This window comes from Nesterenkonia flava, assembly GCF_031432335.1.
GTDB classification, from domain to species: Bacteria; Actinomycetota; Actinomycetes; order Actinomycetales; family Micrococcaceae; genus Nesterenkonia; species Nesterenkonia flava.
Genome location: NZ_JAVKGT010000015.1, coordinates 1 through 57,671 on the forward strand (window position 1 = coordinate 1; position 57,671 = coordinate 57,671).

The following is a 57,671-nucleotide window of genomic DNA, read 5'->3' on the forward strand; positions in this document are numbered from 1 at the left end:
GCCCCAGCACTGGGAAGCAGGCCTACTCAGCAACACATTTATGGCCTATAACCCCCAAGCAGCGCCGCGTCAGGTTGAGAGATCACGAACTCATCACGATCTGGCCTGTCGGCCTCGGATGTTCGTGTCGGAATGAAAGACTGATGCCAGAAGAGGGCAGCACAGTCTGCGATGCGGTGTCCTGCGGTAGTGGCACTGGGACGCGACTGTCCTGCCCTCTTCCTAATTCCTCACTCCAGGTCAGCCGCTCGAGCAGCGTTCAACTAAAGGTTCAACGCTGCTCTGGCCGCCGCCTTTTGCCCTGTCTAGAGTGGTGTCGACTGACGGCGCTTCCTGCTGACCGCTTCCCATCGTGAGAAGCAGGAGTGCTGCTTCCCCTCAGTTGATCATCGGCGCCTTGACACGCCGTCCACCAGCCTGCCGGGGCTCCCATCCCCGGGAAGCATCTGTGCTGGAGGGCGGTCTGACGGGCGCCACATGGAGCCGTTCACCACGGACGACTAGTGAGGAAGCAGTACTGTGCCCAAAAAGCTTTCACCAGCGGTTGCCAGCACTCTGGCGGTCGGACTGGCCCTGCCCCTGAGCGGCGCCGGGGAGGCCCCCGCCCAGGCAAGCACTCTGCCGGCGACGCCTTCGAGCGATGCCAGCGCCACCCCGCAGGCCCCGCATCTGCTGGAAGGTGTGGAGCTGAGCACCACTCAGGCTGAGCAGCAGGAGCAGCGCTACCGGGTTACCACACCGCTGAACGTCCGCAGCGGTCCCGGGATTGAGCACGGCATCATCCAAGGAATGCCCGAAGGTGAGGAGATCACTGTGACGGCAACTGACGGCGATTGGGTCCAGCACCGCCGCAACGGTGAGTTGGGCTGGTCCCACAGCGCCTATCTGGAGCCCGTTGAGACCACCGGCACATCAGCCCAGTCCCAGGAGCTCACCGCGCCCCTGCGGGTGGAAGGCGTGTGGCTGCGTGCCCGCTCCGGCCCTGGCCTGGAGCACCCCATGCTGCGTGTCCTGGATCCCGGCACCGAGATTGTGCCCACGGGCCGACAGGGCGAATGGGTCAGCTTCCTCTCCGAGGGGCGCACCCTGTGGGCGCACTCCCACCACCTCCAGCTTGTGGAGAGCGACGACGACGGCACTGCAGAGACCCCTGAAGCCGCCGACTCCGAGCAGACCTACACCGTCACTGACGTGCATCTGCGGGTCCGCAGCGGCGCGGGCACCCAGCACCCCGTGCTCGGTGTCCTGGATCCGGGTACTGAGGTGACCGTGACCGGGCACAGCGGGGACTGGGCCAGCATGACCTTTGCCGGCACCACCGGCTGGGTGCACTCGGCCTATCTGGAGGCCGTAGAGGCAGACCCCACCACCGCCACGACCACGGTGTGGCAGAACTTCCGCACAGGTCCCAGCACGGACCACGCCGTGATACGCGGCATTGCCCCGGGCCGGACCCTGGAACTGACCGGAGAGGTGCGCAGCGGCTGGCACCAGGTCAGCATCGACGGGCAGACCGGATGGATGGCCAGCGCCTACTTGAACTTCACCGGCGAGTCCGTCGCAGCTCCCGCAGCCCCGGCACCGAGCCCGTCGGTCGAGGCTCCCTCGGCGCCCGCGTCCGCCGCCGCCCCGGCTGAGCGCCAGAGTGCTCCTGCGCCGCAGCGCGCCGAGCGGAACAGCGCGGATGAGTCCCCTGCACCGCGTGCCACGCAGGACTCCGCCCCGTCCGCGCCCTCAGCGTCACCGCGTCCTGCTGCACCCACCACGAGCGGCCCGGCTCCGCGTTCGACCGCCGAGCCCACCCGGGAATCAACCCCCGCGCCTGCGCCGACCGCGACGCCGACCCCGACCCCGAGCCCCACCCCGTCCCCGAGCCCGGTTTCGGCCCCGAGCGCAGAATCTCCGGCGGAGGCACAGCCGGAACCCGCTGCCAGCCCGACGCCGTCGCCAAGCCGGTCGGCGAGCTCAACGCCGCGACCCAGCTCATCCCCGAGCCCGAGCGCCAGCCCAAGCTCGACCCCCAGCTCCACTCCGAGTCCGCGCCCGGCCTCCTCCACACCGGCCCCTTCGGCATCACCGACGCAGACTCCCAGCCAGCGCCCCAGCAGCACCCCCGCTGCTCCTGCCACGCCGACGCCGTCCACCCCAGCGCCGTCGACACCAGCTCCGAGCACACCTGCCCCGAGCACGCCGGCTCCCTCGACACCCGCGCCTTCCACCCAGACCCCGACGACGCCGGCTCCCTCGACACCCGCGCCCAGCGCTTCGCCGTCGACCACGCCGGCAGACTCTGGTCCCACCCAGCAGACCGGAAACCGCGGCCCCACCACGGGGATGCACGCCCAGAGCGCACACGGCCCCTATAGCCAGGTATGGGATCACCTGGCTCAATGCGAGTCTTCCGGCAACTGGTCGACCAACACCGGTAACGGCTACTACGGCGGCCTGCAGTTCTCCCTGTCGTCCTGGCGGGCCGTGGGTGGCTCCGGCTACCCGCACCAGGCGTCCAAGGAAGAGCAGATCAACCGTGCCTACGCGCTGTGGCAGCAGGGCGGCTGGAACCACTGGCCCTCCTGCTCGGCGTCACACAGCCTGCAAGGCAATCCTGGCGGCTACGGAGAGAGCTACTTCGCGGTGCACAGCACCGGGGCCAACGCCTCCACCATCTCTCTGCAGTCGAGCTCGTCGACCAACGCCCGGATCTCCGGCAGCGCCGATGACGACGTGCAGACGTGGCGGGCTACCTACAGCGTTCCGCTGCGGGAGGAGCCCAGCACCTCCAGCGAGAAGCTGCGCCAGGTTCCGCGCAACACCACGCTGCGGGCACTGGAGCAGCGCGGCGAATGGCTCAGGGCAGAGTACGACCACGACGGCGAAACCGTCACCGGGTGGGTCAACACCGGCTTCATCAGCCAGGCCTGACCGGCGCTGCTCAGCGGCTGACTGCTCAGCAGCCCAGAGACACAGAGGCTGTTTCCGCAGAGTCCCTCACAGGGACGGGCGGAACAGCCTCTGTGCCTTTTTCGGCAGCGTCTCTGACTCGGCGGTCGTCAGGGAGCCGCCGTGGCGATGGGACTACTGGAAGCGCGCGGTGACGGCGTCCCCGTGGGCCGGCAGGCCCTCGGCCTGGGCCAGGGTCTCCACGTAGGGCGCCACCAGCTGCAGTCCCTCGCGGCCGTAGTGGATCACCTGCTGGGAGCGCAGGAAGCTGGTCACGTTCAGGCCCGAGGAGTAGGCCGCCGCTCCGCCGGTGGGCAGCACGTGGTTGGAGCCGGCGCAGTAGTCGCCCAGGGAGACCGGCGTGTAGGAGCCGAGGAAGATCGCACCCGCGTTGTGGATGCGATCGGCAAGGGCGAGGTCGTCGCCGGTGATGATCTCCAGGTGCTCGGCCCCGTAGGCATTGGCGATCTCCACGCACGTGTCGATTGAATCCACCACGAGCACCGCAGACTGCGGGCCGCTCAGCGAGGCCTTCACTCGCTCGGCGTGCCGGGTGCGCTGAGCCTGCTCGGCGACCTGGGTCTGCACGGCCTGGGCCAGCGCCATGGAATCGGTGACCAGCACCGAGGCCGCCAGCTCGTCGTGCTCCGCCTGGGAGATGAGGTCTGCCGCCACCAGATTGGCCGGAGCGGTCTCATCGGCCAGGATCATGATCTCCGTGGGGCCCGCCTCGGCGTCGATGCCGACCACACCCTGAACCGCCCGCTTCGCGGTGGCCACAAAGATATTGCCCGGACCCGTGATCAGGGAGACGGGCGGGCACACCAGCTCACCGGCGTCGTCGCGCGCGCCGTAGGCCAGCATCGCCACCGCCTGTGCTCCGCCGGCGGCGTAGACCTCATCGACACCAAGCAGTGCTGCGGCCGCCAGAATCGTCGGATGAGGCCACCCGCCGAAGTTCTTCTGCGGCGGGGAGGTGATGGCCAGGGACTCCACACCGGCCACCTGCGCCGGTACCACGTTCATCACCACGGAGGAGGGATAGACGGCCTGGCCGCCGGGGACATAGAGTCCCACACGCTGGATGGGAACCCACCGATTGGTGATGCGGGCGTCCGGGCCGGGGGAGACCATGGAGCCGGCGGGCAGCTGCGCCGCGTGCACCTCCCGCGCCCTGGAGATCAGGGTCTCCAACGACTCCCGAATCTGGGGGTCCAGGGTCTCCAAGGCCTGCTGGAGCACCTCGGAGGGCACCCGCAGAGACCCGGGGCGGACGCCGTCGAACCTCTCGGAGAACTCCAGCACCGCCTCAGTGCCACGCTCACGCACCTCGTGCAGAATCGGCATCACCGCGTCCACGGTGGCCGTGACGCTCTGATCGGCACGGGGCAGGACTTCGGCCGCATTGACGGGGCGGCCGCGCAGGTCGACGAGGCTGAGCATTCTTCTCCTAGCAGCAGAGGCAACTGATCGGGCCCATTCTCCCCTCTCAGGCCCGCTGGCGGGAAATACCAGCAAATTTTGAGAGTAGTCCCGCTCCCGCTGGCCGTGTCATCATCGTGTGCATGCTCTTCCCCCATGGTCTTTCTGCTGCCTTCACCGCGCCCCTGTCACTGGTCTCCGCGGAGGAGGAGACACTCTATGACGAGGACGCCGCGCAGCAGAATCCAGCCGATGACATCACCAGTGAGGTCGAAGGCCACGTTCCGGAGGAGTTCGAGCAGATCGTCTCCAGCGCGGGCCCCTACATGGGCCTGCTCATCGGCGTCGGCATCTCTGCGGCCCTGGCGCTGGCGGTGACCTTTGCCGCCTCCACCATCCTGAAGCAAATCTTCCGGCGGGCCGCCGAGGTCAAGCGAGCGGTCAATCGCACGCGCCTGCCGATGTTTCTCATCCTCCTGTTCGCCGGTTCGGCGTTGAGCGTCAACTACGCGGCAGATCCCGACCTGTGGTGGCGCTCGCCGCTGTACGTGGGTCTGCTGATCGCCGTCATCGTCTGCGTAGCCTGGTGGGCGCTGCGCGTGGTGAAAATCGTGGAGGCCATCATCCTCTCCAAGTACATCGGAGAGGGGGAGCCAGATATCGAGGACCGCCGCGGGCGGCGCGTGCAGACCCAGGTCAACCTCATCGGACGCATCCTGGCCGCCGTCATCATCACCCTGGCCGTCGCGGCGGTCCTGCTGCTCAACGAGGACGTTCGGGGCCTGGGCGCCGGTCTGCTCGCCTCCGCTGGCGTGGTCTCCGTGGTGGCCGGTCTGGCAATGCAGTCCACACTTGCCAACGTGATCGCCGGCATCCAGCTGGCTTTCACCGACTCCATCCGAGTCGGCGACGTGGTGGTGATTGAGGATAACTTCGGGACCGTGGAAGAGATCACGCTCTCTGCCGTGGTGCTGAAGTCCTGGGACGGCCGCCGGTTTATCTACCCCAGCGCGCACTTTGTGGCGACCCCCTTTGAGAACTGGACCCGTGTGGGCACCGAGCTGCTGGGCACCGTAGAGCTCGACGTCGACTGGCGGGTGCCCATGGATGCGCTGCGCGGGCGACTGAAGCGACTGCTGGAGTCCAGCGACCTCTGGGACGGGGATACCTACAGCCTGCAGGTGACCGACGCCGTCGATGGGCACGTCAAAGCCCGCGTGGTGGTCTCCGCACGCAACTCCGGAGAGCTCTGGGACCTGCGATGCCTAATCCGCGAGGACCTGGTGAACTACCTGCGGGCCGAGCATCCCTATGCGGTCATGACCCAGCGCATGCTCATCACCAACGAAGACGCCCTGGGCGGGAAGCCCGAGTCGGTGGCCACCGGCCAGTTCGGCGCGGTGGACGCCGAGACCGGCACCGCCGAATATCCCGTCACCGACTCCGCCGAGGATGCATCCCTGTTCACCGGGTCGATCGCCGCAGTGGAGCGCAACCGCGACTTCGCCGGCCCCGGAGAGGAGGCCTACCGGGAACGCCGCGAGCGGCAGGAGGAGAACGAGGGAGCCCAGACCGCCGAGCTGCGGGAGGAGGACCGCAAACACTAAAACGTCGCCGTCGTCGCGCCCCCAGAATGCCCCGGGCGGGGAGGTGCCTCACCTTCAGGAGATAACAACTCGCCAACAGTTCGGCCCAGAAGGGTCTCTGAGCGGGACTTCACCCGGTGGATGCCACTACCGTGGGGGAGGCCCAAAAGTGACCCAGACACCGTCAGACTGCCCAACCCAGACACTGACCACACAGCCCCAGGTGATGCTCATGGACTCGCAGAGATCGGATGCCCGCAGTGCGCGCGGCCGCCGCGCAGTCTCGTGGCGCACCCTTGCGCGGACCTCCCCCGCGCTGGCGGCGCTGCTGCTGGTGCTCTCCTGCGGTCAGCACTCCCCGGATGAGCCAGAGGCTCCGGACGGGGCCCCAGAGGCGAGCACCGTCGAAGACGCGCCCGCCACCGGTGAGGCCGAATCCCGCAGCACCGCAGCGGATACGCCGCCTCCGCCGGATGAGTCGGGCCCGGAGGATTCCTCGGCCGCTCAGGGCGCAGAATCGCCCACTGAAGAGGAGACGGAGCCCCCGTCTGCGGACGCTATGACGCAGAGCTCCCAGGAGGAAGCCGCCGAGGGCGAGGAGACCGAGGGTGCGCCTGAGGAGCAGAGCGCACAGACCCCGGAGCCTCTGGATGCCAGCGAGTTCGGTCTCGAGGCCCAGCAGTCTGACGGATTTCCCGAACCGCTGAGCCCTGTGCCCGACGACGCCGAGCTCCTCCTGCAGGACGTGCGGGTGGGACTCCACGAGGGCTATGACCGGATCGTGTTCGACCACGCCGGCGAAGGCGCCCCGGGGTGGTACGCAGAATACGTCGAGGAGGCCGTGGAACCAGGTTCCGGCTTCCCCCTGGACGTCGACGGCGGAGCCATTCTCTACCTCGGAGCGGTGGGGCTTGCCCCCGGCAACGCCGGGGCCGAACAGGGGCACCTCGAGCTGGAGGCCCTGCATGACGATCAGGGCACCGTCTTCACCGATGTCCGGACCACCTTTGTCCACCACGGAGCGGCCAGCTACTACATCGGACTCGATGAGGCCCGAGAATTCCGAGTGAGCGTCTGGGAGGCCGAGGACGGCACCCGGCTCATCGTGGACGTGCTGCGCTGACCGTTCCGGTATCAGTGCGTTCGGTCTCTTCAGAGTTCTCCGAGCCGTCCTCAGCAATGGTCAGTTCGCCGGGCTGATCACCCTGTCCAGGGACGCCCATCCCGCGATCAACCGCCCAGTGCACCACCGAGTCGGGGATGAACTTCAGTGAGGCGGTGAGCGCCTGATACGTGCGGGAGGGGACGCTCACTGCCGCGCCCTGAGCGTTGGCGGTGAGCCCCTGGCGCACCACGTCCTCCGGGTCCAGCCACATCCAGCGTTTGGCACCGGAGACCCGAATGCCTGAGCGCGAGTGGAACTCGGTGCGGACCAGACCAGGACAGAGGGCGGTGACTGTGACGCCGTCGGACTTCAGCTGCTGGTGCAGGGCTTTGGAGAACGTGATCACCCAGGACTTGGCCGCTGAGTAGGTGCCCGTGGGCGTGTATCCGGCGACCGACGCCACGTTGATGATGCGACCAGCACGACGGCGCACCATAGACCGTGCCGCGGTGTGGGTCAGCTCCATGGTGGTCTGCACGTGCAGGCGCAGCAGGGTCCGCTCGTCCTCGAGCTCCGAGTCCAGGAAGTCTGTGGCCAACCCGTGGCCGGCGTTATTGACCAGCAGATGCACCGGATGGGTGTCATCGGCAAGGCGCTCCTGCACCGCCCCCACACCGTCATCGGTGCTGAGGTCCGCCACGATCACCTCGGTGCGGATTCCGTACTGGGAGGACAGCGACTCGGCCTGGGCCTGCAGCCTCTCCTCGGTGCGTGCGGCCAGCACCAGGTCATAGCCCTGTGCGGCGAGCTGACGGGCGAACGCGGCGCCCAGTCCTGCAGTGGAACCTGTGACAACAGCAGTGTGTGAGCCCATAGACATATCCTAGAGTTCCCGAGCGCGGTTCCGGCGCGGATTTGTTCAGCCCACGCCCAGTGAGACGTGGCACACACTGCGGACCGAGGAGGACGGCGCCGGCGCAGGAGGAGGTTTCCGCATCAGCGGGTGATGAAGGAGAGAGCAATGCGGTGGAGCAGACGCAGCGACTGGGGTCCGGCGCGGCTAGGTGCCGACGAGTGGGCGCCTCTGCAGGCGCAGATCTCCGCGGCCGATCTCGATGCAGTGGAGGAGACCCTCGAAGAGCTGACCGGGTTCATGGACCCCTTCCGCGAAGACGTGGCAGGTGCGCCCATGGTGGGAGTGACCGACGGGCAGCTGGCCGTGGTCTCTGAACGCACTCAGGACACCTGGGGCCGCCCAGTACTGGAGGTGACTTTGTACGCCGGCGGGCCGGTGGGACACAGCAGCCCCGACGCGTTCGAGCGGCTCGCCTCTGCCGCCTCAGCGCTGGTGGATCACCTGCAGGCTGAAGGTGTGGCCGTTGACGGTATCCGCTGGCAGGAGAAGCCCTATATCAAACGGCCCTTCTGAGACCGTCCTCCGCCGTGCTGATGCGCCTTAAAGCTCGCCCAGGCTGCGCAGATGCTCCAGCTGGGCCGCGGCGATCTGGTGGGTGATGTGCGGATGGATGGGGGAGCGCCCGGCATACATCAGCTCTGCCAGTTGCTCCGGACTCAGGTCCTGGCCGTGTTCGGCCACCAGCTCCCGGACCCGGTCCAGGCGGCTGTGCCGGTGTTCCAGATACCGCTGCACCACCGGTCCCAGCTGCTCGTGGGCGGGTCCGTGGGCCGGCAGCATGCGTGCCTGGGCGTAGTCCATCAGACGCTCCAGGGTCTGCAGATACTCCGTCAGCGTTCCGTCGGGGAAGTCGACCATGGTGGTCCCGCGGCCCAGGACTGTGTCTCCGGTGAGCAGCGCGTTCTCCTCGGGAATCCACAGGCACACCGAGTCCCCGGTGTGCCCCGGGGTGTGGAGCACCTCGATGCTCAGCCCACCGGCCAGGATCTTTTCACCCTCGGCCAGGGGCAGCACGATCCCCTGTCCGCCAGCCACGCACTGATCCGGATCGAATCCACGCACCGGGGCACCGGTGCGAGCACTGAGCGCCTTGGCCGCCCCGGTGTGGTCTCCATGCCGATGGGTCACCAGAATCTCCGCCACCGACCGGTCTCCCACAGACTCCAGCACCGCGTGCAGGTGCTCCTTATGCCCGTCTGGCCCCGGGTCGACGACGACGACCTCAGCCTGATCCGGGCGCCCCAGAAGATAGGTGTTGGTGCCTTCTAGTGTCATGGGGGAGGGGTTGTCGCAGGTCAGAACCTGAATCGCCGTCGTCGTGCTCACCGTCAGCCCTGTCCTCTCGTGCTTAAAGGGCCAGTCCCGGCCCGCTTGTCCTCTACCGTACCGATAGCCTCGAAGTATCCCGGCGCTCCGAGGCGGGATGACGGCAGCCGTCCAGTCACTTTTCAGGCGGACCCCGATACGCTGGGGGTATGGGAGAACCGCAGAAGACCGCTGAGACCGAGTACTCCACCAAGGGCGCCTACGTCACAGGTGAGGAGTTCACCCGCGACACCAACTACATCGAGGACCGTGTGGTCGCCGACGTCGACGCCGTCACCGCAGCTCCGCGCGAAGAGTCCTCCTCGATCGGTGATCCCCGGGCGCGGGGGCTGACCGAGAACGCCGAAGCCTGGCCTGTGGAGCCGGGGCGCTACCGGCTGGTGGCCGCGAGGGCCTGCCCTTGGGCGCACCGCTCGATCATCATTCGGCGGCTGCTCGGTCTGGAGGAGGCCATCTCCCTGGCGACTCCGGGCCCCGTGCACGATGCCCGCTCCTGGACCTTCGACCTCACCGACGACGGGCGGGACCCGGTGCTGGGCACCGAGCGGCTGCAGGAGAACTACTTTGCCCGCTTCCCTGATTACCCGCGCGGCATCACGGTGCCGGCGCTGGTGGATGTGCCTTCCGGCGGGGTGGTCACCAACAACTACCCGCAGCTGACCCTGGACCTCTCCACGCAGTGGAAGGAGCACCACCGTCAGGGGGCGCCCGACCTGCTGCCCGAGGACCTCGTCGATGACATGCTGCCGGTGATCAAACGGATCTTCACCGAGGTCAACAACGGGGTCTACCGTGCGGGCTTCGCCGGATCGCAGAAGGCCTATGAGGAGGCCTATGACCGGCTGTTCACCGCTCTGGACTGGCTGGAGGAGCGGCTGGCGGACCGTCGGTACCTGATGGGAGACACCATCACCGAGGCCGATGTCCGGCTGTTCACGACGCTCGTCCGTTTCGACGCTGTGTACCACGGGCACTTCAAGTGCAACCGCAATAAGCTCACCGAGATGCCGAACCTGTGGGGCTATGCACGGGACCTGTTCCAGACCCCCGGGTTTGGTGACACCGTGGACTTTGATCAGATCAAGGCGCACTACTACGTGGTGCACGAGGACATCAATCCCACCCAGGTGGTGCCGGTGGGCCCCGATCTGCAGAACTGGCTCAGTGACCACGGTCGTGAGAAGCTCGGCGGCTCACCGTTCGGCGAAGGCACCGCGCCGGGGCCGGTGGCTCCCGAGGAGCGGCCCCCGGGGGCGAATCCGCTCTACTGAGTTCTCCCTGCGCCGGGCGCCTGTGCCCGCCTCTCCACGAGGTGGGCCGGCGTCGGGAACTTTTGCCTGCCCCAATACCGCCGGGGGTAGGGTGGTGATATGTCCGCACATGATGAGCTCCACGGTCCTTTCGAGAAGCGCTATGTCGCCCTTGGTGACTCATTCACCGAAGGGGTCGGGGACATCGACCCCTCCAGCCCCAATGGCGTGCGCGGCTGGGCAGACCGGGTGGCCGGTCAGCTGATCTCCAATGAGCCTGGATGGGGTTATGCGAATCTGGCCATCCGCGGCAAGAAGCTCCAGCAGGTGCTCGATGAGCAGCTCGACGCAGCCCTAGCGCTGAAGCCGACGCTGGTCACTCTGTATGCGGGTGGCAATGACATTCTGCGTCCGGTGGTCAACATCGACGGACTCATGGAGCGCTACCGCCACGCGGTGGAGAAGCTCGCCGGAACCGGGGCTCGCGTGCTGCTCTTCACGGGGTTCGACTCCGGCAAGGCCCCGATGTTCCGCGTGACCCGGGGCCGTACCGCCATCTACAACGAGCACGTGCGCAAGATCGCCGATGACTTTGGGGCGGACCTGGTGGATTTCTGGCACATGCGGCAGTTCCAGGACTGGCGTTACTGGGACGTCGACCGCATGCATCTGGGCATTGAGGGACATATCCAGATGGCTAAGGAAGTGCTGGCGGTGCTCGGCCAGAAGGACGAGATCGATCCGCCGGAGCTGGAGGAGCCCCAGGTCTCCTCGCTTCCCGAGCGTCTTCTGGGCGAGGTGACCTGGACCCGTGATCATCTGTACCCGTGGGTGAAGCGCCGGGTGACCCGGACCTCCTCCGGAGATGACCTCGCTCCCAAGTACCCCAAGCTGACCAGCCGCATCTGGTGAACCCCGCAGGCGCGCGGGGCGTGAGTCCGGCGTTTCGGCGCGTGTGGCACTAGCCCCATTCTTCGGCCGAGAGGCGCTAACCCAGCACTGCCGCCACGGCCTCCCTCCAGATGCCCACCGCGTCACTGATCTGGTCTTCGGTGACCACCAGTGCGGGAATGAACCGCACGACCTCCCCCCATGCGCCGCATGTGAGCAGCAGGAGTCCCCGGCGGGCCGCCTCTTGCTGCACGGCAGAGGCTGTGGCGCCGTCAGGCGTGCCGTTCTCATCCCGGAACTCGTTGCCGACCATGAGTCCCAGGCCGCGCACATCAGTGATCTGCGGGTACTGTGCCGCCACCTCGCGCAGTCCGCTCCGCAGCTGCTCCCCCCGCCGCTGGGAGTTCTCGACGAGTTGCTCATCCCTGATGACTCCCAGGGTGGCTACGGCTGCGGCGCACGCCACGGCGTTGGCGCCATAGGTGCCGCCCTGCGAGCCCGGCCAGGCCTTCGCCATGAGCTCCGAGGACGCGGCAATGCCCGAGATGGGGAAACCGGAGGCGATTCCTTTGGCGAACATCATGACGTCGGGCGTCACCCCGAAATGCTCCTGGCCCCAAAAGCGCCCCGTCCTGCCGAATCCTGTCTGAACCTCATCGATGATCAGCAGAATCCCGTGCCGTGCGGCGCGTTCGCGCAGTCCTTCAAAGAACCGTGCGGTGCCGGGGATGTAGCCTCCCTCACCGAGCACGGGCTCGACGAGGAATGCGGCCGTATCCGCCGGGTTGGACTGGGTCTGCAGCACGTAGTTCAGCTCAGAGAGGGCAAAGTCGGTGGCCTGCTCCTCGCTCCAGCCGTAGTGCGGAGCATTGGGGAAGGGGGAGACCACCACCCCGCTCATCAGCGGGCTGAACCCGGCCCGGAATTTAGTGCCGGAGGTGGTCATGGAGGCTGCGGCCACTGTGCGGCCGTGGAAGCCGCCCTGGAAGACCACGATATTGGGCCGGCCCGTGGCCTGACGGGCCAGACGAAGGGCTGCCTCGGCCGCCTCCGAACCCGAATTGGAGAAGAACAGGGAGTTCAGACCCGTGGGCAGCGCGGAGGTGAGTTCCTGAATCAGCTCCTGCAGGGGCTGGTGCATCACCGTGGTGTATTGACCGTGGATCAGGCGCCCCACCTGGGCCTGGGCCGCCTCCACCACTTTGGGGTGGCAGTGTCCGGTGGAGGTGACGCCGATGCCGGCGGTGAAGTCGAGGTGACGGGTGCCGGCGTCGTCGTAGAGGTAGATGCCCTCCCCGTGGGTAGCGACAACTGGGGTGGCCTGCTTCAGAATGGGAGACAGCTGAGCCATGAACGTCCTCACGTTGGATTGTTGACAATCTACGGTCTGGACTAGGCTACAAGCTGAGAACCCGGCCGTCACCTCTTCATGCACAACCCCCGAGCGCAGGAGACCCACGATGACTATCCCCGCCAGTCGCGAAGCTGACCTGATTGCGGCAGTGCCCAAGCAGCTTTTCATCAACGGACAGTGGCGCGACGCCCGGGGTGGGCGCACGCTCGACGTCGTCGATCCCTCCACCGGCAGCGTGCTCACCCAGGTGGCTGATGCCGGAATCGACGACGGATGGGATGCCCTGCGCGCCGCTGAGGCGGCTCAGCCCGGGTTCGCCGCGGTGCCCCCCAGGGAGCGGGCGAACATGCTGATGCGTGCCTTCGATCTGATGCACGAGCGCAAGGATGACCTGGCCCTGCTGATGACGCTGGAGATGGGCAAGCCCCTGGCGGAAGCCTATGGTGAGGTCAACTATGCCGCGGAGTTCTTCCGGCACTTTGCCGAGGAAGCCACCCGCATCCGCGGCAACTACCAGACCGCCCCCACAGGCAACGCCCGGTTCCTGATCGCCAAGCAGCCGGTGGGCCCCTCGCTGCTCATCACCCCGTGGAACTTTCCCCTGGCCATGGGGACGCGCAAGATCGGACCGGCGCTGGCTGCCGGCTGCACCAGCGTGCTCAAGCCTGCGGAACTGACCCCGCTGTCGATGCTCGCCCTGGCGGACATTCTGCGCGAGGCGGGAGTGCCGGACGGAGTGGTCAACATCGTGGTGACCTCCACTGCCGGGGACGTGATGGAGCCGCTCATCCGCTCCGGCATCGCGAGGAAGCTGTCCTTCACGGGGTCCACCGCGGTAGGCAAGAAGCTGCTGGAGCAGTGCGCCGAGCACGTCATGCGCACCTCCATGGAGCTAGGCGGCAATGCGGCACTGGTCGTGTTCGAGGATGCCGACCTGGATAAAGCCGTGGACGGTGCCCTGATGGCGAAGATGCGCAATTCCGGGGAGGCCTGCACCGCGGCGAACCGGATCTTTGTGCAGCGGTCGGTGGCCGAGGAGTTCTCACGCCGTCTGGCCCAGAAGATGGGGGAGTACCGGGTCGGCCGCGGCGTGGAGGAAGGCGTGCAGGTGGGCCCCCTGATCAACGCCACACAGCGCGAGAAGGTCCAGGAGCTGGTCGACGACGCCGTCCGCTCCGGTGCCACAGTGCTGCTGGGCGGGGAGCCCGCCGCCGGTGAGGGCTACTTCTATCCGCCGACTGTCCTGACCGATATCCCGGAGCAGGCCCGGCTGCGCCGCGAAGAGATCTTCGGCCCCGTGGCGCCGGTGACGCCTTTCGACACCGAAGAGGAAGCGATCACCGCGGTCAACGACACCGAGTACGGGCTCACCAACTACGTGTTCACCCAGGACCTGAACCGTGCGCTGCGCGTGGCCGAAGCGGTGGAGTCCGGCATGGTGGGCATCAACCAGGGTGTGGTCTCGAACCCGGCCGCTCCCTTCGGCGGCATCAAGGCCTCAGGCCTGGGTCGCGAGGGAGGCGAGACCGGGATCGAGGAGTTCCTGGAGACCAAATACATCGGGATCGCCCTGGAGTAGGGCTGGCCCTGCCAGAGCCTCGTTCGGTGATGGATTTGGACGGTATTTCCCGCCCCTAGTGGGCCAAACTGGTGTCAGAATCCATCACCGAACGCGGGTGGGACTCAGGCTGGACGGAAGCGGCTCAGGCTGGACGCAGGTGGGGGGCTGAGGCCGAACGCGGGTGGGACTCAGGCCAGACGCAGGTGGGGGCTCAGATCACCTGGCGACCAGCACGCCAGACGGCGTGGGTCATCGGCATGCCCGGTCGGTAGGCCAGGTGGATCGCCGCCGGTGCCGCGAGCACGTGCAGATCAGCACGCTTGCCCACCTCCACCGAGCCCACCTCGTGCTGTACCCGCAGGGCCAACGCGCCGCCCATGGTGGCTGCCCTGACCGCCTCATCCAGGGTGAGGCGCATCTGCAACACCGCGGTGCCTACGCAGAAGTTCATGGAGGTCGTGTAGCTCGTTCCCGGATTGCAGTTCGACGCCAGGGCGATCTGCACACCCGCGTCAAGCAGCCGGCGCCCCGGTGCCAACGGCTCCCGCGTGGAGAGGTCGCAGGCCGGCAGGCAGGTAGCCACCGTGCCGGGTTTTCCCTCGGGTGACGAGTCGTCCCACCCCGACCACGTGCTGGCGAGCGCCTCGACGTCGTCGTCGTGAAGATAGTTCACATGGTCCACACTGGCCGCCCCCAGCTCCACGGCCAGGCGGACCCCGGGGCCTTCGCCCAGCTGATTGCCGTGGACCCGCAGGCCCAGGCCAGCATCCCGGCAGGCCTGCAGCACCTGGCGCGACTGTTCCTCGGTGAACGCTCCGCGCTCGCAGAAGACGTCGGCCCACTGTACGTAAGGCAGGGCGGCCTCGAGCATAGGACCGCAGACCAGATCGGTGTACTCCTGCGGGTCGGCGCCCCGCGGCACCAAATGCGCGCCCAGAAAGGTCACCGCATCCACTTCGGATGCGGCGATCCGCGCGTGCCGGGCCTCCTGGGCGACGTCGAGCCCGTAGCCGGTCTTGGTCTCCAGGTAGGTGGTGCCCCCGGCCACCGCATCGGCCACACGGGAGCGCAGCAGGGCGGCAAGTTCTTCATCGGTGGCCTCGCGCGTCGCCCGGGTGGTCACGTTGATGCCTCCGGCGGCGTAGGACTCCCCGGCCATGCGGGCCTCAAACTCCGCGCTGCGATCCCCGGCGAACACCATATGCGTGTGCGAATCCACCCACCCGGGCAGCACGGCTCGCCCGCCGGCGTCAGTCTGCGCGTCCGCCGCTGGGGCCTGCGAGGTCGGCCCCACCCAGGCGATCCGGTCACCTTCGACGACGACGGCGGCATCCTTTAGGACTCTGCGCTCAGGGTCCTGGGTGGTGAGCTCCCCGATGTTGGTGATCAGCGTGGATGTCACGGTTTCTCCTCCAGCGGTCGTCGTCGTGCGGACGTGATGGGTTACAAGGGTCAGAGGCGCTTTTCACAGGCGGTGGCGCGCGAGGAAGCGGCGGTAGAGCTCGGCGGGATCTCCCAGCCGCGTATGGCGACCCTTCCGTGCGACTTCGGCGCCGTTGATCACCACCGCCTCAACATCCTGGGCGGTCGCGCTCAGGGGCAGCTGGTCGGGGCGGCTTCCGGCGGTGCGCATCGATGAGGTGCTGACCAGCAGGTAGTCCTCATTCGGCGGCAGGCCCAGGCTGCGCAGTCCGCCGTCCCGGGCGGCCGCGCTGATCTCGGCGGGGCTGAACCTGCCGCGGGTGCCGCTGCGCAGGCGCTCGCCGTGCTCCAGGGCCCGCATCTCCAGATAGGGGTCGACGACGGCGTGCTGGTCGGTGCCCAGCGAGATCGTGGCGCCGGCATCAGCGAGTTCCCGAGCCGGACCGATCCCGTCGGCCAGATCCGCCTCCGTGGTCGGGCACATGACAATCGTGGTGCCGGATGACCCCAGCAGCTCAATATCGGTCTGCGACAGGTGCGTGGCGTGCACCGCGGAGAGCTGAGGCCCCAGCAGGCCGTGCCGATGCAGCACCTCGGTGGGGGAGGCTCCGTAGGCCGCCTGCACGGCGCTGTTCTCCGCCGGCTGCTCGGACAGGTGCACGTGCAGGGGCGTATCAGGGTGGGTGCTCGACCACTCCGCCAGCAGGGTGAGTTCGCTCTCCGGTACGGCGCGCAGCGAGTGCAGCGCCGCGCCCAGGGAGACGAGTCCGGTGCCGTGATCCTCGTCGGCAAGTGCGGTAGCCAGGGACTCCCACCGCTGGATCCACGCCTCGGCGCTACCGTCGCTGAAACGACGCTGCGTCTGGTTCAGGGGGAGAGGGCGTCCCTGCTGATCCAGACCGCCGCTGAGGTAGCACGTGTCCAGAAGCGTCAGCCGGATGCGCGCGGTCAGCGCTGCCCTGGCCAGCGCCCGTTCCATCTGGTGATCAGGGTAGGGCCGGCCGTCGGGCCGGTGATGCAGGTAGTGGAACTCTCCCACCGCGCTGAAGCCGGAGACCACCATCTCGGCGAAGACCGCCGTGGCCAGCTCCTCGTAGCCTTCCGGTGTCAGCGTCGCCGCAGCCTCGTACATCTGCTCCCGCCAGACCCAGAAGTCACCGGCGCCGGCGGCCCCGGCAGGCGCGGCGTGCGTCCGGCCCCGCAGGATCCTGTGGAACGCGTGGGAGTGCGCGTTGACGGGGGCCGCCACTCGGATCTGCTCAGCTGGGATCTCTTCCATGGATGCTCCTTCGCGCATGACGGGGCGGCTCACAGCAGGTCGGCCAGGACGTCGGCGAGGGCGACGACGCCGGCGTCGGCGTCAGCACTCTCCACGTACTCCTCGGGCGAGTGGCTGATGCCGGAGGGATTGCGGACAAAGATCATGCTGGAGGGGACGTGGGCGGCCAGCACCCCGGCGTCGTGCCCGGCCCCGGTGTCCAGGGTAGGGGCACCGGGGGTGCTGCGGCGCACGGCGGCCTCCACCGCCCGTGTCAGCTCCGGGGTGAAGTGCACGGTTCGCGAGTAGGATTCCTCGACCATGTGAGCCCGGCACCCTTGAACGGCCGCGATCTGCGTCATGCTGCGATGGATCTCCTCGAGAACCTGGGCGGTCACGGCGTCGTCGGGATGCCGCACATCCAGCCACAGGTCCACACGGGAGGCGATCACGTTGGTCCCGCCGGGAATGGGTTCCATGCGTCCCACGGTGGCGCGGGCGCCCTCATGGGCGACGGCGGCGCTGCGCACCGCCAGGATGATCTCCGCGGCAGCGATCATGGGGTCTGCGCGGTCAGACATCAGTGTGGTGCCGGCGTGGTTGCCCTGACCGTACACGCTGATGCGCCAGCGGCCGTGCCCCAGGATCGAGGAGCCCACGGCCACGGCTGGCTGGGATCCGTGCGCGTCGGTGAACGCGTCGGTGTTGAGTCCGCGGCCCTGTTCCACGTGCAGCTCCACAAAGTCACCGATGCGGGCCAGGGCTTCGGTATCAGCACCGATCCGGTCCACCTCGAGCCCGCGGGCCCGGGCCACCTCCCCGAAGGTCAGTCCGTCTGCGTCCTTGAGGCTGAGCGCCTTCTGCGCACTGATGGCCCCGGTGAGCAGGCGGGAACCCAGGCAGGCCACACCAAAGCGTGAGCCCTCCTCCTCAGGAAACACCGTTACGGCAAGAGCACGACGACGCCGCAGCTCTCCGGCTGCTTCCCGCGCCTTGAGCAGATCGACTGCTGCCAGCGCTGAGGCTACGCCCAGCGGGCCGTCGAAGGCTCCGCCGCCGGGCACTGAGTCCACGTGGGATCCGGTGACCAGGGCGCCGGTGCGGGTGAGCGTCACGCCGTCGTCGTCGGGAGTGTCCCACCAGGCCCAGAGAATGCCGTTGCGGTCCTCCTCGACCTCCAGCCCGCGTGCCTGGGCTTCGGAGACGAACCATTCGCGCAGGGTCAGCTCCGCTGTGGAGTAGACCGGCCGGGTGTAGCCGCCTCGCCTGGGATCGGTGCCGATGTCCGCGATCGCGGACATCAGGGAGTTCACCCCGGTGCTCATGCGCTCGTGGGTGCCGTGCTGCGGGTCCGCGGGTTCATGGGAACGCGCACCCCGCGTTCGACGGCGACCTCCTGAGCCTTGTCGTAGCCGGCGTCGACGTGCCTGATCACGCCCATCGCCGGGTCGTTGGTCAGCAGGGCCTCAAGCTTGGCCGCGGCCAGCTCGGTGCCGTCCGCTACGCCGACCTGACCGGCGTGGATAGAACGGCCGATGCCGACGCCGCCGCCGTGATGCAGCGAGACCCATGTGGCGCCGGAGCTTGCCGCGGTCAGCGCGTTGAGCAGCGGCCAGTCGGCAATGGCGTCGGAGCCATCCAGCATGGCTTCGGTCTCGCGGTAGGGAGAAGCCACCGATCCTGAGTCGAGGTGGTCGCGGCCGATGACGATGGGAGCGGAGACCTTGCCCTCGGCCACTAGCTGGTTGAACAGCAGTCCGGCCTTGTGGCGCTCGCCGTAGCCCAGCCAACAGATGCGCGCGGGCAGACCCTCAAACTCGACGTATTCGCCAGCGGCATCGATCCAGCGGTGCAGGTGCTCGTTCTCGGGGAAGAGTTCCTTGATCGCCTCGTCCGTGACACGGATGTCCTCGGGGTCCCCGGAGAGAGCAACCCACCGGAAAGGGCCCAGGCCTTCACAGAAGAGCGGGCGGATGTAGGCCGGCACAAAGCCGGGGAAGTCGAAAGCACGCTCGTAGCCGGCGGCGCGGGCCTCGTCCCGGATGGAGTTGCCGTAGTCAAAAACCTCGGCTCCTGCGTCCTGGAATCCGACCATCGCCTCCACGTGGCGGGCCATGGAGCGCCGGGCCTTGTCCGTAAAGTCCTCGGGGTCCTCAGCAGCGGCGGTGTGCCACTGCTCGATCGTGTATTCGGCGGGCAGGTAGGAGAGGGGATCGTGTGCGCTGGTCTGATCAGTGACGACGTCGAAGCTGACCTCTCCGGCCTGGTGCCTGCGCAGCAGCTCGGGGAAGACCTCGGCGGCGTTGCCGACGTAGCCGACGGAGAGCGCACGCTTGTCGTTCTTAGCAGCGATGACTTTGGCAAGAGCGGTTTCCAGATCGGTCTCCACCTCATCGAGGTACCGCTTGGACTGGCGGCGCTTCAGGCGCCCCTCGGAGACGTCCACGATCAGTACGGCACCGCCGTTCAGCGTCACGGCCAGCGGCTGGGCCCCGCCCATGCCGCCGCATCCGCCGGTAAGAGTCAAGGTGCCGGCCAGGCTGCCCCCGAAGCGTTTCCGGCCGATGGCCGCGAACGTCTCATAGGTACCCTGCAGGATGCCCTGGGTAGCGATGTAGATCCAAGAGCCGGCCGTCATCTGCCCGTACATCATCAGGCCCTCAGCCTCGAGCTTGCGGAACTCGGGCCAGGTTGCCCAGTCGCCGACGAGGTTGGAATTGGCGATCAGGACTCGCGGAGCCCACTTGTTCGTCCGTAGCACACCCACAGGCTTGCCGGACTGGACCAGCAGGGTCTCGTCCTCCTCGAGGTCCTTGAGGGTCTCCACAATGGCGTCGTAAGCCTCCCAGCTACGCGCCGCACGGCCGGTGCCGCCATAGACCACCAGGTCCTCGGGCCGCTCTGCCACCTCAGGATCGAGGTTGTTCATCAGCATGCGCAGAGGGGCCTCGGTCTGCCAGGATTTTGCGCTGATCTCCGTGCCCCGGGCGGCGCGGATGGTCCGTGAGGGATCGTGCTGAGTGAATCCGGTGGTCATGAAATGTCCTTTTCAGTCAGTGGCGAGGGAGTTTCACCCATTGAAACGCTAATTTCGTGCTGTGGCAAGGGATGCGAGGTAAAGAATGTGGGTCCGGCGTATGACGCGGACGTCACGCAAGCGGAGGCAGGCGCCGAGCTCACAGCACGCCTTCGGCAAGGTCATCCAGTAGCGACGCCGCCTTCTCGACGTCTGGGCGCAGGTCATGGTCTGCCTCCGTAATCGGCAGTTCGTCGTGGAGGCGGGAGACCACGCCACGCAGAATCTTCGGCGGCCACTTTCCGAGCTGGTACGCGGCCCGGTGGGCTGAGAGGAGTTCGACGGCGAGCATGGGCCGGTAGTGCTTGACGGCGCGCTCCAGCTGCACCACCGCCTGCGTGGCGAAGCTCGCGTCCTCCTCCGCACCGCGTGAAAGGACGACCGTCCCCAGGGAGGCCGGCTGGGCCGCATTGCGCAGCTCGCCCATGGCGCTGGCGGCGATGTACTCGATCATCATGTGCCCTGAGGAGCCGGCCGGACCCCGCGCCAGGAAAGGCTCGACGCCGTTGAAGGCAGGCTCGTGGAGCATGTTGATGCGCGACATGATCAGCGGTGCGCTCTGTGCCAGCGCCAGGTTCAGGCCGTCCACTGCCAGTCCGAGCGCCACCTGGTGAAAGTTCCCGTGGTGGATGACGCGCGAGTGCTGGAAGTCGAAGAGCGGATTCTCCTGTGACACTGAGCTGAGCTGCTCCACGCGCAGCTGGAGAGTGTCCATGGCGGCGACCACGGCAGCCTGGGACGGTACGTAGGCGCGGAAGCCGAAGGGGTCCTGAATGCGTGCCGGCACGGGGGTGCGTTTGGTGAGTTTGCGCATCTGCTGGGCCACCAGGGCTGCTCCGGGGGAGGCTGCGGCATAGGCCGAGGCGCGGGAGAAGGCTTGGGTGTTGGCGCGCACCGCGAGGGCAGACAGCGCCGCGATGACGCGCCCGGAGCGTTCGAGGCGCCGGAGCTCATCCAGTGCCAGCGCGGCCCTGGCCAGTGTCAGGGCGCTGCTGCTCATGAACGGCAGGGCGCTTTCCATGCCGAAGGGGCCTATGGGGGTGAAGGGGGTTGACGTGGGCCGCTCGCCGGTCAGCGCCAGGGCCGTGCCGGCCAGGGCTGCAAGATCGGCGGTGCCGATGCTGCCGAGCTCCCGCAGTTCGGGCAGGGCGTTGGTCTGCAGCATGCGCTCCAGTCCCAGGGCCACCTCCGGATTGATGCCGCTCTGGCCGCCGGCCAGCTGAGACAGCCGGATGCCCAGCATGGCCCGGACAGCAGGCGCGGGGATGGGGTCCCCGGCATCGGCTGCGTGGCTGCGCAGCAGGCGCATTCCATGCTCGGAGTCCTCGGGGTTCACGGGTGTCAGGCGGTTGGCGCCCACTCCGGTAGAGCGTCCGTACACGGGATAGCGGACACTGATCTCCTCGGCCCGCTGGTAGGCGCGCTCCAGGGAGGCGAGGACCTCGGGGGCCAGCGCTGCCGGGGTGCCGTGGGCGATGCGCACAATGTCGGTGAGGGTGAGCGGTTTTCTGCCGATCTCAATGATCTGTGAGGAGCGCTTCGGAAGTTCAGAAAGAGTGGCCGAGGTATTGCCTTGATGGTGCATGGCGGATAGTCTGCCTGACAATCCAGATTTTCACTAGGTGGCGTGCGGATTTTACTTACCGGAAACATTGGTGCCTCGCGGACGAAATGGACGCTTCCTAGGCTCACCGTCACGTACGGTTCACAGGCAGACGTGTCACCGTACCCCGATGGAAGGACGACCTTTGGCCGAAACATCGACACGCACAGTGGAGCGAGCGCTCGAGCTCGTCGCCGCTGTGTGCGAGAGAGGGCAGGCGTCCTTAGCGGAGGCGGCGCGGGATGCGGATCTGCCTGCCAGCACCGCCCTGCGGCTCATGCGAACCCTGGAGGGCCAGAGCTTCCTCACCCGGAACGACGACGGCACCTACCGTCCGGGAAGCCGCCTCATCCAGCTGGGAGCCCAAGCCTTCAGCCGGCAGATGCTGGCCAGCCTGGCCCGCTCACCTATGGAAGACGTCGTGAGCGCGACCGGGGAATCGGTCTATCTCAGCATCGAGGGTCATCGGGACACCGCGCTCTACATCAGCATCGTTGAGGGAACGCACTCTGTCCGCCATACCAACTGGGTCGGCCGCACCATCCCCCTGGAAACGTCCGCTGCCGGCCAAGTGCTGCGAGACCAGGTGCCCGAGGCGGGGTACGTCGTCGTCGAAAGCAGCGTGGAGCCCGACGTCACCGCGATTTCAGCACCTGTCCGCGCTGGCGGCCGCGTGGTGGCCGCGCTGAGCGTGCTCGTGCCCACGTACCGGATCGATCAGACCAAGGCAGCACGCTTCGGCGGCCTCCTTCTGGAGGCGGCCCAGCAGGTCTCCCACGGTCTCGGAGAAACCAAGGAGAACCCCAGATGATCGTCTTCGACCAGGTGTCGAAAACCTACCCGGACGGCACCGTCGCCGTGGCAGGCCTGAGCTTTGAAGTGCCCAACGGGAAAATCACCGTCCTGGTGGGACCCAGCGGCTGCGGCAAGACCACGTCGATGCGCATGATCAACCGCCTGATCGACCCCACCTCGGGAACCATCACCCTTGACGGTGAGGACACAGCAGGAATCGACAAGGTGCAGCTGCGGCGGAAGATCGGCTACGTCATTCAGAACGCCGGGCTCTTCCCGCACCGGACGGTCGTGGACAACGTGGCAGCCCTGCCGCGGCTGCTAGGCGGAAAGAAGAAGGAGACTCGGGAGCGCGCCATGGAGCTGCTCGAGCTCGTGGGCCTGGACCAGTCCTTCGCCCGAAAGTACCCCTGGCAGCTCTCCGGCGGCCAACAGCAGCGCGTGGGAGTGGCCCGTGCCCTGGCCACCGATCCGCCGTTCCTCCTGATGGATGAGCCCTTCAGCGCGGTGGACCCCATCGTCCGTGCCCAGCTGCAGCAGGAGTTTCTCAACCTGCAGCAGAGAATCGGCAAGACCATCGTGATGGTCACCCACGATATTGATGAGGCACTGATCCTCGGGGATCAGATCGCCGTGCTGCGGCAGGGCGGGCACCTCGCCCAGATCGCCACTCCGCAGGAGCTCCTGCGCGCGCCGGCGGATCAGTTTGTCGCCGATTTTGTGGGAAGCTCCCGCGGTTACCGGTCCCTCGGCTTCGCCCAGGCGGACGAGCAGTTGGCCATCCGGGAAGTCCCCTCCGCGCCGATCGGCACTCCGGCTGCCGAGCTGACCAGCCGTGAGGACGGTTGGCTGGTGGCGGTGGACGCCGAGGCCCGCCCCGTGGGCTGGGTGCAGCGCAGCAGCGTCGAGACACAGCTGCAGGAGACTCACGTCAACCACGCAGGCTCCATCGCCCAGCAGACTGCGCCGCTGCGCGACCTGCTCGACGCCGCCCTCTCCAGCCCCAGCGGAGACGGCATCGTCGCCGATCTCCAGGGACGGCTGGTGGGCGCTGTGAGCACCGACGACGTCGTCGCCGCCATCCAGCGCGCCAAGGCGCTCCAGCCGGGATCTCCGACATGAACACCACATGGCTGAGCTCCAACCTCTCGTGGATTCTGGAGCTGACCTTCGCGCACCTGTGGCTCACGGTCATCCCTACCGTCGTCGGACTTCTCATCGCGCTGCCGCTGGGGTGGTGGGCCCATCAGGTGCCGCGGCTCTACGGCCTCATCGTCGGTACCTCCGGGCTGTTCTACACCGTTCCTTCGCTGGCGTTCTTCGTCTTGCTGCCGGGTGTTCTGGGCACCCGCATCCTGGATCCGCTCAACGTGATCATCGCCCTGACCATCTACACCATCGCGCTGATGGTGCGTGTGGTGGCCGATGGTCTCGCCGCCGTCCCGCAGGAGACGGTGCAGGCCTCTGAGGCCATGGGGTACCGGGCGTTCCAGAGGTTCGTCCTCGTGCAGCTGCCCGTGGCGGTGCCGGTGATTCTCGGTGGGCTGCGAGTCGCTGTGGTGTCCAACATCAGCATCGTCACCATGGCCGCGATCATTGGTGTGCAGCAGCTCGGTTCGCTCTTCACCCAGGGCTACTCGCTGGGACTGATGACCCCGATCGTCACGGGCATCGTACTGTGTCTGGTCATCGCCGTGGTCCTGGACATGCTCATCCTCTGGCTCTCCCGTGCCATGACTCCCTGGAAGCCGAAGGAGGTCGCCTCGTGAGCGGTCTTGTCGAATTCTTCGCCGATCCCTCCAACTGGAGCGGCTCCACCGGCATCCCCACCCGAGTCTGGTATCACCTGCTCTATTCGCTGATTGCCCTGGGCATCGCGCTGGTGATCGCCGTGCCGCTGGGTATCTACGTGGGGCACACCGGCCGAGGCGAGGCCGGAGTCGCAGGCCTGGCCAATTCTCTGAGGGCGCTGCCGACCCTGGGTCTGCTCATCGTGGTCGTCATGCTCGCCGCCCCGCTGTTCAGCAGCTCACTGGTCTTCACCGCCCCGGCGATCTTCGTGCTGGTGCTGCTGGCCGTCCCGCCCATCCTGACGGGCACCTACACGGGCATTCAGTCAGCCGACCGCAGCGCGGTCGATGCTGCAGTGGGCCTTGGATACCGGCCCATGCAGGTGCTGCTGCGGGTCCAGCTGCCCTGTGCGCTACCGCTGATCCTCTCCGGCATCCGTGGGGCCATGCTGCAGATCGTCTCCACCGCTACCGTGGCCGCCTACGTCTCGCTCAATGGTCTGGGCCGCTACATCATCGACGGCCGAGCCAACAGTGACTTCGGCCAGATGGCGGCCGGCGCCGCTCTCGTCGCGATCGTGGCGCTGGCCCTGGAGCTGACCTTCCTGCTCATCGGCAGAATCGTCATTTCCCCCGGACTGCGCCGCACCGTCCGCCGCACCAAGACTCCCGGCGCGGTCGAACCCGCCGCCTGAACCCTGAACGCACCATTGAACCCCTAACGAGGAGCACATCATGAGGAACCGATCCCTCTCCTATACGGCGCTGGCCGCCGTCGGCGTCCTGGCCCTCTCCGCCTGCGGCGGGGATCCCCTGGAGAACGGCGGAGGTGGAGGCGGCGATGCTGAGCCCGGCTCCATCACCATCGGCTCGGCGGACTTCCCCGAGAGCCAGCTGATCGCCAACATCTACTCCCTGGCGCTGGAGGATGCCGGCGTCGAGGTGTCCGAGAACTTCAACATCGGAAGCCGTGAGGTCTACATTGCGGCTGTGCAGGACGGTTCCATCGACCTGGTGCCCGACTACGCCGGTGCCCTGATGATGCACCTGGACTCCGAGTCCGAGGCCACCGAGACCGACGAGGTCCTGGCCACCCTGGACGAGGTCCTCCCCGAAGAGGGCCTGGTCCGTCTGGAGGCGGCTGAGGCTCAGAACCGCAACGTCCTGGCGGTGACCCAGAAGACCGCTGATGAGTATGATCTGCAGACCTTCTCGGACCTCGAGCCCCATGCCGGCGAGCTGGTGCTGGGTGGTCCGCCGGAGTGGATCGACCGCTACAACGGCGTCGTCGGGCTCGAAGAGGTCTATGGGCTGGAGTTCGCAGACTTCCAGGTGCTCGACGCCGGGGGCCCGCTGACGCTGACTGCTGTGACCAGTGGCCAGATCGATGTTGCCAACCTCTTCAGCAGCGACCCCCAGGTGGAGGAGAGCGGGCTCGTGGTCCTGGAGGATGACCAGTCGCTGTTCGCCGCCGAGAACATCGTGCCCATCCTCTCCGAGGATCACCTGACCGATGAGATCGAAGAGGTGCTCAACGGGGTCTCCGCCGTGCTGACCACTGAGGACCTCATGGAGATGAACCGCCGCGCTGCCGATGGGGAGAACATCAGCTCCATCGCCCAGGATTGGCTGAGCGAGAACGGGCTTATCGACGGCTGATCACGCGGGCTCGGGCGCGGGGCTGCGGGCTCGCGCCGGCTGGCGTAACGAAAGCCTCGTTCGGTGATGGATTTTGGCGGCTTTTCCGGCCCTCAGCAGGCTGGATAGTAGTCACAATCCATCACCGAACGTGTGTGGGGCCCATGTGGACATGGCGGGAATGAAGCGGGCGACGTCGTCGTTATCATCATCGACGCAAAGTTGAGTCAACCTCACTCAAGTCAGTTTGACACCGGAGAACCCGAGGGCAAGACTTGAGTCTGGTTTGCTCAACTGAAGCGAAAGACAAGCTCAGAAGCTCATCAGAGAGCCTGACGAAAGGAGTCACGCATGGCCCGCGCAGTAGGAATCGACCTCGGCACCACCAACTCGGTGGTCACCGTCCTGGAGGGCGGCGAGCCCACCGTCATCGCCAACGCTGAGGGTGCCCGCACCACCCCGTCCGTCGTGGCATTCTCCAAGTCCGGAGAGGTCCTCGTCGGAGAGGTGGCACGCCGCCAGGCAGTCTCGAACCCCGACCGAACCTTCGCCTCCGTCAAGCGCCACATGGGCACTGACTGGACCGCTGAGGTGGACGGCAAGAAGTACACCCCGCAGGAGATCTCCGCCCGCATCCTGATGAAGCTCAAGCACGACGCCGAGTCCTACCTGGGCGAGGACGTCACCGAAGCTGTCATCACCGTGCCCGCCTACTTCAACGATGCTGAGCGCCAGGCCACCAAGGAGGCCGGCGAGATCGCAGGCCTGAAGGTCTCCCGCATCGTCAACGAGCCCACCGCCGCCGCCCTGGCCTACGGCCTGGAGAAGGGCAAGGAAGACGAGCTCATCCTCGTCTTCGACCTCGGTGGCGGAACCTTCGACGTCTCCCTGCTGGAGGTCGGTAAGGACGAGGACGACTTCTCCACCATTCAGGTCCGCGCCACCGCCGGCGACAACCGCCTCGGCGGCGACGACTGGGACCAGCGCATCATCGACTGGCTCGTAGACCAGGTGAAGCAGAAGGAGGGCGTGGATCTGTCCAAGGACAAGATCGCCGTCCCGCGCCTGAAGGAGGAGGCCGAGCGTGCCAAGAAGGAGCTCTCCTCCGCCACTTCCGCCACCATCAACATCCCCTACGCCACCCAGAACGACGGCGTCCCGGTGCACGTCAACGAGACCCTGTCCCGCGCCAAGTTCGAGGACATGACCTCTGACCTGCTGGAGCGCACCAAGAAGCCGTTCAACGACGTCATCGCCGAGGCCGGAGTGAAGATCTCCGACATCGATCACGTCATCCTCGTGGGCGGCTCCACCCGTATGCCCGCCGTGGCCGAGCTGGTCAAGCAGCTCTCCGGCAAGGAGGCCAACAAGTCCGTGAACCCGGACGAGGTTGTCGCCGTCGGTGCTGCTCTGCAGGCTGGCGTGCTCGCCGGTGAGCGCAAGGACGTGCTGCTGATCGACGTCACCCCGCTGTCCCTGGGCATCGAGACCAAGGGTGGTGTGATGACCAAGCTGATCGAGCGCAACACGGCGATCCCGACCAAGCGCTCCGAGGTGTTCTCCACCGCTGAGGACAACCAGCCCTCGGTGGCGATTCAGGTCTTCCAGGGTGAGCGCGAGTTCACCCGCGACAACAAGGCCCTGGGCACCTTTGAGCTGACCGGCATTGCGCCGGCTCCCCGCGGGGTGCCGCAGATCGAGGTCACCTTCGACATCGACGCCAACGGCATTGTCCACGTCTCCGCCAAGGACAAGGCCACCGGCGCCGAGCAGTCCATGACCATCACCGGTGGCACCTCCCTGGACAAGGAGGAGATCGATCGCATGGTGGCCGATGCTGAGAAGCACGCCGAAGAGGACAAGAAGCGCCGTGAGGCCGCTGAGAAGCGCAACGCTGCCGAGGCTTCGGCCTACTCCGTGGACAAGCTCCTGAAGGAGAACGCCGAGAAGCTGCCGGAGGAGGTCAAGGCCGAGGTCCAGGCCGACGTCGACGCTCTGAAGAAGGCGCTGGAGGGCACTGACAACGACGACGAGGTCAACGCCGCGTTCGAGAAGCTGCAGGCCTCCCAGGTCAAGATCGGAGAAGCCCTCTATGCTCAGGGCGGCGCCGACGCAGCCGGCGAGGGTGCCCGCTCCGGCGACGCTCCGGCCGAGGACGAGGACATCGTCGACGCCGAAGTGGTGGACGAGGACGACGCCGACAAGAAGTAAGACTTCTCCACGACCAGTAAGGGAGGCCCTCAGCTCATGGCAGAAGACAAGGTCAACCCCGAGAAATCTCCCGAGGAAGGGATCCCCGATCCCACCCCCGCGGAGGATAGGAAGGCCGCCGGAGAGGCCACCGCCGAGGATCGCGAAGCAGCCGGCACTGATCCGGCTGCGGATCCCCTCGCGGAGGCCGAGCGCATCCTCGCTGATGTGCCGGAGGAATCCATCGAAATCCAGCAGGCCCACGAGGCTCCTGCCTCGGAGGAGGGCGATCTGCACGAGCCGCTCCCCGGCGAGGACCCGGAGCTGACGGAGGAGCCTGAGCTGCACGAGGTGCCGCTCGAGGACGCCGCCGGAGGTTTCGAGACCGAGCCGCAGGACCGCATCGACGCCGCCGACGAACTCCTCCGGGAGAAGGGCGCGGCGGCTGAGGACGCAGCGGAGGAAACTCCTGAAGGCGCGGACCGAGAGGCCGAGCTGGAGGCCGACCTGCGTCGGCTGCAGGCGGAGTACGTCAACTACCGCCGCCGCGTCGAGCGGGATCGTGCGGTGGAGAAGGACCGGGTGAAGGGTCAGCTCATCTCCGAGCTGATGCCGGTACTCGATGACATCGCTGCCGCACGGCAGGCGGGCGACCTTCAGGACGGCCCCTTCGCCCACATCGCCTCGCGGCTGGAGTCGGTGCTCACCGCTCAGGGGCTGGAGACGGTCGGCGCGGTGGGTCAGCCGTTCGACCCGAACGAGCACGAGGCGATCATGCAGCAGCCGCACGAGGAGATTGAGGCGGATCACGTCGCCGTCGTCGTGCGCTCCGGGTACCGCTTTGGTGACCGGCTGCTGCGTGCGGCCCAGGTGATCGTCTCCAGCGGCAGCTGATCATCACCTCGCGTCTGTAGCTGCGGTCCGGCCCGGTCGGGTCCCGGGTCGCAGCTACAGACGAGGGTCGAGCGTGGTGGGGTTTCCCCGCCCGCGGGACTAGCACTTTAGGCGTGATGGTCCGCGGCAGCGGACCGGGAGCCGCGAGGTCAGGGACCCGTGCGACTGCGTAGCAGGTGTGCGGGCCACCTCGTGGAGAGCGTGGCGGGGTCTCCCCGCCCGCGGGACTAGCACTTTAGGCGTGATGGTCCGCGGCAGCGGACCGAGAGCGTGGCGGGGTCTCCCCGCCCGCGGAACTAGCGACTGACACGGAAAGGAGGGAGGCGTCCGGCCTCATCCACTATGGCTTCACAGGACTGGATCGACAAGGACTTCTATCAGGTGCTGGGCGTCTCCAAGGACGCCAACGCGGAGGAGATCAAGAAGGCCTACCGCAAGCTCGCCCGGCAGTACCACCCGGATAAGAACCCCGGCGACGAGGCCGCGGAGCAGAAGTTCAAGGACATTTCCGAGGCGCATTCGGTGCTCTCGGACCCGGAGCAGCGCGAGCAGTACGACGCGATCCGGGCCATGGGCTCCGGCGCCCGATTCTCCGCTGGCGGCCCCGGATCAGGCGGGGGTTTCGAGGATCTCTTCGGAGGACTGTTCAACCGCGGGGCCCCGGGCACCGCTGGCGGACGCTTCGGCGGCGGCGGCCCGGACTTCTCTGACGTTTTTGGGGGCATGGGCGACCGGTTCGGCTCGCGCTTCGGCGGCCCGCCGGCCAAGGGCGCGGACCGTACCGCCAAGACCACCATCTCGTTCCGCGGGGCGGTGCGCGGCACCACGGTGAAGCTGCGCGAGGCCAACGGCAGCGTGATTGATGTGCGCATTCCCGCCGGCGTGAAGGACGGGCAGAAGGTCAGGGTCAAGGGCAAGGGCCAGCAGGGACCCGGCGGCCCGGGCGATCTGCTGGTGGAAGTTGCCGTCACCCCGCACTCCTTCTACGAGCGCGAGGGCGACAACATCCGGATTCACCTGCCGGTCAGCTTTGACGAGGCGGTGCTGGGCGCCACCGTGGAGGTTCCGACCATCCACGGAGAGAAGGTGCGCATCAAGGTTCCCGCAGGCACCAGCTCCGGGCGGACTCTGCGCCTGAAGGGGCACGGGATCCGGCGCAAGAGCGCCCAGGGTGACATGCTCGTCGTCGTCGACGTCGTGGTGCCCAAGGATCTGACCGAGGAGGCTCTGGAGGCCGTGCGCGCTTACGCTGCGGCTACCCAGGACATCGACCCCCGGGAAGGTCTGGAGACCAAAGCAGCGTTATAACGGGCACAGCTCCATGAGGCTGCCAGGAGGTGAACCACTGTGAATTACATCAGTTACCGAGTTCGAGGATGGTGATGACCCGCGCATGCTGGCCGCTGAGAACCGCCACGCCCCGCTGTTCGTCATCTCCGTGGCCGCTGAGCTGGCGGACATGCACCCCCAGACGCTGCGTCAGTACGACCGTATGGGTCTGGTGACCCCCCGCCGGCAGGGCGGGCGGCACCGACGTTACTCGCCCTATGACGTCGAGCAACTGCGCCAGATTCGGCAGCTTTCGCAGGAGGGCGTGTCGCTGGAGGGGATCCGGCGCATCATCGAGCTGCAGAACCGTGTGGAGCAGCTCGAAGCCACCGTCGACCAGGTGCGCGGTGAGCTGCGTGAGGCGCAGCGCCACTCGGGGCAGCCCCGCGTCTTCGCGGTGGGTCCCCACGGCGACGTCGTCACTCTGGCGCGCGGACAGCGGCCGCAGCCTGCCGCGCGCGACCTCGTCATCTGGCGCGGCTGAGAACGGTGCGTCTCGCCGGGGCTGCCCCAGAAAGCTGGGAATTCGCCCCGATGGGACTGTGCAACGGCTGAGTAACACTGCGTTTTCGGCGCGCCTCATGTCCGAACCCCGGCCCATACTGGTGTGGTGCCTGTCTCAACTCGCCGTCGTCGTGCCCTGCTCTTCAGTGCTCCCGCCGCGCTGTCCGTGCTCCTGCTGACCTCCTGCGGAGGGGAGGAGGAGCGTGCCTCCGCCGAGGATGCCGCAGAGGCACTCGCCCAGGCTCTGATCACCGGAGACTTCAGCGAGGTCCGTTTCAGCACCAGCAGCGCGGAGATCCTTGGGGCTGCCGCCGAGAATCTCCACGAACCCTTTGCGGAACTGGGGGAGGAAGGCATCAGCCCCGAGGTCACCGTGGCCGAGCTGGTGGTCAACGAGCCCGCTGAGGATTCCGTGCGTCCCCCCACCGCGGAGGTCACCTTCGACCACGTCTGGGACCTGGAGGAGCTGGGTCTGGAGGAGGACTGGAGCTACCAGACCGCAGCAGACTTCACCTACTACGAGGAGAGCGACCTCTGGCTGCTTGACGGCGAGACCTCGGTGATCCTGCCTGATTACGCCGGCCACGAGAACATCGGCCTCATCACCACCTCCGCCGACCGCGGGCGCATCATGGACGGCAACGGCCGGGCCATGGTCTACAACCGCGATGTGGTGCGCATCGGACTGGACAAAACTCAGCTGGAGGGCGAGGAAGCCCAGCGAGCCGCGGCGCGCCAGCTGGCCGAAGCCGTGGACATCGACCCTGACACCTACGAGGAGAAGGTCCTTGCCTACGGCGAGGAGGCATGGGTGGATGCGATCACCGTCCGGGCGCACTCCACCGCCATCACGGTCGACGACGTCGAGGACCTTCCCGGGGTCCACTTGCAGTACGACCAGATGCCCCTGGCGGAGCGGGCCGACTTTGCCCCGCGGCTTCTGGGCCGCGTGGACCCCGTCACCGCGGAGCACCTGGAAGCGGACCCGGGCCTGAGCGTGGGTGACCTGGTGGGGACCTCGGGCATTCAGGCCGTGCACGAGCAGACCCTCCGCGGCACTCCCGGAGTGCGGATCCATATGGACGGTGAGCCGCTCTTCGAGACTGAGCCGGAGACGGGCCAGGACATTCACACGGCGCTGAACCCTCGTCTGCAGGATCTGGCGCAGTCCATCGTGGACGAGCAGGAGGTCACTGCCGGCATCGTGGCCATTCGCCCCTCCGACGGCGGAATCCTCGCCGCCGCCAGCCACACCACCGAGTCCGAGTACGTGGATGCCTCCATTAGCACCACCTACGCCCCGGGATCGACCTTCAAGATGGTCTCTGCGCTGGCGATGCTGCGGGATGGACTGACGCCCAGCTCTCAGGTCTCCTGTCCCCACAGCACCACGGTGCACGGCCAGATCTTCCGCAATGTGCCCGGCTATCCGGGGGAGTTCATCGGCACCCATTCCTTCGCCGAACTGATGGCCGTCTCCTGCAACACCCTCTTCGCCGATGCCCACGACGACGTCACCTCCGGTGAGCTCTACCAAGCAGCGTTGGATCTGGGTCTCAACGAGGAGATCGGCATCGGCCTGCACGCCCGCAAGGGATCTGTTCCCCAGGAGGCAGAGCTGAACCTGCACGCGGCCAACCTCTTCGGCCAGGGTGTGGTGGAGACCTCCGTGCTCGGCATGGCCACTGTCGCCGCCTCGATCGCCGCGGGGGAGACGGTCCATCCTCGTCTGGTGACGCTGGAGGAGGAGCCCGAATGGGCGGGTGAGGGTGATCTCACGACTGAAGAGGCCGAACAGCTCATGGAGCTCATGGAGGGAACCGTGGACTTCGGCACCCTCCAGCACATGGACCACGTTCCCGGCGAGCACGTCTACGCCAAGACCGGGACCGCTGAGGCTGGCGATGGTGATGACACCTACGCGCACACCTGGGTGATCGCCGTCCAGGGTGATCTGGCGGTCGCCATCTTCCTGGAAGAGGGAGAGTTCGGCGGCTCCACCAACGGTCCCCTGCTGCACCAGTTCCTCACCGGCGCGCAGGATATCCTGAACTGATGCCCGAGCAGACTCCCGAGAGCACACCGCTGATGCGCAAGCCGCTGTCCTTTGTCCGACGCAGCAATAAGCTCAAGCCCAGCTACCAGCGAGCCTGGGACGCGGCCCTGGGCCGTGAGCTGCTTGATGTGCCCCATGGGGAGCGCGACACCTCCGTGGCGGAGGGCTTCACCATCGACTGGCGTGCTGAGTACGGGCGCACTGCTCCCATGATCGTGGAGATCGGCTCCGGGTCGGGTGAGGCGGTGGCCCATGCTGCTGCCCAGAACCCGGACACGGACTTTCTTGCCATCGAGGTCTACCGTCCCGGTGCTGCTCAGCTGGCCGCCCGCCTCCGGCGTGAAGGGCTGAGTAACGTCCGTGTGGCCTGCCTGGACGCGGTGGAGGTCCTCGACAAGCTCATCCCCGCTGGTCACCTGGCCGAGCTGTGGCTCTTCTTCCCGGACCCCTGGCACAAGACCAAGCACAAGAAGCGACGCCTGGTGCAGCCGCCGTTTGTGAGCAAGGTGGCTCGCGTGCTGCAGGAGGGCGGGCGCTGGCGCCTGGCCACCGACTGGTCCGACTATGCGGTACAGATGCGAGAAGTCATCAGTGCCAGCGACGCATTCACCAATCCCCATGCCGGGGAGCGTGCGGGGGAGGAGTCCGCGCTGACCGAGGTTCGGCTGGGGGATCTCGATGCGCGCAGCCTCGGCAAGGAGCCCCACCCTCTTCCCCTCGAGGAGGCGCTGGACACCGCGGGCGGCTGGGCTCCTCGGTTCGAGGGGCGCACTCAGACGGACTTCGAGGCCAAGGCGCTGGCGGTGGGTCGGCGGATTTTCGACCTGACCTTCCAGCGCACCCATTCCACGTCGTGAGATCTCCGATATATCCGGTTTACACGACTGACAACGGGGAGTAACGCCGCGCTCATACGCTGAGGAGCGTCTGCACACCAGGCAGACGCACATGCTTCAGGGAGGTGAGTATGGCGCAGCCGGCGCGGGACGTGCAGGCCGATGATCACTATCTGCGCGTTCAGCTCCCCGAGGGGGACGTGGAGATCGTCGGCAACGTGCTTCTTCTGCCAGGCACGGATGAGCCTATCCGCCTGGCACCGGGCCCCCTAGCCGTGATGCGGGTGCTCGTCAAAGCTCAGGGGGCAGTCATTTCTCGGGAGCATCTGCTGCAGGTTCTGCCGCACTGCGGCTCTGAGCACGCCCTGGAGATGTGGGTTTCCCGGCTGCGCAAGTCCCTGCCCTCCACGCGGATGGTTCAGACGGTGGTCAAACGCGGCTATCGCCTCGCGCTGCCGCCAGCCTCGCGGACCCGGCTGAGGGCCGACGACGCCGCCTAGCTCCTCGCCGCATACCTCTTCCGTGATCACACCCCCCTTCTGCATGGTTGGCCGTGCCTAAAGGGTGTGCGAATGCACGAACTGGGGTGCGATGCTGGTGAGACGCTGCCTAGCTCCTCGCCGTGCCGGGCGCGCGTCTGCCTGCTGACCCATTAGTGCGTGCGGCGGGCCACGATGAACAGGCGCCTGAACGGAAGGATCGTGCCGAGTGCGGTGCGGGGGTAGGCCTCACGCAGAGCGGCCTTGTACTCCGCGGCGAACTGCTCGAGCAGGTCCTGTGGAAGCGCCTGCAGCACCGGTCGGGCCGCCGCTGCGGCCACCCAGTCGTAAACCGGATCCTCGCCCTGAAGGACATGATGGTACCGAGTCTCCCACCCCTCGATGTGCCATCCCGCGCCGGCGACGTCGAGCATGTAGTCGCTAACCTCTCCCGTGGGCTGCAACAGCGAGGCGGGGTCGATGTAGCGCCGATAGGGATCCCGGTTGGCGTACTCGAAGAGCAGGCGGTGACTCGGGGCGGTGTGGTTGCCCGGGATCTGGACGGCCAGCACGCCGGTCTCGGCCACAAAGTTCTGGATCCGCGGCAGCAGCTGCCGATGCTCGGGAATCCACTGCAGGGCCGCGTTGGAGACGATCAGGTCCGCCGGCTGCTCCAGCTCGAAGGTGCGGATGTCTGCCTGCAGGTACTCGATGCCCGCGTCCTCCGCGGTGGAGGTGCGTGCGCGCTCGAGCATCTCCTCGCTGGAGTCGATTCCGATGATGCGCGCCTCGGGCCAAAGCTGACGCAGAACCGGCATGCCGTTGCCGGGTCCACAGCCGAGGTCCACGATGGTGCGCGCCTGCGGCATCTTGACGCGCTGAAGCAGGTCGATGAAGGGCTGAGTGCGCTCTGAGGCATAGGTCAGGTACGCGCCCGGATTCCAATGGGTCCCGGGTGAAGTTCTGGGCATGTGGCGATTCTAGGACTCCCTCGAGACCTGACACGAGGGCGTCGACACATGAGGCAACGTTGCGGTCCTGAGAAGCACGCCATCTCATTTTGAGAATGATTTGCAAGTTCCTCCCGGCTCTGCTGATAATGAGTCGCATGAAAACAAAATTACGCGCACTGACCTCATTGGCCCTGGTCTCTGCCTTCGCCCTCGCAGCCTGCGGCGGGGAAATGGATACCCAGGTGGAGGACCAGGGGACTCCTGACCCTTCGGCCTCGGAGGAAGCAGGCGCCGACACCGCGGGGAGCGACGGTGACACGGAGTCTGAGACGGAGGGGGAGGCGGGCGCCGTCGACCCGGCTGACCGGGAGGCTCGTGAGGTCGGCGGTCCGGAGACCAGGCTGGCGGTGACGTATGACGGCGGAGTGGCCGTCATTGACGGGGCTACGCTGGAGACCATCGACCAGTTCGAGGCTGAAGGCTTTGTGCGGGTCAATCCAGCCGGCGACGGTCGCCACGTCTTCCTCAGCGAGGGCTCGAGCTTCCGTCTGCTCGACCTGGGCACCTGGGGCGAGCCCCACGGCGACCATAACCACTACTACGTCACCGAGCCCTACTTCTCCGAAGTGACAGTCGACGGCGACGCTCCCGGCCACGTGGTCTCCCACGACGGCATTGGAACGCTGTTCTTTGATGGCACCGGAGAAATCCACAGCTTTGATCTCGCTGAGCTCAGCGTCGAATCGGACCTGGAGACTGAAGTCGCTGAGACTGAGGATGCTCACCACGGTGTGGCCGTTGTTCTGGAGGACGGCTCCCGCTTCGAGACGCTGGCTGACCGCTCAGGCGCCCGGTTCCTGGACGCCGACGGCGAGGAGATTGCCCGCAGCGAAGAGTGCCCGGGCGTGCACGGAGAGGCGACCGGACCTGATCACATCATCGCTGTGGGATGCGAGGACGGTGCTCTGATCTGGGACGGTGAGGCGTTCACCAAGATCGACGCAGGCGAGGACTTCGCCCGCAGCGGCAACCTGTTCGCGCACCCGGATTCCCCGATCTTCCTGGCTGACTACCGGACCGACGAGTCCGGTGAGGAGCCGATGACCTCCGTGGCGCTCATCAACACGGAGACCCAGAGCATCACCACCACGGACATCGACGCACCATACAACTTCCGTTCCCTGGCTCGCGGGCCAGAGGGAGAGGCGCTCGTCCTGGCTGAGGATGGCCAGCTGCACGTGATCGATCCTGAGACTGGCGAGCACATCGAGCACGTCCAGGTTCTTGACGAGTGGACTGAGCCCGAGGAGTGGCAGGAGCCCCGTCCTGCCATCCGCCTAGTGGACGATATCGCCTACATCACTGATCCTGAGAATCAGCAGATCCATATGGTGGACCTGACGAGCTTCGAGGTCATCAACTCCGGTGACCTGGACTTCATCCCCAACGAGATTGCTGCCGCAGACGGCCGTCCAGCAGAGGGCGTCCCGGAGGAGCAGGGTCACGACCATGGCGAGCACGGCCATGAGGAGCATGACCACGATCACGCTGACAGCGAGGATGATCACGATCATGACCGCGCTGAGGCGGAGCACGGTCACGACCACGACGAGGACCACGATCACTGATCCCCCACACTTCCTCTTCATGGTGCGAGAGGAACCCCGGTAGCGGGGGCGACGGCCCGGCAGAGACCATGCGTTCCCTGCCGGGCCGTCTGCTGTCTCTAGGACTTGACCAGTCGCTGAATGGCGGCCGAGGCCTCGCGGATCTTCTCCTCAGCCTCCTTCCCGCCGCTGGCGATGGCGTGGGTGACGCAGTGCTTAAGATGATCGTCCAGGAGTCCCAAGGCAAGATGCTCTAGCGCGGAGGTGACTGCGCTGATCTGTGTCAGCACATCGATGCAGTAGGTGTCCTCGGCGATCATCCGGTGGATTCCGCGCGCCTGTCCCTCGATTCGCCGCACCCTGGCCAGGTACTTCTCCTTTTCGCTCAGATAGCCATGCTGGCTCTCCGGCGCCGCAGCGTCATCCGGGGCGTGTGATGCGCACATGGGGGCTCCTTCACAGGTAGATTCGCAGTGACGAAATGGTACCCCTCCAGGGTATGCAAAAATACCCCGGAGGGGTATATTTTTCAGCGCAGACGGATCGTCTGCGGCACGCTATCGTCGTCGTGCCGGACAGAAGTGCTTCAGGAGGAGCTGCCGTGCCTGAGACTCGTACCTACACCGTGACGGGGATGTCCTGCGGACACTGTGAGAAGGCCGTTGCCGAGGAGGTCTCCGCGCTGCGGGGTGTGATCCATCCGCAGGTCGGTGCCTCCGCCGGGGTTCTCTCCCTTACCGTGGAGGATGGGGAGACCGTGACCGACGAGTCGGTGATCGCCGCCGTCGAGGAGGCCGGGTACCAGGCGGTCCGCTCCTCATGAGTCGCGGGGGAAGCCGGGAGCGCACGCCTGAGCGGATCGAGCTGCAGATCGGCGGTATGACCTGTGCCGCCTGCGCCGCCCGCGTGGAGAAGAAGCTCAATAAGCTCGAGGGTGTCAATGCCAGTGTCAACTACGCCACTGAAAAGGCCTGGATCACCCTCGAGGACTCTGGTGCCGCCGAGCAGGACAGCCACGAGGGGGTTCTGAAAACGCTCATCAGCACGGTGGAACAGACCGGGTACACCGCCGCTGCCCCGCAGCCCATGAACGACGACGCCGGCACTGACCTCGCCGCCCAGGACCTGAAGTCGCTGCGCATCCGGCTCATCCTCGCGGCCCTGCTCACCCTCCCGGTTCTCGTGTGGGCGATGGTGCCCGCCGCCCAGTTCGACTATTGGACCTGGGCTTCGCTGGCTCTGAGCCTGCCGGTGGTGCTCTGGGCAGGCTGGCCCTTCCACCGAGCCGCGGTGCTCAACGCCCGTCGTGGTACCGCGACCATGGACACTCTTGTCTCTTTGGGGACCCTCGCCGCGCTGGCCTGGTCACTCTATGCCCTGCTCTTCGGACATGCCGGAGACCCCGGGATGCGCCACGCCTTCAGGCTGTTCGAGGAGCCCTACTGGGTCTCGGGGCACAGTACGGGGGCCGCCAACATCTACCTCGAGGTGGCCACCGCCGTCACCACCTTCCTGTTGCTGGGGCGTTATTTCGAGAAGCGCTCCAAGGCTCGGGCTGGTGCCGCGCTGCGCTCGCTGCTGACTATGGGGGCCAAGGAGGCAGCCGTGCTGAAGGACGGCCAGGAGATCCGCATCCCGATCTCCGAACTGAGTCCAGGGGATGAGTTTGTGGTCCGCCCGGGGGAGAAGATCGCCACCGACGGAACCGTGATCACCGGTGCTTCCGCGGTCGACATGTCGATGCTTACCGGCGAGTCGGTGCCCGTGGAGGTCGCCGAGGGCGATGCGGTCACCGGGGCCACGGTGAACACCTCCGGACGCCTGGTCGTGCGCGCCACCCGGGTCGGTGCCGATACGCAGTTAGCGCAGATGGCTGCACTGGTGGAGGAGGCCCAGTCGGGCAAAGCCGAGGTCCAGCGACTGGCCGACCGCATCTCCGGGATCTTCGTACCTATAGTGCTGGTCATCGCCGTCCTCTCCCTGGGGCTCTGGCTGCTTGCGGGAGCCCCGGCGGAGCCGGCGTTCAGCGCAGCCGTCGCCGTCCTGATCATCGCCTGCCCCTGTGCCCTGGGTCTGGCTACTCCCACCGCCCTGTTGGTGGGAACCGGACGCGGAGCGCAGCTGGGCATCCTCATCAAGGGGCCCGAGGTCCTGGAGACCTCCCGCGGCATCGACACCGTGGTGCTGGACAAGACCGGCACCGTGACCACCGGCGCCATGCAGCTCACCGCTCTGCACGCTGCCGCCGGCTTCCAAGAGGAGCGCCTGCTGAGGCTCGCCGGCGCACTGGAATCCGGCTCCGAGCATCCCATCGCACGCGCGGTGACCAACGCAGCGCGGGAGGCGCTCGGCTCGCGCCGGGGCACCCTGCCCACTCCCGAGGGTTTCACGACACACCAGGGCCGCGGAGTCAGCGGGATTGTGGAGGGCCATGAGGTGCTCATCGGCCGCCGCACGTTCATGCGCAACCAGTCGGTGGAGTTGCCCGAGGACGTCAACGGCCTGCTGGAGCGGGCCGAGGCCAAGGGCAGCACGCCGGTGCTGGTGAGCGTCGACGGGCGGTTCGCCGGGGTCCTCATTGCTGCGGACACCGTCAAAGACACCTCCGCCGACGCCGTCGCCCAGCTCAGGCAGCTAGGTATGACGCCGGTGCTGCTCACCGGAGACAACGAGGGAGCTGCCCGCCGGGTGGCGCAGGAGGTCGGGATCGATCAGGTCATCGCGGAAGCCATGCCTGAAGACAAGGTCGCGGCCATCCGTCGACTACAGGAGGACGGCGCAAAGGTTGCGATGGTCGGGGATGGGGTCAATGATGCCGCGGCCCTGGCCCAGGCGGATCTGGGCATCGCGATGGGCACCGGAACGGATGTGGCTATCGATGCGGCTGCCATCACCCTCATCCGCGGGGACCTGCGCAGCGTGGCCGACGCCGTCCGCCTCTCCCGGCGCACACTGCGCACCATCAGGGAGAACCTCTTCTGGGCCTTCGGCTACAACACCGCCGCCATTCCGCTGGCCGCCCTGGGCATCCTCAACCCCATGCTGGCCGGGGCTGCGATGGTCCTCAGCTCGCTGAGCGTGGTGGCCAACTCTCTGCGCCTGCGCGGCTTCAAGGGGCGCTGAGGCTAGCGCGACGGGGTTTCCCCGCCCGCGGAACCAGCTCAGAGCCCCTGGCCGGCATCCCACAGTCGCTCTGAGGTGCCTGCCAGGAGTTGGTCCAGGGACGTGGCCTGAGCATCGGTCAGTGAGGCCACATAGTCGATGATTCCGCGTCCCCTGGCTCGGTGGCGCAGGGCTGATTCGTTCCGGGTATCGAGCAGTTCGGGCGCGGTGCGGGCCAGGCGGAGGTAGTCCTCGAGTGCCAGGTCCACCAGGTCGAGAAGGCGGCGCGGAGCGCGACGGGCGTCGGCGGGGTCATCCAGCCACGCGGCGAAGCCGCGGATCAGCCGTTCCAGCAGCCTGGCTTGCCCGCGCTGGTAGACGGTGAGGTCCGGACGGTCCAGGATGAAGCGCTCGTGCAGGAACTTCAGGACAGACACCTCGTGCCAGGCGGCCTGGTTCAGACTCACATGGCCTGAACGCGGAGGCGGCGAGGCGTGGACCACTACCGACGTCTGCAGGTGGTCGATCCAGCGGGCGGTGAAAGTGGCCAGCGCCCGTTCCGCGTCGCGGGAGCCGTCGAAGGGCGACTGCAGCAGACCATCCACCACCTCGGTGAAGACGCGGTCCACCGCCTCCTGGAAGGCATCTGCCGAAGCGATCCAGGAATCCTTGCGCTGCAACCGGCGCCACAGCAGCTCCAGGGCGTACCCGGGGATGCGTCCGCCTAAGACCAGCTCCGCACTGTCGAGGGCAGCCAGTTTCCGGCGTCCCCGCTGCCAAGCCCGGAACTCCGCAGAGATCGCCGCTTGATTCAGCAGGCCGGCCCGATAGAAATCGTCCAGGTCATGAAGCGAATAGGCGATGTCATCGGCGATGTCCATCACCGAGCACTCCACCGTCTGCTGATGCTCGGCAATGCGGGGATAGGCGCCGCGGGCGTCTTGCATCGCGGGAAGATCAAGCGAATAGACCGAGAACTTCCTCGCGCCGGCGCCGTCGGGTGAGGGCGCGAGGCCGCGGGGAGTCTCTGCCCCGCCGTCGCGTCCCTGGCCCTCCTGGCGCAGCCAGGGATACTTCAGCACTGCGGCCCGCACGGCGGCGGTCAGGTTCAGGCCCGCGCCGTCGCGGTCGAATTCGTCCAGGCGGGTCAGGATCCGGAAGGACTGGGCGTTGCCCTCAAATCCCTCCGCCAGGCCGAGGTGCTGACGGGCCAGCCGGTCCAGGGTCTGCTCACCCAGATGCCCGAACGGCGGGTGTCCCAGGTCATGGGCCGCGGCAGCGGCTTGCACCACGGCGGGGTGGCAGCCTCCCAGGGACTCGATGGTCTGACCTGCCGAGCTCGTATCAGCCTGGAGCGAGACGGCGATGGACCGTGCGACCGCAGCCACCTTCAACGAATGCGTGAGCCGATTGTGAATAGCCAGGCCAGCTCCGGTCTGAGAGATCACCTGGGTGACCGCAGTGAGCCGGGAATAGTACGGGGAGAAGCGGATGCGCTCCAGGTCGGCCCGGAACTCCGGACTGCGCTCAATCTGCTGGGAGGCGGTCAGGCTCTCCGGGACCAGCCGCCTCTGGCGCGGATCACTGTCAGGGGCGCTCTCCGGACTGACCGGCTGTGCGGCTGGGGTCTCCATTCTCCGACCCTATAAGAGACTCACGCCCAAATGCCTGAACGCCTGAATGCCGGCCGTGGAGAGACCGGCGGGCATTCCCGGACGGTGGCGACCCGTCGGCTGTGCCGCGCGGTTCGCTCCTATGATGTGACAGTGAACTCCGCTGCCCGCCCTTCGGCTTCCTCCTACGCCTCACAGGGAGTCATCCTCATGCTGGTGGGAACGTTGGCGCTCGCCGGGTCGGCGGCCATGATCTCGGCCATCGACGCTGAGCCCATCAGTACCGCCGCCTGGCGCTGTCTGCTCGCGGTGCCGATGCTGCTGCCCTTCGCCCTGTGGGAACTCGGTCGGGTTGAGCGCAGCGCGGCGCTTCCGCGTGCCACGCTGGTCGGTGCCGTCGTCGCGGGCGTGGCTATCGGCGTGGACTACAGCTTCTACAACACCTCCATCCTGCTCATCGGCGCCGGCATCGCCACGGTGCTGATCAACATTCAGCTGGTGATCCTTCCCCTCATCGCTTGGATGGTCGAGGGCGTGCGCCCGATGCCGGCGCTGGCCTGGATTGTGCCGCTCATGCTGCTGGGCGTGGCGCTGACCGCCGGGGCCTTCGACGCCGGCTCGCTGAACCTCACGGGCGTGCTCGCCGGTCTTGCTGCGGGTACCGGGTATGCGCTCTATCTGGCGATCATCCGACGAACCGCCCCGCCCACGCTGAGGCCGGCGCCGTTCACGGTGCTGGCCATCGTCTGCCTCTCAGCCGGTCTGGTGACGCTGGTGGCGGCGCTGGCTTCCGGGCGGCTGACGGTGCCGCAGGGAACGGGGTGGCTGTGGTTCCTCGCGCTGGCGTTCGTGGGGCAGGTGGTCACCTATCTGTGCTTCAACATCGCGATGACCAGAGTCTCTGAGACCACGTCGAGCACGCTGATGCTCTTAAGCGCGGTCTTCGCCCTCGGCTTCGGTGTGGTGCTGTTCGACCAGGTTCCCACTCTCTGGCAGCTGCTGGGCTGCGCGATGATCATTGCGGGGGCGTGGTTCGCCAGCGTTAGGTCTGCGCGCAGAGGCTGAGTCGTGAGCGGAACCGCGTGGTGCGGGGCTGGTCAGCGCAGGCCGGCCATCTTCCGTCCGATGTCCACCAAGGAGACGCGGTGCAGGGAGTCCACCTCGGTGAGGGGGAACCACGCGACGTCGTCGGTGCTGCCGTCCTCTTCGACACGCAGCTGACCGCCGGTCAGATGGGCGCGGTAGATGATGCGCAGCGCCTGCATCGGAATGCCGAGCTTGGCAGGGGAGAGGCGGCGCTCGCCGGGGATGACCATGTTGTCGATGCCCAGCAGCTCATCCACTTCACACGTGTAGCCGGTCTCCTCGAAAACCTCCCGCACGACGGCGTCAACAGGATCCTCACCCGGGTCAATTCCGCCGCCGGGCAGGGTCCAGCCTCCCGAGGCCCCGGGTTCGTGCCAGTGGGGCAGAAGCATGCGCCCGGCGTCGTCGGTGATCACAGCGTAGGCAGAGACTCGCAGATCCACTCGTGCACTGTAGCAGTGCAGTCCTGCCATCACGACGCTCAGGCGGAGCGCAGGGAATCCTCCACTGCCTGACCCACCAAGCGGGCAGCATCGGCGTAACTGCCGGGTCGGGTCCCGCGTAGGTCAGGCGCAGATACGGTGCCGTCGGCTCGGCCGGAAAGGCTCGTTGCCGGGCACCACACTCACCCCGACCTGGTCCAGACGGCGAAGCACCTCGGCCAGGTCGGCCTGCCCGGGCAGGCGCGCCCACAGCTGCAGCCCTCCGCGGGGGACATGCTCCAGCTCCAGGGCAGGGGCATGTTCGCTGAGCGAGCGGACGAGCAGGTCTCGGCGGGCTCCCAGCTGCGGACCGAGGTGGCGCAGGTGCGTGCGCCAGGCCGGCTGGGTCACCACGTCCAGGGCCACCATCTGCAGTGCGGCGCTGACGTAGATCGACTCTGACTGGGCCACGTGGAGCAGCCGCTGTCGCGCCGGGCCGCGCGCGATCACCGCTGCCACACGGACCGCGGGGGAGACGCTCTTGGTCAGAGAGCGCAGGTAGATCACATGCCCGTCCTCGTCCTGAGCGGCGACTGGTCGAGGCGCGCCTTCGATCGAGAAGTCGTGGGCCCAATCGTCTTCGATCAGGAACGCGCCGTGACGACGCACCGTGGTCAGCACCTGTGTGTGCAGCGAGGCAGACCAGAGCGCCCCGTGCGGATTGGCGTAGTGGGGCTGGACGTAGAAGGCGCGCGCCCCGGTCTGGGTGAAGGCGCGGTCGACGTCGGCCGGATCGGGCCCTTGGGGCGAGCGGGGGATGGGCACAAGCTGCACGCCGGCCTGGGCTGCGGCGAGGATCGCGCCCCAGTACGTGGGGGATTCGATGAGCAGCGGCTCTCCGGGGCCCACCAAGGCTCGGAACGCGGCGGAGAGACCGCTCTGGCTGCCCGGGAAGATGATCACGTCCCCTGCGGTGGGGGCAGGGGCGCTGGGCTCTGTCACGGCTGCCAGCTCAGCGGCGAACCAGGCGCGCAGATCGGGCAGTCCCGCAGCGGACGGCCAGGTCAGGATGGTCCGGCTGCGGGCAGCACGGGCAAAGGCGGTGCGCACCAGTCGCTCGGGGAGCAGATCCGCGTCCGGGAACCCCGATCCGAGGCCCAACCCCTCCCGGGAGGGTATCCGCAGTGCCGAGGCCAGTTGTCCTCCGTCATGAGGCCGAGGACCCAGGGCAGCGGTCTGCCTGTTCGTGGGTACCGGGCGCGCGGTGCTGGACCGATCTGCTGCTCTTCGCCGCGGTCGTGGCCGGGGCCTTCGGATATGCCGAAGGGGGAATGCTGGCCCGCGAGCTCGGCGCCTGGCAGACCATCGCCTGGGCGTTGGTCCTGACGCTGCCGCTGATGACGGTGCTGACGGCTCTGGCCTGGGCCCACCATCCGCCACAGGCAGGGCTGACGCAATGGGCGGCCTTCGGTTATCTGGGGGTCCTCTCCATGTTCCTAGGATTCTTCGCCTGGTACCGCGGGCTGGGACTAGGGCCCATTTCCCGATTCAGCCAGGTGCAGCTGATCCAGCCGGTACTGACCCTGGGGTGGGCCGCGCTGATCCTGGGCGAGGCGCTGACCTGGTTCACCGTGCTCGGCGGCGTCGCCGTGATCCTCTGCGCAGCGGCCGCCGTGCGCGTGCGCACCGTCTCCCAGAAGGTAGGTTCATAGGGTGCAGCTGCTCTCTCTCATGCTCTTTGTGGTCGCTGGTGCCGGCACCCCTGGGCCCAACAACACCATCGTGATGGCTTCCGGTGCGAGCTTCGGCTTCCGCCGCACTCTTCCCGCGGTGCTGGGCGTTAACGTCGGGTTCCCTGTGATGATCGTGCTCGTGGGCCTGGGTCTGGGACAGGTCCTGGCCCAGTGGCCGGTGGTGCTGGACGTGCTGCGCCCCATCGGCGTGGCCTACCTGCTGTGGCTGGCCTACAAGATCGCCACCGGCCCCACCAATCTGCAGGCCCGCCGCGAAGGCAGGCCCCCGGGATTCATGCAGCTGGCGCTGTTCCAGTTCGTCAATCCCAAGGCGTGGACCCTGGCCGTGGCTGCGCTGGCGACCTTCACCGGGTTCTGGGAATCGTTCCTGGCCGAGGTGCTGGTTATTGCTGCCTTCGCGCTCGTCTTTGGCGCACCCTGCACCGTCGCCTGGACTCTGCTGGGTGTCGGGGCCGGGCGGTTCATCTCTAAGTCCTCACATCTGCGCGTGTTCAACCTGGTCATGGCCGGATTGCTGGTGCTTTCGCTTGTTCCCGCCTTCGTGGAGATCTGGGGCTCGGTTCAGCCGTTGCTGGCCTGATTCGGCTCCCAAGCAGCGTTCGGTGATGGACTTTCGCAGTATTTAGGGCGCAATATGCCGCCAGATAGCGCCACAATCCATCACCGAACGTAAGGACCGGCCTCGACCGGGTCAGCCCTGCGTGGCGTCGGTGAAGGCCTCGCGCAGCGCGGTGCGGCAGGCCTGAGCGGCGGGGGTCTCTGCCGAGGACCGCCGCGCCGTGGTGTAGATGGTCCGGGCGGGCGCCTGCGGCAGCGGCAGGAGGGCGACGTCGTCGGTGTCCTGCTCCTTCAGCAGCAGCTCAGGCAGGATCCCCACCGCAAGCCCAGCACGGATCAGCTGCAGGTGAGAGAGCAGATCATCAGTGGTGAACCGCACGTCCGGCTCAAATCCCAGGGCCCGGCACTGCTGGACGCACCATTCGCGCGACGCCGTCCCAGGAGGCTCCATGACCCACGGATAGGCGTCCAGATCCTCCGGTGCAGTACCGGCCAGCGGCGCGGGCACCACAACCCACAGCCGGTCAGTGCCCAGGACCTCACTGTCGAACTCGGCCTGCCGGGGCCGGCTAACCCCCGGATACTGCTCAGCCACCACCACATCGTGGCGCCGCCCCGCCAAGTCGAAGAGCGCCTGCTCCGGAGGCGCCTGCACCACCTCCACCCGCAGGTCCGGGTGATCCGCCTTCAGTCGGCTCAGCGCCGCCGGCGCCAGGGTCAGGGCCACCGACTGGAACACGGACAGCCGCAGCACACCGGAGAGCTCGGGCTCCCCGGCGGAGAGCGAGCGGAGTGCCTCATCCTCCAGGTCCAGCATCATCCGGGCATGCTCAGCCAGTCGCACACCGGCAGGGGTGAGTCGCAGGGTCCGGCCGCTGCGGTGAAACAGCTCAGCGCTGGCGTCGCGCTCCAGCTGGGTCAGCTGCTGGGAGACGGTGGAGGGACTCAGGCCCATGGCCTCCGCCGCCGCGGAGACGGTGCCGCGCAGCCGGAAGGCGTGCAGCAGACGAAGGCGATGGAGGTTCAGCATGACGCCGATGTTACTGATCATCCGACGCTTCCGTGAATCACTGTTCGGTTTTCCCGAAAAGCCCAGGGAGCCTTCCTACTCTGAGGTGTATGAGCGAGACCACACCCGCCCCGACCTCTGCCCCCGCCGTCCGCGATGAGCTTGCCCGCCTGGGTGATGCTGCGGTGGAGAAGGTCAGCCACTGGCTGCAGCAGACCCAGACTTCCGGCATCAAGCCCCACGCTTCGGCCGAGCGGCTCTCCGCCGTGCTCTCCCACCCCACCGGCCTGGACTTCACCGTCGGCTTCGTGGACCGGGTCATCCGCACCGAGGACTCCAAGGCCGCGGCCTCCGCACTCGCCGAGCTCGGCGAGCTGGCCCCTGACACCCTCGGGGCGCTGGACCGCGCGCAGATTCAGGCCGGCTCCGCCCTGGGCCGGATGCTGCCGAACGTCGTGGTTCCCGCCGCCCGGACCCGCATGCGCTCAATGGTCGGCCACATGGTCGTCGACGCCCGCGATAAGCAGTTCGGCAAGGCCGTGGCCCGCATCAAGAAGGACGGCAACCGCCTGAACATCAACCTCCTGGGTGAGGCCGTCCTCGGCGAGGAGGAGGCGAATAAGCACCTGGAGGACACCGTGCGGCTGCTGCGCCGCGACGACGTCGACTACGTCTCCATCAAGGTCAGCTCCATCGCCTCCCAGATCTCCATGTGGGGCTTCGAGGAGACGGTCAACTACGTGGTGGAGCGCCTCATCCCCCTCTACACGGAGGCCGCCAAGGCGCCCGCCGGCTCCAAGTTCATCAACCTGGACATGGAGGAATACCGCGATCTGCGCTTGACCATTGCGGTCTTCAAGCGTCTGCTGTCCATGGAGCAGATGAAGAGCTATGAGGGCGGAATTGTCCTCCAGGCCTACCTCCCCGATGCTCTGGGCGCGATGCAGGAGCTTGCGGAGTTCGCCAACAAGCGGGTCGACGACGGCGGCGCCGGCATCAAGGTGCGTCTGGTCAAGGGCGCGAACCTCGCTATGGAGCGCGTGCACGGTGAGATCGCCGGCTGGCCCGTGGTGACGTGTGAGTCCAAGGAGGCCACCGATGCCAACTACAAGCTGGTGCTGCACTGGCTGCTGACGCGCGAGAACGTGCGTGGCGTGCGCCTGGGCGTGGCAGGCCACAACCTCTTCGACATCGCCTTCGCCCACCTGCTGGGCGCCGAGCGCGGCGTGGCCGAGCAGCTGGAGTTCGAGATGCTCCAGGGAATGGCCGCCGAGCAGCAGGCCGCGGTCCGCCAGGATGTGGGAGACCTGCTGCTCTACGTGCCGGCAGTGCGCCCGTCAGAGTTCGACGTCGCCATCTCCTATCTGGTGCGCCGACTGGAGGAGAACGCCGCCAGCGAGAACTTCATGTCCGGCATCTTCGACCTCTCCGTGGACGAACGGGGGCAGGGCAGCGAGATCTTCGACCGCGAGGAGAAGCGCTTCCGTGGTTCCCTCAACGCTCTGGCGCAACTGATCGAGACCAAAGGACACACCCCGCCGAATCCGGCTCATCTGCAGGACCGCCTGGCTGAGGAGCAGGCTCCACTGCCGGAGTACACCGAGATTCCGGCCTTCATCAATGAGCCCGACACTAACCCCGCGCTGGAGGCCAACCAGCGCTGGGCCGAGCAGGCCATGGCTCGGGCCACTCCGGAATGGCTGGCGACCCAGCCGGTGCCTGACACCGTCACCGAGGCCGACATCGACCCGCTCGTGGAGCGGGCCCGTGCCGCGGCCGCTGACTGGGCGGCCCGTCCTGCCGCAGAGCGTGCCCGCATCCTTTACCGGGCCGCCGATATTCTGGCCGCTCGCCGCGGGCACCTCATCTCCCTGGCGGCAGCCGAGGTGGGCAAGTCCGTGGCGCAGACCGACCCCGAGGTCTCTGAAGCTATTGACTTTGCCCGGTACTATGCCCACAGCGCGCTGGAGCTGGAGCGTGTGGACAACGCCCGCTTCACTCCCGATGCTCTCGTGCTGGTCACCCCGCCGTGGAACTTCCCGCTGGCCATCCCCTTTGGCGGCACTGTTGCCGCCCTGGCCGCAGGTGCCGCGGTGATCCACAAGCCCTCGAACCCGACCCCGCACTGCTCGATGGCACTGCTGGAGGCCCTGTGGGAGGCCGGCGTACCGCGTGAGGTGCTCCACGGCGTCTACCCCTTCGAGGGCGAAGCTGGCAAGAAGCTGGTCAGCCACGACGGCATCGACCGCGTCATTCTCACCGGCGCCTCCGAGACTGCCGCCCTCTTCCGCTCGTGGAAGCCCCAGATGCGCATCAACGCCGAAACCTCGGGGAAGAACGCGCTGATCGTGACGCCCGCCGCTGACCGTGATCTGGCGGTCGCGGACCTGGTCAACTCCGCCTTCGGCCACGCGGGCCAGAAGTGCTCCGCTGCATCCCTGGGCATCCTCGTCGGCAGCGTCTACAGCTCTGAGCGGTTCCGCCGTCAGCTGGTCGACGCCGCCAAGTCCCTGGTGGTGGATTGGCCCACCAATCTCTCGGCCACCGTGGGTCCGCTCACCGAGGACCCCAGCGAGAAGCTGCACCGGGCCCTGACCACCCTGGAGCCGGGCGAGTCCTGGCTCCTGGAGCCCCAGCAACTCGATGAGACCGGCAAGCTCTGGAGCCCCGGTATCAAGACCGGCGTGAAGCCCGGCAGCTTCTTCCACCTCACAGAGGTCTTCGGCCCGGTGCTGGGTCTCATGGAGGCCAAGAACCTTGACGAAGCGATCGCGCTGCAGAATCAGGTCGACTACGGCCTCACCGGCGGCATCCACTCCCTCGAGGTTGCTGAGGTCTCCCAGTGGCTGGAGCAGGTGGAGGTCGGCAACGCCTACGTCAACCGCGGCATCACGGGCGCAATCGTCCAGCGCCAGTCCTTCGGCGGCTGGAAGCAGTCTTCGGTGGGTCTGGGCTCCAAGGCCGGAGGTCCCAACTACGTGATGCTCTTCGGCCAGTGGTCCGACGAGGTGTCCATCACCGACGCCGCCCGCACCGCACCGCCGGCAGCCGGCACCGGCCAGGCCGCCCTGCTGGAGTCCGCCGCGGAGAAGAAGCTCATCGACGCCCAGGAGCTGGCATGGCTCAAGGCTGCTGCGGCCTCCGACGCCGCGGCATGGGCTGAGGAGTTCGGTCAGGCCAAGGACCACACGGGGCTCAGCGCTGAGGCCAACATCTTCCGCTACCTGCCCGAACACGTGCTGCTTCGCGTGGGGGCCGAGGTCGAGCCCAAGGAGGTCCTGCGAGTGGCACTGGCTGCCATGACCGCCGGCACCACCATGGACCTCTCCGTGCACCCGAAGATCTCCAAGGAGACCAAGAAGGCGCTCAACGCGATCAGCCCCAGCATCATCGGAGCCTCCGTCAAGGAGGACGACGCCGCTTTCGGTGAATCCCTGGCCGCGGGCACCCACGATGCAGGTGTGGGCATCCGCGTCCGGGTCCTCGGCAGCCTCAGCACCGAGGTGCATCAGGCGGTGGCGCACCGCCCCGAGGTCGCTCTGCTGGACGACGCCGTCACCGCCTCAGGCCGCGTGGAGCTGCGCTACTGGGTCAAGGAGCAGGCCGTGTCCATGACGCTGCACCGCTTCGGCAACGCCAGCCCGCGCTTCCACGCGCTGGCGAAGCAGCTGCGACAGGGCGACTGAGCAGCACCGGGCGCTACCGGCAGCGCAACGAAACTGCTGCCGGCGTCGTCGTCGATTAGGTTGGATTCATGCGTGAGAACCCCGACTACGCCTTCGACGACGTCGCCGGCATCAAAGAGTTCATCCGGCAGAACCCGTGGTGCACTTTCACTACCTATGTGCCCGGTGCCGGCCTGGTGGCCTCCCACTACCCGGTGATGCTGGAGGAGGACATCTTCGGCGACCGTGCCGGTGCCGCTGAGGACGGTGTCGAGAAGATCGTGCTGGTCTCCCACGTAGGGCGCCCTGATGAGGAGAAGCATCAACTGGGGCAGCACGAGATGCTGGCGATCATCCAGGGCCCCCATGGCTACATCTCTCCGGGCTGGTACGGCTACCGCCCGAACGTGCCCACTTGGAACTTCGCGGTCGCCCACCTGACCGGCACCCCGGAGATCCTCAGCGATCAGGAGAACCTCACGGTGCTCGACGCCCTCGTGGAGCACTTCGAGAAGGTGCTCCCGGACCCGCACCTGCTGCACGCCACCGCCGAGAACTCGGAGTACGCCCACCGTATTGTCCGGGGGACGGTGGGCTTCCGGCTCGAGGTGACCCGCTTCGAGGCCAAGGAGAAGATGAGTCAGGACAAACCGGCGTCCTCGGTGCGCACCATCATTGACACGCTGCGCGCCCCCGGACCCTACACCAACCCCGCTCTGGCCGAGCGTATGGAGCACGTCAACGCCGTGAAGCTGAGCGCAGAGTCCTCAGCCGGTGAGAAGGAGGCCTGAGCCGATGAGCGCCCACCCGCTGCTGCTGACCAATGTCCGCCTGCCCCAGCCGCCCGCCGGCACCGACGACGCCGTCCGGGCAGGGCTGCCGGACTATCCCCTGAGCACCGCGCCCCTGCAAGATGTGCTGCTGCGCCACGGTGTTGTCGACGCCGTCGCCCCCGCCGGCCAGGTCTCCCGGAACGGGGTGGAGGTCCATGATCTGGACGGACGTTTCCTTCTCCCCGGGCTGTGGGACCACCACGTCCACTTTTCCCAGTGGACCATCCAGCAGCAACGCCTAGACCTCTCCGCCACCGCCAGTGCGGCAGATGTGCTGGCCCTGGTGCGCGGTGCGATCATCCGTCATGAGGGCGGACCCCTGGTGGGATACGGCTTCCGCGACGGGCTCTGGCCCGATACCCCCAGCACCGAGGCCCTGGACGCTCATTCCGGGAGCGTGCCCGTCATCCTCATCTCCGGGGATCTGCACTGCGCCTGGGCCAACACCGCCGGGCAGCAGCTGCTGCAGATCACCCCCGACGACGGCGGCCTGGTCCGTGAGGACGCGTGGTTCCCGGCCCTGGAGCGCCTGCAGAACCTCACGGAGGTGACCACCAGTCAGTACCAACAGGTCGCCGAGGCCGCTGCCCGACGCGGGGTGGTCGGCATCGTGGAGTTCGAGAACACCGACAACCTCACCGCCTGGCCCCTTCGCGCCCAGGCGGGAGTGGAATCCCTCCGCGTTGAGGTCTCGATCTGGCCCGACTACCTGGATGCTGCAGTCGCCCGCGGGGTCAAAACCGGGGACCCCCTGGACGAGCGGGGACTGGTGACCGTCGGGCCCCTGAAGGTCATTGCCGACGGGTCGCTGAACACCCGCACCGCCTGGTGCTGGGACCCGTATCCGGGGATGGACGCGGCCCATCCGCATGCCTGTGGCATGGCTACCGTGCCCCTGGATCAGTTGCAGCAGACCATGGCCACGGCCCATTCTGCAGGCATCGCCGCCGCGATCCACGCCATCGGTGACCGGGCCAATACCGCGGTTCTTGACGCTTTCGAAGCCCTGGGCATGACCGGGGTCATCGAGCACGCCCAGCTGCTGAGGGATGAAGACATTCCCCGGTTCGCCGCTCTCGGGCTGGCCGCGAGCGTGCAGCCCGAGCACGCCATGGACGACCGCGAGGTTGCCGATGCTTACTGGGCCGGGCGCACCGGACGGGCCTTTGCGCTACGTTCCCTTCACGAAGCCGGTGCGGAGCTGCGCCTGGGCTCCGATGCTCCGGTGTCCCCGCTGGACCCATGGGTAGCGATGGCGGCGGCCACCACCCGCACCCGCGGCGACCGCGAGCCCTGGCATCCCGAGCAGGCCATTCCGATGGAGGTCGCTCTGGCTTCCTCCACTCGGGGACGCACCCGGGTGAGAGTGGGAGATGCGGCTGACCTGGCCGTCGTCGAACGTGATCCCTATCTCTGCACCGGTGACCAGCTGCGCACCATGCCGGTAGCGGCAACCCTGCTGGGCGGACGCTACACCTGGTTCGACCTATAGCATGTACCTGTGGAGCGACTGAATGATCTGGACCGGCGACTGATTGCGGCACTGCGAAAGGACGGCCGGGCTCCGATCTCCGCACTGGCCGAGCAGCTGGGAGTCTCCCGGGCGACGGTCACCAGCCGGATCGACAAACTCACCGCAGCCGGCATCATCACCGGCTTCAGCGTCAAGACCCGCGACGCCGGCGACACCACCGGGGTGCGGGCCCTGTCCTTCATCGGGGTCACCGGCGGTACCACCACCACGGAGAAGGTCATCGCCGCACTGCGGGGCTTCCCCGAGGTGGAGCGGCTGCATACCACCAACGGTGAATGGGACCTGGTGGCTGAGGTCAGCTGCTCGGACCTCAAGGAGCTTGACGTGATGCTCCGGCGCATGCGCGAAATCGAGGGAGTGCGCAACAGCGAAACGAGCCTGCTGCTGCGCTCAGTGTTCGTGTAGGGCCGCGCCTCCCCCGGATACTGTGGAGGCTATGCCTGCATTGTCCCCACAGCCGCTCGCTGCTCCCGATCATTCTGCGGCCCACGCACTGTGGAGCGCCTACGCCGCCGCCGAGCCCCTTGCCGCGGCCGCTGCTCCCGACTACCTCGTGGACCAGTTCGGGGATCACCGCGAACTGGCCGATGAGTTGCTGGGCCTGGTCGCCGCAGGCGTGAAGACCGGCACCGCCAGCCTCCTGGCCGAGTACGTCTGGGAGGGTGAGGTGCCACCGGGCATCGGTTCGCATACGATCTTCTGTTCCGGCGACGGAGCCCCGCGCGTCGTGGTGCGCACCGTAGGCCTTCGGATCTGCCGCTTCGATGAGGTGACCTCCGAGTTTGCCTACACCGAGGGGGAGGGTGATCGCAGCCTGGCCCACTGGCGCCATGAACATCAGGTGTTCTGGGAGCGCGTCACCCAGGCCGCAGGCCGGAGCTTCAGCCCTGACATGGAGGTTCTCTGCGAGAACTTCGTGAAGGTGTGGCCCCCGGAGGGAATCTCAGACCCCGGATAGGGTGTCGACGCGGTGCCTGCCCAGGAGTACTGTGAGAGTCACTGACGACCCTGCAGCGGCCAGCGCTGTACGACTGTGCCGGGAGTCCGGCTGAGAGTGAGTTCGCATGAAAGCCAGCGCCTACGTGGTGGAGCGCACCAATGCCCCGTTCGTTCTCGAGGACATTGAGCTTGATGCTCCCGGTCCCGGTGAGGTGCTGGTCCGCGTCGTCTCCACCGGTGTGTGCCACACCGACATGATCGCTCGTTCCGGGGACATGCCCCTTCCGCTGCCCGGCATCATGGGTCATGAGGGCGCCGGAATCGTTGAGGAGGTCGGAGACGGGGTGACCACGGTGAAGGCCGGCGACCGCGTCATCATGGGATGGCCCTTCTGCGGCGAGTGCCGCAACTGCCGCCGCGGAGAGCACCGCTACTGCGCCCAGCTGGGTCCTGCCGTCCTTTCCGGGCGCCGGTACAGCGGCCCCCAGACAGGCCAGAGTTCCTACCGCCGGAGCGACGGCTCAGAGCTGTCCGGGCACTTCTTCGCCCAGTCCTCCTTCGCCACCTACTCCATCACCACCGCCAACTCCGTGGTGAAGCTCGATGACGACGTCGACCTGGACATCGCCGGGGTGCTGGCCTGCGGCATCACCACTGGGGCGGGGGCCATTCTCAACACTGCCAAGCCCGCCGCGGGGGACTCCCTGGTGATCTACGGAGCCGGCGCGGTGGGCCTGGCTGCGGTGATGGCCGCAGTCAACACCCCAGCCACCACGATCATCGCCGTGGACCTCCACGACTCGCGCCTGGCGCTCGCGGAGAAGTACGGAGCCACCCACACCATCAACTCCCGCGAGGGCGGGGTGAAGGAGAAGATCCGCGAGATCGTCGGCGGTGACGTCGACTACGCGGTGGACTGCACGGGCGTCATCGCCGTCATCGAGGAGGCCGCCGAGATCATCGGCATGCTGGGCACCCTCATCCTGGTGGGCGGGGCCCCCGCAGGTTCACGCTTCAGCGCCGATCACGCCAGCTTCCTGTGGGGCCGCACTGTGGTGGGCACGCTGGGCGGCGGAGGTACCGCGCATGACCTCATTCCCGCTCTGCTGCAGCTTAACAAGCTGGGACGCTTCCCCTTCGACGAGCTGATTCGGTTCTATGACTTCGATCAGCTGGAACAGGCCGTGGCCGACAGCACCTCCGGCGAAACGGTCAAGCCGGTGCTGCGGGTGGGCTGAGCTCCCCGGGACGCCGGCGTCTCAGGCACCTGCCTGTCGGGCGTCGGCGGCCGGAGCCCTGAGCGCCCGCTTCACCGCTACGCTGGCCCCTCCCTCCTGCGTTGTGTCGGATTCAGGGCGTCCTTTCCCCATCCGGGACCGAAAAGGCGCACTAAATCCGACAGACACGGCGGCCATGGGCGGAGGCATCTCTCCGCCCCGGGTCTCAAGCGCGCGCGTGCTGGGCGTCTGTGGCCTGAGCCCTCAGCGCCCGGGCCAACTCGTCGCGGCCCTCACCCAGCATGCGCGCCAGCGAGGGGTGCTCCTGGCCCACCGCGGCGATCGTCTCCTCGGCCTGCTGCAGAGTCTCAGGGCTGACGTCCCACGTGGGGAACAGCTGCACCGCCAGCGTCAGCGCCAACTCCTTCGACGCTCCGGCCCATACGCCGGGGATGCGCTCGAAGAACTCCCGGGTGTACCCCCGCAGCAGCGACCTCTCCTGCACTCTCCGGAAACCGGCGATTGCCCGGCGCTGCTCCGAGTTGGTGAAGGACTGCTCCACCATGAGTCTGCGCCACGTCTCTGCCTTGACCGCCTCCTCAGGCCGAGCAGCCAGCGCCTCGATGCGCGCCAGGTGTCCCGAAGCGGTCGCATCCGCCGCGGCGGCCTCCTCAACAAGGGACTCGACGTCCCCCTCGCCCAGCGAGGCCAAGGCGGTGAGCAGCTCCCAGCGCAGGTCCGTGTCGATGCTGCGGCCCTGAAGCACGACGCCGCCACTCAGCAACCCGCGCAAGAACTCACCCTGCTCTGAGGTCGCGTGGGTGAACAGCGCCTTCAGGTACTGCAGCTGCCGGTCAGAGCCGGGTTCTGCCTGCTCCAGCAGGGCCCGCAGTACCGATGAGGTGCCGGTCTTGGCGGTATGGGCGTTCTCCGGGGCCACGTAGAGGTTCAGCGCGGTGCCCACCTGACGCAGCAGCGTCCGCAGCACCGAGGAGTCCGTCTCCACGTGCAGATGCTCGGCGATCAGGCCGAGGAACTCACTGGCCGGCAGCAGACCATCGCGCACTGCCTCCCAGAAGCTGGTCCACAGCAGGGTGCGGGCCAGCGGATCGGTGATGCTGCTCAGGCGCGCCTTAGCGGTGTCCGCGGAGGCTGCGTCGAGGCGAATGCGGCAATAGGCCAGGTCACCGTCATTGGGCAGGATCAAGGCGCCCCGGGAGGTGCCGACCAGGGCGGGGACGTCGGTGATCTCGCCCTCGACATCGAGTTCCTGCTCGGCGATGCGGACAAGGTTGCCGGCGTCGTCGGCGTCGTAGATGCCCAGCTTCACCCGGTGCGGGCGCAGCAGGCCGTCCGCCTCATCCGGCAGCTGACGGATCTGCAGAGAGGTGAGGATCCCGTCGTCGCTCTGGGCTTCCACCGCCAGGGTGTTGACACCGCTGGACTGCAGCCAGGCCTCGGTCCAGGCCTCCAGGTCCCGGCCCGAGGCGGCGCTGAGGTGGCGCATCAGGTCGCTCAGCTCCGTGTTGGACCAGGCGAACTCGGAGAAGTAGCTGCGGACCCCGGCAAAGAAGTTCTCCTGACCCACCCAGGCCACCAGCTGACGCAGCACGGAGGCCCCCTTGGCGTAGGTGATGCCGTCAAAGTTGACCGCCACATCATCGAGGTCGCGGATTTCCGCCATGATGGGGTGTGTCGAGGAGAGCTGGTCCTGCTTGTACGCCCAGTTCTTCTCCAGGGCGGCGAATGCCGTCCACGCTTCAGTGAACTCCTTGGTGCCTTCGGCGGCGGCCAGGGTGGAGGTGAACTCGGCGAAAGACTCGTTGAGCCAGAGATCGTTCCACCAGCGCATCGTGACCAGGTCTCCGAACCACATGTGCGCCAGTTCATGCAGCACCGTGATGGCTCGGGCGTGATGCATGGCCTGGGGCACCGCAGACCGGAAGACATAGTCCTCCAGGAACGTCACGGCGCCGGCGTTCTCCATGGCCCCGGCGTTGAAGTCGGGCACAAAGATCTGGTCGTACTTGGTGAACGGATAGGGTCGGCCGAACTGCTCCTCGAAGAAGGCGAATCCCTCCCGGGTGACGGTCAGCAGATTCTCGGCGTCGAGATGCTCGGCCAGGGAGGCGCGCGCGTAGATACCCAGCGGTATCTTACGTCCGTCGCTGCTTGTCAGAGACGACTCCACGCCCTGATACGGCCCGGCGATGATGGCGGTGACGTAGCTGGAGAGGATCTCGGTGGGGGCGAAGTCCCATACGGCGGTCGCCCCGGAGGTCTGCGGCGCGGGCGTCGGCGAGTTGGAGATGACGCGCCAGTGCGCCGGCGCCGTCACGCTGAAGGTGAACCGGGCCTTCAGGTCAGGCTGCTCGAACACCGTGTAGACCCGGCGGGAGTCGGGAACCTCGAACTGGCTGTAGAGGTAGGTTTCGCCGTCGACCGGATCGGTGAACCGGTGCAGTCCCTCACCCGTCGAGGAGTAGAGCATGCGCGCATCTACCACCAGCGTGTTCTCCTCCTGAAGGAACGGCAGGCTGATGCGCGCCCCGTCATAGACCAGTTCAGGATCCAGGGGCTGGCCGTTGAGCGTGATCTCCGTGATTTCATCAGCGACGACGTCGATCCAGGTGCCAGCCGCGCGTTCCTGCTGGCTGCCGCGGGCCTGGAACTGCACCCGTGTGCGGGAGCCGAAGGTGGCGGCGTCGCCGGTGAGGTCCAGGTGGATCTCATAGTCGCTGACGCTGAGGAGCGCCGCGCGTGCGGCGGCCTCCTCTGCAGTGATGTTCAGCTGGGAGACGGTGGCGCTGGGCTGCGAGGTCGACTCTGGCATGGGATAAGCCTACGGGCGAAGGGGCATACAGGAGCGGAAACGGAGGGAGCCGGAGAGAATTCTCGGATTGACGGCGTCTGTGACGCGATTCGGCCCGCGTGGACGCCGGCAATCCGACAGTAAAGGTTTACTGCACAGCCTCGGCCAGCCGGGCGGGCAGCTCCTCGATCACGACCGGCAGGCTCAGCACATTGCCCGCGGAGATCGCCTGGGCGAGCTCGCTGTCCGGATCGATGAAGACCGCGCGGTTCTCCTGCACCGTGTCCAGAGAGCTCAGCAGGGGGTCGTTCTGCAGCTCTTCGAGGGTGAAGCCTGAGGCGAAGAA

Annotated in this window: 47 protein-coding genes and 1 pseudogene (1 of these 48 running past the window's edge); 31 read left to right on the forward strand and 17 right to left on the reverse strand. The window is 67.2% G+C overall.

Annotated features, from left to right (window positions below; all coding sequences use genetic code 11):
- Window positions 1-519: 519 nt before the first annotated feature.
- The gene (locus tag RH857_RS13670) at window positions 520-2,922 is read left to right on the forward strand and encodes an SH3 domain-containing protein (protein ID WP_374761133.1); all 2,403 of its coding nucleotides are present in this window, start codon (window positions 520-522) and stop codon (window positions 2,920-2,922) included.
- A gap of 153 nt (window positions 2,923-3,075) precedes the next feature.
- Here the strand turns inward: RH857_RS13670 and hisD are convergent, their stop codons facing one another.
- Window positions 3,076-4,383 (reverse strand): histidinol dehydrogenase, encoded by a 1,308-nt coding sequence (gene hisD / locus RH857_RS07010; protein ID WP_310537261.1) that lies wholly within the window; start codon window positions 4,381-4,383, stop codon window positions 3,076-3,078.
- Between the two features lie 122 nt (window positions 4,384-4,505).
- Between hisD and RH857_RS07015 the strand changes: the two genes are divergently transcribed.
- Together RH857_RS07015 and RH857_RS07020 are read left to right on the forward strand one after the other, a co-directional pair.
- Window positions 4,506-5,969 carry a mechanosensitive ion channel family protein gene (locus RH857_RS07015; protein WP_310537262.1) on the forward strand — a complete coding sequence of 488 codons (1,464 nt, stop codon included), beginning with the start codon at window positions 4,506-4,508 and terminating at the stop codon, window positions 5,967-5,969.
- A gap of 211 nt (window positions 5,970-6,180) precedes the next feature.
- On the forward strand, window positions 6,181-7,071 hold the full coding sequence (locus RH857_RS07020; protein WP_310537263.1) for an AMIN-like domain-containing (lipo)protein: 891 nt from the start codon (window positions 6,181-6,183) through the stop codon (window positions 7,069-7,071).
- Here RH857_RS07020 and RH857_RS07025 read toward each other — a convergent pair.
- Entirely contained in the window at window positions 7,049-7,927 is an 879-nt protein-coding gene (locus RH857_RS07025) for an SDR family NAD(P)-dependent oxidoreductase (RefSeq protein WP_310537264.1), read from the reverse strand. The two genes, RH857_RS07020 and RH857_RS07025, sit on opposite strands and share 23 nt — an antisense overlap.
- 147 nt (window positions 7,928-8,074) lie before the next feature.
- Between RH857_RS07025 and RH857_RS07030 the strand changes: the two genes are divergently transcribed.
- Window positions 8,075-8,482: a hypothetical protein gene (locus RH857_RS07030; protein WP_310537265.1), complete on the forward strand. Its 408-nt coding sequence runs from the start codon at window positions 8,075-8,077 to the stop codon at window positions 8,480-8,482.
- A gap of 27 nt (window positions 8,483-8,509) precedes the next feature.
- Here the strand turns inward: RH857_RS07030 and RH857_RS07035 are convergent, their stop codons facing one another.
- Window positions 8,510-9,295, reverse strand: a complete 786-nt coding sequence (locus RH857_RS07035) for an MBL fold metallo-hydrolase (protein ID WP_310537266.1) — start codon at window positions 9,293-9,295, stop codon at window positions 8,510-8,512.
- Between the two features lie 149 nt (window positions 9,296-9,444).
- Here RH857_RS07035 and RH857_RS07040 point away from each other — a divergent pair, with 149 nt between their 5' ends.
- Both RH857_RS07040 and RH857_RS07045 read left to right on the forward strand, forming a co-directional pair.
- Entirely contained in the window at window positions 9,445-10,566 is a 1,122-nt protein-coding gene (locus RH857_RS07040) for a glutathione S-transferase family protein (RefSeq protein WP_310537267.1), read from the forward strand.
- A gap of 99 nt (window positions 10,567-10,665) precedes the next feature.
- Window positions 10,666-11,457, forward strand: coding sequence for an SGNH/GDSL hydrolase family protein (locus tag RH857_RS07045; protein ID WP_310537268.1), 792 nt, complete (start codon window positions 10,666-10,668; stop codon window positions 11,455-11,457).
- Between the two features lie 76 nt (window positions 11,458-11,533).
- On the opposite strand, the gene RH857_RS07050 is transcribed toward RH857_RS07045, so the two are convergent.
- Window positions 11,534-12,787: an aspartate aminotransferase family protein gene (locus RH857_RS07050; RefSeq protein ID WP_310537269.1), complete on the reverse strand. Its 1,254-nt coding sequence runs from the start codon at window positions 12,785-12,787 to the stop codon at window positions 11,534-11,536.
- 109 nt (window positions 12,788-12,896) lie between these two features.
- Between RH857_RS07050 and RH857_RS07055 the strand changes: the two genes are divergently transcribed.
- Complete coding sequence (locus RH857_RS07055; protein ID WP_310537270.1) at window positions 12,897-14,369, forward strand: NAD-dependent succinate-semialdehyde dehydrogenase; 1,473 nt, start codon at window positions 12,897-12,899, stop codon at window positions 14,367-14,369.
- A gap of 193 nt (window positions 14,370-14,562) precedes the next feature.
- Here RH857_RS07055 and hutI read toward each other — a convergent pair whose 3' ends face one another.
- The 5 genes from hutI to RH857_RS07080 all read right to left on the reverse strand — a co-directional run bounded on the left by hutI (window position 14,563) and on the right by RH857_RS07080 (window position 21,692).
- A complete protein-coding gene (hutI, locus tag RH857_RS07060) occupies window positions 14,563-15,753 on the reverse strand; it encodes an imidazolonepropionase (protein ID WP_310537271.1) in 1,191 nt (396 codons plus the stop codon).
- Between the two features lie 63 nt (window positions 15,754-15,816).
- Window positions 15,817-17,052, reverse strand: a complete 1,236-nt coding sequence (locus RH857_RS07065; RefSeq protein ID WP_310537272.1) for a formimidoylglutamate deiminase — start codon at window positions 17,050-17,052, stop codon at window positions 15,817-15,819.
- A gap of 29 nt (window positions 17,053-17,081) precedes the next feature.
- Complete coding sequence (locus RH857_RS07070; RefSeq protein ID WP_310537273.1) at window positions 17,082-18,356, reverse strand: allantoate amidohydrolase; 1,275 nt, start codon at window positions 18,354-18,356, stop codon at window positions 17,082-17,084.
- A complete protein-coding gene (hutU, locus tag RH857_RS07075; RefSeq protein WP_310537274.1) occupies window positions 18,353-20,068 on the reverse strand; it encodes a urocanate hydratase in 1,716 nt (571 codons plus the stop codon). Before hutU ends, RH857_RS07070 begins: the two co-directional genes overlap by 4 nt.
- 139 nt (window positions 20,069-20,207) lie before the next feature.
- On the reverse strand, window positions 20,208-21,692 hold the full coding sequence (locus RH857_RS07080) for an aromatic amino acid lyase (RefSeq protein WP_310537275.1): 1,485 nt from the start codon (window positions 21,690-21,692) through the stop codon (window positions 20,208-20,210).
- A 163-nt stretch (window positions 21,693-21,855) separates the two neighbouring features.
- Between RH857_RS07080 and RH857_RS07085 the strand changes: the two genes are divergently transcribed.
- From RH857_RS07085 to RH857_RS07140, 12 genes are all read left to right on the forward strand, one after another.
- Window positions 21,856-22,521, forward strand: coding sequence for an IclR family transcriptional regulator (locus RH857_RS07085; protein WP_310537276.1), 666 nt, complete (start codon window positions 21,856-21,858; stop codon window positions 22,519-22,521).
- Entirely contained in the window at window positions 22,518-23,627 is a 1,110-nt protein-coding gene (locus RH857_RS07090) for an ABC transporter ATP-binding protein (protein ID WP_310537277.1), read from the forward strand. The genes RH857_RS07085 and RH857_RS07090 overlap by 4 nt, the downstream gene beginning before the upstream one ends.
- A complete protein-coding gene (locus tag RH857_RS07095; RefSeq protein ID WP_310537278.1) occupies window positions 23,624-24,274 on the forward strand; it encodes an ABC transporter permease in 651 nt (216 codons plus the stop codon). The genes RH857_RS07090 and RH857_RS07095 overlap by 4 nt, the downstream gene beginning before the upstream one ends.
- A complete protein-coding gene (locus RH857_RS07100; RefSeq protein WP_310537279.1) occupies window positions 24,271-24,990 on the forward strand; it encodes an ABC transporter permease in 720 nt (239 codons plus the stop codon). The genes RH857_RS07095 and RH857_RS07100 overlap by 4 nt, the downstream gene beginning before the upstream one ends.
- A 40-nt stretch (window positions 24,991-25,030) precedes the next feature.
- A complete protein-coding gene (locus tag RH857_RS07105; RefSeq protein WP_310537280.1) occupies window positions 25,031-25,954 on the forward strand; it encodes an ABC transporter substrate-binding protein in 924 nt (307 codons plus the stop codon).
- Window positions 25,955-26,284: 330 nt separating this feature from the next.
- On the forward strand, window positions 26,285-28,144 hold the full coding sequence (gene dnaK, locus RH857_RS07110; RefSeq protein WP_310537281.1) for a molecular chaperone DnaK: 1,860 nt from the start codon (window positions 26,285-26,287) through the stop codon (window positions 28,142-28,144).
- Between the two features lie 36 nt (window positions 28,145-28,180).
- The gene (locus RH857_RS07115) at window positions 28,181-29,017 is read left to right on the forward strand and encodes a nucleotide exchange factor GrpE (RefSeq protein WP_310537282.1); all 837 of its coding nucleotides are present in this window, start codon (window positions 28,181-28,183) and stop codon (window positions 29,015-29,017) included.
- A 342-nt stretch (window positions 29,018-29,359) separates the two neighbouring features.
- Entirely contained in the window at window positions 29,360-30,325 is a 966-nt protein-coding gene (locus tag RH857_RS07120) for a DnaJ C-terminal domain-containing protein (protein WP_310537283.1), read from the forward strand.
- Between the two features lie 85 nt (window positions 30,326-30,410).
- The gene (locus RH857_RS07125; RefSeq protein ID WP_310537284.1) at window positions 30,411-30,830 is read left to right on the forward strand and encodes a heat shock protein transcriptional repressor HspR; all 420 of its coding nucleotides are present in this window, start codon (window positions 30,411-30,413) and stop codon (window positions 30,828-30,830) included.
- 126 nt (window positions 30,831-30,956) lie between these two features.
- Window positions 30,957-32,906, forward strand: a complete 1,950-nt coding sequence (locus RH857_RS07130; RefSeq protein ID WP_310537285.1) for a penicillin-binding transpeptidase domain-containing protein — start codon at window positions 30,957-30,959, stop codon at window positions 32,904-32,906.
- Entirely contained in the window at window positions 32,906-33,763 is an 858-nt protein-coding gene (gene trmB, locus RH857_RS07135) for a tRNA (guanosine(46)-N7)-methyltransferase TrmB (RefSeq protein ID WP_310537286.1), read from the forward strand. The genes RH857_RS07130 and trmB overlap by 1 nt, the downstream gene beginning before the upstream one ends.
- A 110-nt stretch (window positions 33,764-33,873) precedes the next feature.
- Window positions 33,874-34,242, forward strand: a complete 369-nt coding sequence (locus RH857_RS07140; RefSeq protein ID WP_310537287.1) for a winged helix-turn-helix domain-containing protein — start codon at window positions 33,874-33,876, stop codon at window positions 34,240-34,242.
- A 152-nt stretch (window positions 34,243-34,394) separates the two neighbouring features.
- Here the strand turns inward: RH857_RS07140 and RH857_RS07145 are convergent, their stop codons facing one another.
- Window positions 34,395-35,192 carry a methyltransferase domain-containing protein gene (locus RH857_RS07145; protein ID WP_310537288.1) on the reverse strand — a complete coding sequence of 266 codons (798 nt, stop codon included), beginning with the start codon at window positions 35,190-35,192 and terminating at the stop codon, window positions 34,395-34,397.
- A 137-nt stretch (window positions 35,193-35,329) separates the two neighbouring features.
- Here RH857_RS07145 and RH857_RS07150 point away from each other — a divergent pair, with 137 nt between their 5' ends.
- The gene (locus RH857_RS07150; RefSeq protein WP_310537289.1) at window positions 35,330-36,802 is read left to right on the forward strand and encodes a hypothetical protein; all 1,473 of its coding nucleotides are present in this window, start codon (window positions 35,330-35,332) and stop codon (window positions 36,800-36,802) included.
- Between the two features lie 98 nt (window positions 36,803-36,900).
- On the opposite strand, the gene RH857_RS07155 is transcribed toward RH857_RS07150, so the two are convergent.
- Window positions 36,901-37,227 (reverse strand): metal-sensitive transcriptional regulator, encoded by a 327-nt coding sequence (locus RH857_RS07155; RefSeq protein WP_310537290.1) that lies wholly within the window; start codon window positions 37,225-37,227, stop codon window positions 36,901-36,903.
- Window positions 37,228-37,382: 155 nt separating this feature from the next.
- Here RH857_RS07155 and RH857_RS07160 point away from each other — a divergent pair, with 155 nt between their 5' ends.
- Both RH857_RS07160 and RH857_RS07165 read left to right on the forward strand, forming a co-directional pair.
- Window positions 37,383-37,604 (forward strand): heavy-metal-associated domain-containing protein, encoded by a 222-nt coding sequence (locus RH857_RS07160; RefSeq protein ID WP_310537291.1) that lies wholly within the window; start codon window positions 37,383-37,385, stop codon window positions 37,602-37,604.
- Window positions 37,601-39,904 carry a heavy metal translocating P-type ATPase gene (locus RH857_RS07165; protein ID WP_310537292.1) on the forward strand — a complete coding sequence of 768 codons (2,304 nt, stop codon included), beginning with the start codon at window positions 37,601-37,603 and terminating at the stop codon, window positions 39,902-39,904. Before RH857_RS07160 ends, RH857_RS07165 begins: the two co-directional genes overlap by 4 nt.
- A gap of 38 nt (window positions 39,905-39,942) precedes the next feature.
- Here RH857_RS07165 and RH857_RS07170 read toward each other — a convergent pair whose 3' ends face one another.
- The gene (locus tag RH857_RS07170) at window positions 39,943-41,517 is read right to left on the reverse strand and encodes a deoxyguanosinetriphosphate triphosphohydrolase family protein (RefSeq protein ID WP_310537293.1); all 1,575 of its coding nucleotides are present in this window, start codon (window positions 41,515-41,517) and stop codon (window positions 39,943-39,945) included.
- Window positions 41,518-41,649: 132 nt separating this feature from the next.
- Between RH857_RS07170 and RH857_RS07175 the strand changes: the two genes are divergently transcribed.
- Window positions 41,650-42,561, forward strand: a complete 912-nt coding sequence (locus tag RH857_RS07175) for a DMT family transporter (protein ID WP_310537294.1) — start codon at window positions 41,650-41,652, stop codon at window positions 42,559-42,561.
- Between the two features lie 32 nt (window positions 42,562-42,593).
- Here RH857_RS07175 and RH857_RS07180 read toward each other — a convergent pair whose 3' ends face one another.
- Both RH857_RS07180 and RH857_RS07185 read right to left on the reverse strand, forming a co-directional pair.
- Window positions 42,594-43,025, reverse strand: a complete 432-nt coding sequence (locus RH857_RS07180; RefSeq protein WP_310537295.1) for an NUDIX hydrolase — start codon at window positions 43,023-43,025, stop codon at window positions 42,594-42,596.
- A 123-nt stretch (window positions 43,026-43,148) separates the two neighbouring features.
- Complete coding sequence (locus RH857_RS07185; protein WP_310537296.1) at window positions 43,149-44,165, reverse strand: aminotransferase-like domain-containing protein; 1,017 nt, start codon at window positions 44,163-44,165, stop codon at window positions 43,149-43,151.
- A gap of 107 nt (window positions 44,166-44,272) precedes the next feature.
- On the opposite strand from RH857_RS07185, the pseudogene RH857_RS07190 reads away from it, so the two are divergent.
- Window positions 44,273-44,716: pseudogene (locus tag RH857_RS07190) on the forward strand (EamA family transporter); the annotation flags it as partial.
- Window position 44,717: 1 nt separating this feature from the next.
- Window positions 44,718-45,338: a LysE family translocator gene (locus RH857_RS07195; RefSeq protein ID WP_310537297.1), complete on the forward strand. Its 621-nt coding sequence runs from the start codon at window positions 44,718-44,720 to the stop codon at window positions 45,336-45,338.
- A gap of 111 nt (window positions 45,339-45,449) precedes the next feature.
- Here RH857_RS07195 and RH857_RS07200 read toward each other — a convergent pair whose 3' ends face one another.
- Window positions 45,450-46,367, reverse strand: coding sequence for a LysR family transcriptional regulator (locus RH857_RS07200; protein ID WP_310537298.1), 918 nt, complete (start codon window positions 46,365-46,367; stop codon window positions 45,450-45,452).
- Window positions 46,368-46,435: 68 nt separating this feature from the next.
- On the opposite strand from RH857_RS07200, the gene RH857_RS07205 reads away from it, so the two are divergent.
- The 6 genes from RH857_RS07205 to RH857_RS07230 all read left to right on the forward strand — a co-directional run bounded on the left by RH857_RS07205 (window position 46,436) and on the right by RH857_RS07230 (window position 54,534).
- Window positions 46,436-50,011: a bifunctional proline dehydrogenase/L-glutamate gamma-semialdehyde dehydrogenase gene (locus RH857_RS07205; protein WP_310537299.1), complete on the forward strand. Its 3,576-nt coding sequence runs from the start codon at window positions 46,436-46,438 to the stop codon at window positions 50,009-50,011.
- Between the two features lie 68 nt (window positions 50,012-50,079).
- Complete coding sequence (locus RH857_RS07210) at window positions 50,080-50,781, forward strand: FMN-binding negative transcriptional regulator (protein WP_310537300.1); 702 nt, start codon at window positions 50,080-50,082, stop codon at window positions 50,779-50,781.
- 4 nt (window positions 50,782-50,785) lie between these two features.
- Entirely contained in the window at window positions 50,786-52,315 is a 1,530-nt protein-coding gene (locus RH857_RS07215) for an amidohydrolase (RefSeq protein ID WP_310537301.1), read from the forward strand.
- A gap of 9 nt (window positions 52,316-52,324) precedes the next feature.
- Window positions 52,325-52,762 (forward strand): Lrp/AsnC family transcriptional regulator, encoded by a 438-nt coding sequence (locus RH857_RS07220; protein ID WP_310537302.1) that lies wholly within the window; start codon window positions 52,325-52,327, stop codon window positions 52,760-52,762.
- Between the two features lie 31 nt (window positions 52,763-52,793).
- A complete protein-coding gene (locus RH857_RS07225; protein ID WP_310537303.1) occupies window positions 52,794-53,315 on the forward strand; it encodes an ASCH domain-containing protein in 522 nt (173 codons plus the stop codon).
- Window positions 53,316-53,421: 106 nt separating this feature from the next.
- Window positions 53,422-54,534, forward strand: a complete 1,113-nt coding sequence (locus RH857_RS07230) for an NAD(P)-dependent alcohol dehydrogenase (RefSeq protein ID WP_310537304.1) — start codon at window positions 53,422-53,424, stop codon at window positions 54,532-54,534.
- A gap of 205 nt (window positions 54,535-54,739) precedes the next feature.
- On the opposite strand, the gene pepN is transcribed toward RH857_RS07230, so the two are convergent.
- Window positions 54,740-57,346: an aminopeptidase N gene (pepN, locus tag RH857_RS07235; protein ID WP_310537305.1), complete on the reverse strand. Its 2,607-nt coding sequence runs from the start codon at window positions 57,344-57,346 to the stop codon at window positions 54,740-54,742.
- Window positions 57,347-57,473: 127 nt separating this feature from the next.
- A protein-coding gene (locus tag RH857_RS07240) for an ABC transporter substrate-binding protein (protein ID WP_310537306.1) crosses the window boundary here: on the reverse strand, window positions 57,474-57,671 show its end. The gene runs 807 nt beyond the window's last position; only the last 198 of its 1,005 coding nucleotides appear in the window; its start codon lies beyond the right edge, outside the window; its stop codon occupies window positions 57,474-57,476.

Bases quoted from the DNA above. Each gene is read 5' to 3' on its own strand.
- hisD (WP_310537261.1), bottom strand. From the start codon at position 4,383: ATGCTCAGCCTCGTCGACCTGCGCGGCCGCCCCGTCAATGCGGCCGAA.
- RH857_RS07015 (WP_310537262.1), top strand. From the start codon at position 4,506: ATGCTCTTCCCCCATGGTCTTTCTGCTGCCTTCACCGCGCCCCTGTCA.
- RH857_RS07020 (WP_310537263.1), top strand. From the start codon at position 6,181: ATGGACTCGCAGAGATCGGATGCCCGCAGTGCGCGCGGCCGCCGCGCA.
- RH857_RS07025 (WP_310537264.1), bottom strand. From the start codon at position 7,927: ATGGGCTCACACACTGCTGTTGTCACAGGTTCCACTGCAGGACTGGGC.
- RH857_RS07030 (WP_310537265.1), top strand. From the start codon at position 8,075: ATGCGGTGGAGCAGACGCAGCGACTGGGGTCCGGCGCGGCTAGGTGCC.
- RH857_RS07040 (WP_310537267.1), top strand. From the start codon at position 9,445: ATGGGAGAACCGCAGAAGACCGCTGAGACCGAGTACTCCACCAAGGGC.
- RH857_RS07045 (WP_310537268.1), top strand. From the start codon at position 10,666: ATGTCCGCACATGATGAGCTCCACGGTCCTTTCGAGAAGCGCTATGTC.
- RH857_RS07050 (WP_310537269.1), bottom strand. From the start codon at position 12,787: ATGGCTCAGCTGTCTCCCATTCTGAAGCAGGCCACCCCAGTTGTCGCT.
- RH857_RS07055 (WP_310537270.1), top strand. From the start codon at position 12,897: ATGACTATCCCCGCCAGTCGCGAAGCTGACCTGATTGCGGCAGTGCCC.
- RH857_RS07065 (WP_310537272.1), bottom strand. From the start codon at position 17,052: ATGGAAGAGATCCCAGCTGAGCAGATCCGAGTGGCGGCCCCCGTCAAC.
- RH857_RS07070 (WP_310537273.1), bottom strand. From the start codon at position 18,356: ATGAGCACCGGGGTGAACTCCCTGATGTCCGCGATCGCGGACATCGGC.
- hutU (WP_310537274.1), bottom strand. From the start codon at position 20,068: ATGACCACCGGATTCACTCAGCACGATCCCTCACGGACCATCCGCGCC.
- RH857_RS07080 (WP_310537275.1), bottom strand. From the start codon at position 21,692: ATGCACCATCAAGGCAATACCTCGGCCACTCTTTCTGAACTTCCGAAG.
- RH857_RS07090 (WP_310537277.1), top strand. From the start codon at position 22,518: ATGATCGTCTTCGACCAGGTGTCGAAAACCTACCCGGACGGCACCGTC.
- RH857_RS07095 (WP_310537278.1), top strand. From the start codon at position 23,624: ATGAACACCACATGGCTGAGCTCCAACCTCTCGTGGATTCTGGAGCTG.
- RH857_RS07105 (WP_310537280.1), top strand. From the start codon at position 25,031: ATGAGGAACCGATCCCTCTCCTATACGGCGCTGGCCGCCGTCGGCGTC.
- dnaK (WP_310537281.1), top strand. From the start codon at position 26,285: ATGGCCCGCGCAGTAGGAATCGACCTCGGCACCACCAACTCGGTGGTC.
- RH857_RS07115 (WP_310537282.1), top strand. From the start codon at position 28,181: ATGGCAGAAGACAAGGTCAACCCCGAGAAATCTCCCGAGGAAGGGATC.
- RH857_RS07120 (WP_310537283.1), top strand. From the start codon at position 29,360: ATGGCTTCACAGGACTGGATCGACAAGGACTTCTATCAGGTGCTGGGC.
- RH857_RS07125 (WP_310537284.1), top strand. From the start codon at position 30,411: ATGCTGGCCGCTGAGAACCGCCACGCCCCGCTGTTCGTCATCTCCGTG.
- trmB (WP_310537286.1), top strand. From the start codon at position 32,906: ATGCCCGAGCAGACTCCCGAGAGCACACCGCTGATGCGCAAGCCGCTG.
- RH857_RS07140 (WP_310537287.1), top strand. From the start codon at position 33,874: ATGGCGCAGCCGGCGCGGGACGTGCAGGCCGATGATCACTATCTGCGC.
- RH857_RS07145 (WP_310537288.1), bottom strand. From the start codon at position 35,192: ATGCCCAGAACTTCACCCGGGACCCATTGGAATCCGGGCGCGTACCTG.
- RH857_RS07150 (WP_310537289.1), top strand. From the start codon at position 35,330: ATGAAAACAAAATTACGCGCACTGACCTCATTGGCCCTGGTCTCTGCC.
- RH857_RS07155 (WP_310537290.1), bottom strand. From the start codon at position 37,227: ATGTGCGCATCACACGCCCCGGATGACGCTGCGGCGCCGGAGAGCCAG.
- RH857_RS07165 (WP_310537292.1), top strand. From the start codon at position 37,601: ATGAGTCGCGGGGGAAGCCGGGAGCGCACGCCTGAGCGGATCGAGCTG.
- RH857_RS07170 (WP_310537293.1), bottom strand. From the start codon at position 41,517: ATGGAGACCCCAGCCGCACAGCCGGTCAGTCCGGAGAGCGCCCCTGAC.
- RH857_RS07200 (WP_310537298.1), bottom strand. From the start codon at position 46,367: ATGATCAGTAACATCGGCGTCATGCTGAACCTCCATCGCCTTCGTCTG.
- RH857_RS07205 (WP_310537299.1), top strand. From the start codon at position 46,436: ATGAGCGAGACCACACCCGCCCCGACCTCTGCCCCCGCCGTCCGCGAT.
- RH857_RS07210 (WP_310537300.1), top strand. From the start codon at position 50,080: ATGCGTGAGAACCCCGACTACGCCTTCGACGACGTCGCCGGCATCAAA.
- RH857_RS07215 (WP_310537301.1), top strand. From the start codon at position 50,786: ATGAGCGCCCACCCGCTGCTGCTGACCAATGTCCGCCTGCCCCAGCCG.
- RH857_RS07225 (WP_310537303.1), top strand. From the start codon at position 52,794: ATGCCTGCATTGTCCCCACAGCCGCTCGCTGCTCCCGATCATTCTGCG.
- RH857_RS07230 (WP_310537304.1), top strand. From the start codon at position 53,422: ATGAAAGCCAGCGCCTACGTGGTGGAGCGCACCAATGCCCCGTTCGTT.
- pepN (WP_310537305.1), bottom strand. From the start codon at position 57,346: ATGCCAGAGTCGACCTCGCAGCCCAGCGCCACCGTCTCCCAGCTGAAC.